This is a genomic window from Pseudomonas sp. 9.1(2019) (genome assembly GCF_009910445.1).
GTDB lineage: Bacteria > Pseudomonadota > Gammaproteobacteria > Pseudomonadales > Pseudomonadaceae > Aquipseudomonas > Aquipseudomonas paraversuta.
On sequence record NZ_VBWF01000001.1, the window covers coordinates 1 to 57,671 of the forward strand.

A 57,671-nucleotide genomic window follows, 5' to 3' on the forward strand; every position below is an offset into this window, starting at 1 on the left:
ACAGCAGCCTCTGTTGCTGTCAAGCGGTTATTTTCAGATGTTTTCAAAGTTTCCTTTGTAACATCAACCACTTGCGCTTTCGATCTCTCGTTAGCGGGAGGCGAATTCTACAGCGTTACACGCTGCTGTCAACACCTCATTTCCTGCTTCGATGACTTGAAGCTGACACTGCCGAAGAACCGTCCAACTCATTGAAACTCAAGGAGTTTTCCGTTTCGACTGCGCCGGAAGTGGGCGAATTATAGGCCGTTGGAATTCTGAGTCAAGGACTAATTCAGATTCAGGCCACCGATACCGGTTTCTTCTTATATAGACGAGGAATTCGACGCATCACTGCAGGTATGCGCAGCAGCAGCAGACATATACCTATAGAGGCATAGATCGACCATTCCTTGAGGTCAGCCCGCACAATCCAGAGCATATGCAGCAAACCAAGCCCCAAAACCACATAGACCAGACGATGGAGCTTCTTCCAGCGCACCCCCAAACGCCTCTGGCTGTAGCGATTTGAAGTCACCGCCAATACCAGCAAACACAGAAACCCCAGACTCCCGACAATAATGTAAGGCCGCTTGCGCAATTCCACGCCCAGCTGCGACCAGTCGAACCCCAACACGAAGGTCAAATAGGCACACAGGTGCAAGACTACATACGCAAAACACCACAAACCCAATTGACGGCGCACTGCAATCCAGCCTGCCCAGCCCGTGAGCTTCTGCATCGGCGTCATGCATAGCGTCACCAACAGCAGAATCAGCGTCCCCAATCCAAGCCGATCGACCAGCACCTTCCCCGGATCAGGCCCCAAAGCCAAACTCCAGGCTTCATACAGCCAAAACAGGGGCCAGACAGCAGCAGCAATAAAGACACTTACACGCCACAGACCTAGTCGCATCAATAGTTCTTCCTGAGGTCGAGACCGGTATATAAAGAAGCAACTTCATCGGCATACCCGTTGAACATCCGGGTATCACGCACATTCGGACTAAACAGGCTGCTCGGCAAACGCCGCTCACGCGCCTGAGTCCAGCGCGGATGATCGACTTGCGGATTCACATTGGCATAGAAACCGTATTCATCAGCAGCAATGCTTTGCCATGTGGTCTTTGGCTGCTCTTCGACCAGACTGATCCGCACAATCGACTTAACGCTTTTGAAGCCATACTTCCAGGGCACCACCAAACGCAGCGGTGCGCCATTTTGATTGGGCAACTCACGCCCATACATGCCCACCGCCAGTATCGCCAACGGATTCATCGCCTCATCCAGCCGCAAGCCTTCAACATAGGGCCAGTCAATCAACGCAAATCCCGAGCGCTGCCCCGGCATGACCTTTGGGTCCTGCAAGGTTTCAAAACGTATGTATCTGGCTTTGGAGGTCGGCTCCACTTGCTTGAGCAATGCAGAGATTGGAAAACCGATCCACGGGATCACCATTGACCACGCTTCAACGCAGCGTAATCGGTAAATCCGCTCCTCCAACTGATAAGGCTTCATAAAGTCTTCAAGGGCGTATCGCCCAGGCTTGCCCACCTCGCCATCCACCACCACCGTCCAGGGCTCTGTTTTCAAAGCGCCCGCGTTCTGAGCAGGATCTCCCTTGTCAGTGCCGAACTCGTAAAAGTTGTTGTAGTGGGTTGCATCCTTGAATGGCGTGATCGCCTCGTCCTTGACCGTGATTGCCTGCCACTTGGTCTGCGGCAGCTTCTCGGCAAACCAGCCCGGCGCCTTGCCCGGTTCTACACCGGCATAGCGGCCTGCATCATCTGCATTCGCCCAGCGCGGAATTGCACCCACAGCCAATCCGGCAAGGGAGCTACCCAGTAGTGCACGACGGGACAAATAGAAGGGTTCAGGCGTAACGTCCGACTCTTTGCAGTCGGACGCTTTAGGCAGCTTGATGAGCATGACAACTCCGTAGTATTGGAGGACTGATGCACCAATAGACTACGGAGTTCGGGAGAAATTACATCACTCTGCTGCTTTGTTACGGCGCAGACGCAACAAATACTGGATCGGTCCCGAGGCCGCATAGGCCAGGAAAGCCAGCAACAAGATGCGCGGCGGATCGCTGAACACAACAGCGAATACCAGGACTACAGCCAGGATCGCCACAAAAGGAACGCGCCCTTTCAAATCCAGCTCTTTAAAGCTGTTGTACTTGATATTACTGACCATCAGCATGCCCGCGGCAGCTACCAGCAAGGCCACCAGGAACGACATTTTCGAACCCTGGATTCCGTAATCGCTGAACGCCCAGACAATACCCGCAACCACACCCGCCGCAGCCGGACTTGCCAGACCAATGAAGTAACGTTTGTCAGCCGTTCCAACCTGCGTGTTGAAACGCGCCAGACGCAACGCGGCACCAGCTACATAGATGAAGGCGACCATCCAGCCGACCTTGCCCATATCCCCCAGCGCCCAACCAAAAGCCAGCAAGGCAGGAGCAACACCAAAGGCAACCATGTCGGACAAGGAGTCGTATTCGGCCCCAAACGCACTTTCGGTATTCGTCATACGGGCCACACGGCCATCAAGACCATCCAGCACCATCGCTACAAAAATCGCGATAGCGGCAAAAGCAAAATACTTGCTGGCACCAGCAGCATCACCTGCACTCATTGCGCTTTGAGCGCTCATGGAGTTGATGATGGAATAAAAGCCGGCGAAAAGGTTCGCCGTAGTGAACAGGTTCGGCAGCAGATAGATACCACGATGCCGGACTTTGCGACCTTCAGCGTCATGCCCTTCTTCGACATGCTCATCGATAGGCAGCAGGCTATCGGCGTCAGAAGCCTGTTTTGGCTCTTCGGGACGTTCGCTCATGGACATTACCTTGCAACGATATGGAAAGTTTCAGTAGAGGCTTGCAGACCGAGACCGACCCGCAAACTATCCTGCTTTATACCAGAAGCCGCCGCTTAAACGAAAAAACGCGGCCTAGGCCGCGTTTTCTCTATAGGTTTTTTGCTTAGTTCTTGTCTTTGTCGACGATTTTGTTCGCGCCGATCCAAGGCATCATCGAGCGCAATTGGCCACCGATGACTTCGATACCATGGGCAGCGTTGTTACGACGCTTGGCGGTCATCGACGGGTAGCCAGTAGCACCCTCGCTGATGAACATCTTGGCATATTCACCATCCTGAATGCGCTTCAGAGCGTTGCGCATTGCCTGACGGGATTCAGCGTTGATGATTTCCGGGCCAGTGACGTACTCGCCGTACTCGGCGTTGTTGGAGATCGAGTAGTTCATGTTGGCGATACCGCCTTCGTACATGAGGTCAACGATCAACTTCAACTCGTGCAAGCACTCGAAGTAAGCCATTTCCGGGGCATAGCCCGCTTCAACCAGGGTTTCAAAGCCGGCTTTGACCAGCTCGACAGTACCGCCACACAGAACCGCCTGCTCACCGAACAGGTCGGTTTCAGTCTCGTCCTTGAAGGTCGTTTCGATGATGCCGGTACGACCGCCACCCACGCCCGCGGCGTAAGACAGTGCAACGTTTTTGGCGTTGCCGGATGCGTCCTGGTAGATCGCGATCAGGTCGGGAATACCGCCGCCCTTGACGAACTCGGAGCGCACAGTATGGCCCGGTGCTTTTGGCGCAATCATGATCACGTCAAGGTCAGCACGCGGAACAACCTGGTTGTAGTGGATCGCGAAGCCGTGGGAGAAGGCCAGTGTTGCGCCCTTCTTGATGTTCGGCTCGATTTCGTCCTTGTACAGCGCCGACTGGAACTCGTCCGGGGTCAGGATCATGACCAGGTCGGCAGCAGCAACAGCGCTGGCAACGTCAGTAACTTTCAGGCCATGAGCTTCGGCCTTGGCCACAGTGGCCGAACCTTTACGCAGACCAACAGTAACGTCTACGCCGGAGTCTTTCAGGTTGCACGCCTGGGCGTGACCCTGGGAGCCGTAACCGATAATGGCTACTTTCTTGCCCTGGATGATCGAAAGGTCGCAGTCTTTGTCGTAATAAACTTTCATGATTTTCCCTTATATCCAGGCCATTCAGGCCATTTACTAATTGTTAGTTATTAGATGCTGAGTACTTTGTCGCCGCGAGCGATGCCCGTGACGCCACTACGAACCGTTTCCAGGATCGACGCGGTACCAATCGACTGAATGAAGCTGTCGAGCTTGTCACTTGTACCGGTCAATTGCACGGTATACACACTGGCGCTGACATCAACGATCTGGCCACGGAAAATATCCGTCGTACGTTTAATCTCTGCGCGCTGTGCACCGGTAGCCTTGATCTTGACCAGCATCAACTCACGCTCGATGTGAGCGCTCTCCGACAGATCGACCAGCTTGACCACTTCGATCAGCTTGTTCAGGTTCTTGGTGATTTGTTCGATGACTTCATCGTGACCGACAGTGGTCAGCGTCAGACGCGACAAGGTCGGGTCTTCAGTCGGCGCCACGGTCAGGCTTTCGATGTTGTAGTTACGTTGCGAGAACAGACCGACAACGCGAGACAGGGCACCGGGTTCGTTTTCAAGAAGCAGGGAAATAATGTGCCGCATGATTAAGTACGCTCCGTCTTGCTCAGCCACATGTCGCGCATGGAGCCGTCTTTGATCTGCATCGGGTAAACGTGCTCACTGGTATCGACCTGGATATCCAGGAACACCAGGCGATCTTTCATGGCGAAGGCTTCTTCCATCTTCGGCTTCAGATCTTTCAGATCAGTGATGCGGATCCCCACATGCCCATACGCTTCAGCCAGCTTGACGAAGTCAGGCAGCGATTCCATATAGGAGTGCGAGTGGCGACTGCCGTAGTTCATGTCCTGCCACTGACGAACCATGCCAAGAACGCCATTGTTCAGGCTGATGATTTTTACTGGCAGGTCATACTGCAGGCAAGTCGACAATTCCTGAATGTTCATCTGAATACTGCCCTCGCCTGTCACGCAAGCAACGTCAGCGTCAGGAAAACTCAGTTTCACACCCATGGCTGCCGGGAAGCCGAACCCCATCGTGCCCAGGCCGCCGGAGTTGATCCAGCGATTAGGCTTGTTGAAGCGGTAATACTGAGCAGCGAACATCTGGTGCTGACCCACATCGGACGTTACATAAGCGTCGCCCTTGGTGACTTCGCAGAGCATTTCGATCACAGCTTGTGGCTTGATCTTGCTGCCGTCGCCCTTGTCATAAGGGAACAAACCTTTATCACCGCGCCACTCGTCGATCTGTTTCCACCAGCTGTTAACCGCTTCAGCATCCGGTTTCTCGCCAATGTCCTTGAGGATCGCGACCATTTCGCTCATCACGCTCTCCACCGGACCTACAATCGGCACGTCTGCCTTGATGGTCTTGGAGATGGATGCCGGATCGATATCCACATGGATGATCTTGGCGTTCGGGCAGAACTTGGAAGGGCCGTTGATGACACGGTCGTCAAAGCGCGCACCCACTGCCAGAATCACGTCAGCGTTATGCATCGCCATGTTGGCCGTGTAGCTGCCATGCATGCCGAGCATGCCGACGAACTGACGATCAGTGCCAGGGTATGCACCCAGGCCCATCAGCGTGTTGGTCACCGGCACGTTGAGCATTTTGGCCAGTTCGGTCAAAGGTGCTGAACCGCCGCCCAGGATAACGCCGCCGCCTGCGTACAGAATCGGACGCTTGGCCGCCAGAAGCATCTCGGCTGCCTTGCGGATTTGCCCCGAGTGCCCGCGCACTGCCGGGCTGTAAGAACGCAATTTGGCTTTTTTCGGGAAAACGTATTCAAACTTTTCAGCCGGGTTGGTCATATCTTTAGGGATATCGACCACGACCGGGCCAGGACGGCCGGATTGTGCGAGGTAGAACGCCTTTTTCATGACCTCCGGGATTTCCGAAGCATGCTTGATCATAAAGCTGTGCTTCACGATGGGCCGGGAGATACCGATCATGTCGGTTTCCTGGAAGGCATCGGTTCCGACCATGGTGCTGGGCACCTGACCGGAAATGATCACCATCGGGATGGAGTCCATGTAGGCGGTTGCAATACCGGTAATGGCGTTGGTCGCACCCGGCCCGGAAGTCACCAGTACTACACCGGCTTTACCGGTAGCACGGGCATAGCCGTCAGCCATATGGGTTGCCGCCTGTTCGTGGCGAACCAGGATGTGGGTAACGTCCGGCTCTTTGAACAGCGCGTCGTATACGTGAAGGAGAGCACCGCCCGGGTACCCGTAGATATATTTGACACCTTCGTCGCGCAAAAAGCGGACGAGCATCTCACCGCCAGATAAAAGCTCCACGTTGTTCACCTCTAAAACGCCAGAATACCGTCCACAAAAATGCGAACGGGTCTTAATAGGTTTACTTTTCAGCAGAGCATGAGCGACGGTGGTCGCCGACTACGTCAGCACTGACTGAGCAAGTATTGGGAGCGCCCCAAATGTTGCGGGGTTTTCCCACCCAGCGCGAGGTAACGCGTTGCGGGTGTAACAAGTCGGCGCGGGTGTGCGCCTCATGATCTGCTGAGAGAGCCTGCTTCTGGCAGTCCCTCTACAGCGGACTTTCGATTCTTCTGTTTCAGCCCCCCCAAGTCAAGCAGTAATTGCGCTTTTTTCCATCAAAGCGCATGAGAACGTAGAAGAATCTGGCTTGAGGAGGGATAAAACTCGCCTGAATGGCGCAAAGTGGTAGAAATATGCGCAAGACTGCCGAAAAAGTCGGCAGTCAGGCAATTAACCAGCGCTGACAATCAGTTGGTCGAACTTTTTCAGCGCTGAGCGCAGACCCAGACTCTCTTGCGGCCTGTCGGCATAAACCATCTCGGCCATCTCCAGAATCCCCGACACCTTTGGCAGTGGCAGATCCTGCTCCAGGATTTGTTTCATCCTTGTCAGGAAAATCCACTGCAACCACTGATGAAAGTCCAGGGTATCAACGGAAAATGGCTCAACGCTGCTCAAGGCTTCGGAGCCGGGGGACACTTCATCCCACCAGCCCTGCAAGCGCAATTCACGTTCAATAAGCAGCAACTGGTCGGCAATCGACGCGAAACGTGGATCCATCAGAGACTCACCTTGGCTTTTTGACGGGCCAGTGCCGCGCCAGCCGCGTCGCCCTGCTTCTCACGGGCCTGGGCAATCAAGCCCCACAGGCTTGCCTGCAAGTCCGGACGTCCATTGGCAAAGGTCAGACCGCGACGGGCAAACTGCTCTGCCTGAGCGGCATCGCCCTGGGCCATACGGACCTGGGCCAGACGATAAAGCACCTGCGGCTCACGCGGCGCCACACGTTGCGCCCGCTCCAGACTCGACGAAGCGCCATTGAGGTCACCACTGGCCTGCTGCTGCTGAGCAGTGGTCAGCAGCGCCAAGACCGGGCCATCCAGCTGCTCATCGGCAGCCAGTGCGCCACTGCTGGACGGAATGCCGGAAGGAACGCCGCTCGGGATGATCGGTGCCGGGGCACTGTACGCAGTGTTTGGCGTATAGCTGCCAGTACTGATGGGCGCGGCAGCCGGGCCCGGGGTAATAGGCCCCGGAGTAAAGGGCTGGCTGCTGATCGGTGTCGAGACGCTAGCCCCGCCACCCGGGATCATTACCACCACGCCCGAATCCTCGGTAATCGTCCGCGGTTGCGCAGCCCGTTGCGCAGTAGCCTGTGGATAATTATTCGCCGTACGCTGGGACGAAACACGCTCACTGTTCGATACCGGCACACCGGAGTCGACCACAGGGATCGAACCCTGTGGCACGCTGGCGCAACCATTGAGCAAAGCCAGGGCTGAAACAGCCGGAATCCACCACTTATTCACGTCAAACCCTCTTTGCTTAATTCAACCAGCCTTTGACCCAATCCATCACGGCATCGCCCGTCGCAGGCGCCTGGGCGCCACAACTGGCCCCCGCAGGTGGCTCACTGCCGCGAATATACGGCATCTGCACCGCGCCCGGGCAGCTGGCATCAGAGCCCTGCCCCGTATGCGGATCGATCCAGGCCTGAACAATGTTATCGGGCTGCGGCATGTCCAGCGGCAACGGATCGGCTTTATTCATAAAGCTGGTCCATACCTGCAAGGCGCCAGTGGCTCCGGTGAACGGCGTCTTGCCATTGTCATCGCGCCCCAGCCAGACCACTGCCAGCAAATCCTGGCTAAAGCCTGCAAACCAGCTGTCACGGGAATCGTTACTGGTACCGGTCTTGCCCGCCAGCGCCAGGCTTCGAGGCAGCACGTTATAAACCGAGCGCCCCGTACCTTCGCGCATGACATGTTGCATTGCATTCTGGATCAGGTAGATCGAACCCGGATCGAAGCGCTGCTGGATCTGAAACGGATAGCGTTTGAGCGGCTCACCTTCTGCCGTCAGGACACTGCGGATCCCGCGCATAGGCGTATTGAAGCCGCCGTTGGCCAGCGTCTGATACATCGTCGCCACTTCCATCGGACTCAGCGCGCCAGCTCCCAGCAACATGGACGGGAAAGCCGGAAACTCGCGTTCGACGCCAAGTCGCGCCAGGGTCTTGAGCACATTAGGCACGCCAACTTCCTGACCCAACCGGACTGTGCCCAGGTTGTAGGAGTTCATCATCGACTGATACAGAAAAACCGTCCCGTGAGAGCGACGGTCATAGTTCTGCGGCTTCCATACCTGCCCATCCGCCCCCTTGATCGACAGCGGATCATCCGACAGCCAACTGGTCAGGGTGTACTGGCTAGGCCGCTCAAGGGCAGTGAGGTATACCGCCGGCTTGATTAGCGAGCCAATGGGACGCACAGCATCCAGCGCGCGGTTAAAGCCCGCGTAGCCAGGTACGCGACTGCCAATAAGTGCCTGAACTTCGCCGGTTTCCGGGTTGGTCACCACCATCGCCGCTTCGACTTCATCCGAGCCTTTACGCCCGGTAAGACGTTTGAAGGTCTCACCGACGGCAGCTTCCGACTTCATTTGCAGGATCGGGTCGAAGCTGGTGAAAATGCGCAGCCCCTCTTCAGTCAAGTCTTCGTCGCGATAATCCTCGCGCAGCTGACGCTTGACCAAATCCAGGAAGCCCGGGAATGAACTGTCTGCAAGGCTGCCGCGTTTGGTCACGCCCAGTGGCATTTTCTTGGCTGCAGCCACCTGTTCAGCTGTCGCCACGCCCTGCTGTTCCAGCAGGTCGAGCACCAGATTGCGCCGCTCCAGCGCACGCTCAGGGTAACGACGCGGGTTATAGGCTGAAGGCCCTTTGACCATCCCCACCAACAAGGCCACTTGATGCAACTTGAGCTCGGCCAGCGGCTGGCTGAAGAAGAACTGACTGGCCAGACCAAAGCCGTGCACTGCGCGCTGTCCGTCCTGACCGACGAATACTTCGTTCAGATACGCTTCCAGAATCTCACGCTTGTCGTAGTGCAACTCCAGCAGCAGCGCCATCATGGCTTCGGTCAGTTTACGACTCAGGCTGCGCTCGTTGGTCAGGTAGAAGTTTTTGACCAGCTGTTGAGTCAGGGTACTGCCGCCCTGACGCATTTGACCGGATGACGTGTTCACCCACATCGCACGGGCGATCGATTTCGGCGACACACCAAAGTGATGATAGAAGTCCCGATCTTCCACGGTTACCAGCGTATCGAGCAGGAACGGTGGCACTTGATCAATATTGATCAGGATACGATCTTCAAGATTCTTCGGATAAAGGCCGCCAATCAGCAATGGTTCAAGGCGCACCACAGGCAACTTGGAACCGTTGGTCGCCGAAAGCCCGGCAACGTAGTCGCCAGAGAACCGCACCCGAACCTGCTGGGCTTGCTCGGTTCCTTCATAAAACTGGAACCCGCGCGTGTTGAGATCAACCGTATTGCCGTTAACCGCAGCAATACCGGGGCCACTGACCGCGCTTTCGCGGCGATAGCCCAGTGCATCGAGCTCTGTGAGGAAGTCGGTCTTGCTCAGCTTCTGGCCGACGAACAGCTCCAGCGGGCGGGCATAAACCTTGGCCGGAATGGTCCAGCGCTTGCCGGAGAACTTCTCCTGCACGACAGCATCGAGGTACATGGCAAAACCTGCCAGCACCACCAGGCCAACCAGACTGAGCTTGAGAGCCCAGCCCAGCCAAGGGCGCAGGCCGCCAGAAGGACGTTTTTTACGGGAACGAGGAGATCGGGTACGAGTCATGGCGCGAGATTATACGCACTTTGTTCATGTTCAACATGCGCAGCCCGGCGGTTTGCACTACCGCTGTCAGCAGCCATAATGGCGACCATTAATTTTCTAAACCTTGAAGGATCAACCGTGAGCCAGAACCTGATTGCCGCCCTGAAGAACCCGGACCTCTACCCGCATGAAGTCGATGGATTTCAGGTTATCGAGACGCACATCTCCTGGGTCATCCTCACCGGACCTTATGCCTACAAGATGAAAAAACCGGTCAATTTCGGCTTTCTTGATTTCACCGAGCTCAGCGCCCGCGAGCACTTCTGTAATGAAGAGTTGCGTCTTAACCAGCGCCTGACTGAAGGCCTGTACCTCGACGTACTGCCGATTACCGGTACCCCTGAAGCCCCCGTCCTGGGAGGCGAAGGTCCGGCGCTGGAATACGTGCTGAAAATGCGCCAGTTCCCGCAAAGCCAGTTGCTCAGCACATTGCAAGCCAATAGCGAACTGACTGCTGCCCATATCGACGAAATGGCCCAACAGATCGCCCGCTTCCACAGCCAGGCGCCTCTGGTTCCCCAGGAACACTACCAGGGCACGCCAGAAGCAGTGATGGATCCGGTTCGCCAGAATTTCGAGCAGATTCGCCCATTCCTTTCAGACAAAGCTGACTTGCTGCAGCTGGACGCGCTACAAGCCTGGGCAGAGGCAAGCTTCACCCGCCTGAAACCGCTCTTCGAACAGCGCAAGACCGAAGGCTTTATCCGTGAATGCCACGGTGATATTCACCTGGGCAACGCCACCATCATTGATGGCAAGGTCGTGATCTTCGACTGCATTGAATTCAATGAGCCCTTCCGCTTTACCGATGTGTATGCCGATACCGCTTTTTTGGCGATGGACCTTGAGGACCGTGGCCTGAAGTCCCTGGCTCGACGTTTTGTCAGCCAGTATCTGGAATTGACCGGCGACTACCAGGGGCTTGAGCTGCTGAACTTCTACAAAGCCTACCGCGCACTGGTTCGTGCCAAAGTCAGCCTGTTCAGCATGCCTGCCGAAGCCAGCCCGGTTCAACGCAAAGCCACGCTGCAGCAATATCGCAAGTACGCCAACCTGGCGGAAAGCTACAGCACGATTCCTTCTCGCTTCCTGACTATTACCCACGGCGTATCCGCTGTAGGCAAAAGCTCTGTGGCCATGCGTCTGGTCGAGTCCCTGGGGGCTATTCGTTTACGTTCTGACGTTGTGCGCAAGCAACTGTTCGGCGAGCAAACCGCCGAAAATGCGGTAGGCGACGGTATTTACAACGCAGACGCCAGCGTTGCGACCTACAACAAGCTCCACGAACTGGCCGGGACCGTGCTGCGGGCAGGTTTCCCCGTGGTCATTGACGCCACCTATCTCAAGCGCGAGCAGCGCGATGCCGCCGCCAAAGTGGCAGAGGCCACCGGCGTGCCATGCCTGATCCTCGATTGCACCGCGCCGGACGCAGTGATCGAAGGCTGGCTGGCACATCGTAAAAGCATTGGTACCGACCCCTCCGACGCGACCCTGGAAGTGGTCAAGGCACAACAAGCCAGCCGCGAGGCGTTGAGCGCTGATGAAATTCTGCGCAGCAAGCGGGTTGAAACCCACAACAGCAAAAGCCTCGACACTCTGATTGCTGACATCCGTCAGCGCCTGCCAGGCCTGTAACTGCTCGGGCGTGCCGTGCATCCATAAAGGTTTCACGGCACGCCCGTAGTGGCACTATAGTGTCACTTAATTCCTGCAGGAGGCAACCTGATGAGCCGCCCTACATTGCTGAGTTCGGCGCTCTATGCGCTGCTCCACGAAGACGACATCGACGGCTTCAACCAGCAGCGACCTGCCGGTCCTGTCGACATGCGCGGCGGAGACTTTCGCGGACTGGATTTACGCGAGCTGAATGCCGATGCCGTGGATTTTACCGATGGCTACTTCCGTTCAGCCGACCTGCGCGGCCTGGATTTGCGTAACGCCTGTATTGAAGGGGCCAGCCTGGCGCACGCACAAATTTCGGGTGCGTACTTTCCGGTAGAACTGACGGCAGATGAGATTCTGATGTCAGTTAAGCTCGGCACCCGCCTGCGCTATCGCACCAGGTAAAGCAAATACGACACCTGCCTCTGGCCCTATCACAGCTGTCGACCGGGCAAGTCCATTCGATTCAAACGCTCTGCCCTCTGCCTCACAAGTCGGTGCAGACATTCCTTTAGCGCAATCCGTACGCCTCGTCTCTGGCTGCTAGTTCCAAAAACGACTATAGAACGGCGATTTTTCCGCCTAGCGCTACACTCTGTAGGAATCGTTTCGTCCCGTAAACGCTGAGCTCACGCCGTCGCAAGGAGGGCTGATGAACGATGAACTCCAGCATTTGAAAAATCTTGGAAAAACGTCGTCGCAATGGCTACACGCAGTGGGCATTCACAACGCTTCGGATTTGAAGCGCTTGGGTGCTGCCAATGCTTATCGGGCGGTCAAGGCCCGGGGCTTCAGAGCCTCAAAAGTGCTGCTGTACGCAATAGAAGGGGCATTACAGGATGTTCACTGGAACGATATTCCCGCAGAACGCAAAGAGGCGCTGAATCGGCAGGTGGAGCTTTTATCGGCTGGCAACAAAGGCTGAAACGACCATTTACAAAGACTTCCAGAAAAGCCAATAAACAGTTGTTGACATGGAAATGAGAATTGTTATGATTACGCCATCTGGTCGCGAGACCAGTCGATCTTCTGAAAGGCCCTTGGTTCGGACTCTCAGAAAATCTCCTCATCAGGCTAATCACGGTTATTTGACCCGGCTCTTGCCGGGTCTTTTTTTGCCTGTAAAAAAGCGCCTGGCCAGGCTCCTGACGCCCTCTGTCAACGGGCAATAATGACCGGGTGTCCAAGCTCGGGGTGTGGCTGCACAAGCACTTCCAGACCGAATACGGCCTTGAGCAACTCGGGCTGCAACACCACCTGCGGGCAATCCAGCGCACGCGGCCGCCCCTGTTCGAGCAAAAGCAGACGGTCGCAATAACGCGCGGCCAGATTCAAGTCATGCAGGATGATCAACACTGCCGCGCCGCGATCGGCAAAGGCACGAATCGCCTTCAGCGTCGTGTGTTGATGCAAGGGGTCGAGCATTGAGGTCGGCTCATCGAGCAACAGCGTCTGGCCGCTTTGCCCCGGCCATAATTGCGCCAGCACCCGTGCCAGATGTACCCGCTGGCGCTCGCCTCCCGATAACGCCAGATAACTGCGCCCCGTCAAATGCTCAACATCCGCGGCGTGCAAGGCGGCCAGAATGATCTCGGTGTCACGAACGCGCCCGGTCTGATGCGGCAATCGGCCCATGCCCACCACCTCTTCGACACGAAAAGCAAAGTCCAGGGTCGAGGTTTGCGGTAACACGGCAAGGCGCTGTGCCCGCTCTGCGCCCTTCCATTGACTCAAGTGCTGCCGGTCCAGCCAGACCTGCCCGGCGGTTGGCGCCAGCTCACCACACAACGCCGCCAGCAATGTGCTTTTACCTGCACCATTGGGCCCTAGTACCCCCAGCACTTCGCCCGGACGCACATCAAGGGTGACATCAGCCAGGACAACTTTTTGAGCGCGATGAATCTGCAAACCTTCTGTGCGCAGCATCAGTGGCGGCCCCGCAGCAGTAGATAAAGAAAGAAAGGAGCCCCGAGAAACGCAGTCACAATCCCGATTGGCAGCTCTGCGGGGGCCATGGCCAGCCGGGCGATCAGGTCGGCGAATAACAGCAGTGTCGCTCCCGCCAGCACGGACGCGGGCAATAGAACCCGATGATCGGGGCCGGCCAGCAATCGCACCAGATGCGGCACCACCAACCCGATAAAGCCGATCATGCCTGCCGCGGCGACCGCAGCACCGACCCCCAGGGCCGTGCAAAACACCAATTCGCGCTTCAGGCCTTCAACATTGATCCCCAAATGACTGGCTTCAGACTCGCCAAGCAACAATGCATTGAGCGCACTGGCCCGGCGCGGCAGCCACAAGGCAACCCCCAGGGTGACAAACAATAATGGCCATAGCCGCGTGTAACTGGCGCCATTGAGGCTGCCCAGATTCCAGAATGTCAGCGTACGCAACGTCGCATCATCGGCCAGATAGGTGAACAGCCCTACCGCAGAGCCCGCCAGCGCCGTCAGCGCAATACCCGCCAGCAACATGACCGCAACATTGGTCTGACCGTTGCGCCGTCCCAACCGGTACACCAGCGCCGTAACCCCCAGACCTCCCAGAAACGCGCACAGCGACAACAGATACGGCGCAAAAAATTCCGGCAGGCCGCCAAAAGCAGCACCACCGACAATCGCGATCGCCGCCCCCAGCGCCGCCCCACTGGAAACACCGACCAAACCGGGATCAGCCAGCGGGTTACGAAACAGCCCCTGCATGGCCACACCCGACAGCGCCAGCACTCCGCCAACCGCCAGCCCCAATAACGTCCGGGGTAGACGGATCTGCCCCAGAATCAACTCGGCCTGCTCCAGCCCCTCGCCTTGAACCGGTAGGCCGACCAATCGCAGTGCGGCCCGTAAAGTGTCAAATAACGGCAGGCTCACAGGCCCCAGCGCCAGCGATAACCAGATCGCCAACAAACACAACGCACTCAGGCCAATGAACAAGGTGCGAGGCTTGACCAGTGTCCTCATGGATTAACTGCACCTTCAGGGTAAAACTCAGCCGTCAGCTGCTTCAAACTGGCCGGCAGACGCGGCCCCAGGCCGCCCACCAGCAGCGTCGGGTCCAACTCGTAGACCCGACCGTTTTTGGCTGCTCGGATCGAAGCCAGAATCGGGTTTTCTTTCATCAGTGCTTTGCGGGCCTGTTCGCCGGTCAGGCTACGGTCTGCGAATACCAGGACCTGCGGATTCAACCCGGCCAGCGCCTCGACCGAAAACGGCTTGTAGCCCGTGTGGGTGGCAAGGTTATGTCCGCCCGCCTGAGTCAGCAGCCAGTCCGCGGCCGTATCCTTGCCGGCGATCAAAGGCTTGCCGCCCGCATTCCCCAACAGCAACAGCACTCCGGGTGCCTCGTGAAGCGCTTTGATCCGGGTGACTTGCTGCTGATGCGCCTGCAGTTGCTGCTGGTAATCCTTGAACAGGTGTGCGGCTTGCGCCTCGTCACCCAACAGGCGCCCCAAGTGCTTGAGCGTAGCCTCCAGGCTTGCCAGGTCGGCCTGCGCCGAGAACATCTCAACCGGCACACCGGCACTGCGTATCTGCGCCAGAACGGGTGGCGGGCCCATTTCGTCGGTGCCTATCAACACATCCGGTTTCAAACTCAGAATCCCTTCTGCCGAGAGCTGACGTTGATAGCCGATGCTGGGGAGCGATTTAAGTGATTCAGGATGTTGGCTGGTGGTATCGACCCCAACCAATTTAGACTCAGCGCCCAATGCACTGACCCACTCAGAGAGTGCACCGCCAGCACTGACCCAGCGTTGTGGCAACTCGCCAGCCATGCCGGCATGACTGATCATCAGGCCTGCACAAAGCGTAATCAGGCGGGTACTCAAGCGCATACAGTGGGGTTCCTTGCTAAAGAGGGCTTAGGGCGGCAACACAATTGCCACACCGTGGAAACAGTAGATCGCAGAGCAAAGGGCTATTTGATAATTGTTTGCATTTGCACGTCAACCTCTAACCCGCTCTAACCCGCGCCATCGACCAATGGTTTAGGTGCGATTAAGGATAGTCATGAAGTTTTTATGCCCCTCGCAGACGCTGACTGAAGGTAGCAGCCGCGGCTTCGAGCACAATGGCACGCGCCTGTTCGCAATTCGCCGCGACGGCCAGGTATATGCCTACAAAAACCGTTGCCCGCATCGCGGTGTGCCTCTGGAATGGCAACCGGACCAATTCCTCGATGCCAGTGCCAGTCTGATCCAGTGCGCCACCCACGCCGCACTGTTTTTGATAGAAACGGGTGAATGCGTTGCCGGGCCTTGCGCCGGGCAATCCTTGACTGCCATTGACTGCCACGAGGACAGTCAGGGCATCTGGATCACCCTGCAGGCCTCAGAGGATGACCTCTAGGCGACGATCAACCATCACGGCATCGGACGTCAGGCTCACACCATAAGCCAGCACCTGTACCCCGGCAGCGACTGCCTCGCGCAATGCGGCTGCGTAGCCCGGGTCGATTTCTTGAGCCGGGCGTACCGCGTCGATTCCCGTGAGATTGACGCAATACAGCTGCACCGCACGTACGCCCTGGCGGGCCAGAGTCGCCAGCTCACGTAAATGCTTGGCGCCACGTTGCGTTACGGCATCCGGAAAAGCCGCTACCGGCGAGTCGTCAAATCCCAGGGTGACACTTTTAACTTCGACAAAGGCATAGCCGTCGGGGTACTCCAGCCGAAAATCAATCCGGCTGTTTTCCTGCCCGTAAGCCACTTCACGCTTGAGCGCGGTGAAGCCGTTGAGCTCTGTAATCACCCCCGCCAGCAGTGCTTCCTCGATCAAGCGATTGGCGCGCCCGGTGTTCACGCACGCCAGGCGTCCTTGCGGGGTTTGACTGATTTCCCAGGTCCCGGGAAGCTTGCGCTTGGGATCGTTGGAGCGACTGAACCAGACTTGCCCGCCCTCGACCATGCAATTGAGCATCGAACCGGTATTCGGACAATGGATGGTGATCAACTCGCCCGCAGCCGTTTCGATATCGGCCAGAAAGCGCTTGTATCGCTTGAGCAAACGCCCTTCTTCCAGCGCCGGAGAAAAGCGCATCAGCCTTTCCAGCTCTGCAGGCCACGAGCCAGCCGCTCAACGGCTTCCTGCAAGCGCGGCAGGCTTTGGGTGTAGGCAAAACGGACGTGGTGACCTGACTGGAAACGACCAAAATCCAGGCCCGGAGTAATGGCCACGTGCTCCGTTTCAAGGAAGTGCCGGCAAAATGCGAAGGCATCCCCACCAAACGCGCTGATATCGGCATACAGGTAAAACGCACCTTCCGGCTCTACGGCGATACCGAACCCCAGCTCTCGCAGCGCCGGCAGCAAAAAGTCGCGACGACGCCCGAATTCGGCCCGGCGCTCTTCCAGAATTGCCAGCGTTTGCGGCTCAAAGCAGGCCAGCGCAGCATACTGGGCCATGCTCGGAGCACTGATGTAGAGGTTCTGCGCCAGCTTTTCCAGGTCAGCCACAGCTTCCGGCGGCGCGACCAGCCACCCCAGCCGCCAGCCGGTCATACCGAAATACTTGGAGAAACTGTTGAGCACAAACGCACTGTCATCAACTTCCAGCACGCTGGCCGCATCACAGCCATAGGTCAGGCCGTGATAGATCTCATCCACCACCAAATGCCCGTTACGCGCCTTGATTGCTGCCGATAACGAGGCCAGCTCATCACGGCTCAAAATCGTGCCGGTGGGGTTCGCCGGGGAAGCCACCAGCGCCCCGACACTGTCCTGGTCCCAATAGCGCTCAACCAAATCGGCTGTCAGTTGATAACGCACCTCCGGACCGACAGGTACGAGTTGCGCCGCCCCTTCAACCAGACGCAGGAAATGTCGGTTACACGGATAGCCCGGGTCGGCAAGCAGCCAGTGCTTGCCCGGATCCACCAGCAGGCTGCTGGCCAAAAGCAAGGCTCCGGAACCACCAGGGGTAATCAAAATGCGTGAAGAGTCGATGTCCAGACCGTAACGCTGCTGGTAAAACCCGGAAATGGCTTCGCGCAGTTCCGGCAAGCCGCGGGCCGCGGTGTAGCGGGTTTTACCCGCGGCCAGCGCCGCCTGGCCGGCAGCAATGATCGGCTCAGCAGTGGTGAAGTCCGGCTCACCTATTTCCAGGTGAATCACATCGTGCCCCGCCGCCTGCAACTCGTTGGCACGCGCCAGCAATGCCATTACGTGAAACGGTTCGATCGCGCGACTGCGCGCACTGTAAGACTGAGCCATGAGCCTGCCTTCCTGGGTAAGCAAAAGCCCGATTCTACCCAAGCGTCGCCGCAAGGGAGAGTTAAATAGGCTCTTAGATTGCCAGTCAGTAGAACCAATCAGCGCAAGCATCGGTCATAGCTCGGCTAAAATTAATATTCAGCCACTAATCTCAAGCATCACAGGCTCTGCACATGGCCACTGGCAACGGGCTAGACAACCGGGAGTAGCGCGGCCCGATTTGATCTGGTAAGTTCGCCCGCTTGCAGCCGCAGGGCCGGCAGGTGTCGGTGATGTTGCAATCCTGCGCAATGGATTAGAAGAATGAGAGGCGGTCCATTTCATGCCCACACAAGCTAAGCAACAGAATAGTCAACTCAGCGGTTTCGAACCGTACGTTGAAAAGAAGGGCGAAGAGTACATGGGCGAACCCATGCGCAAACACTTCACCAAGATTCTGCAAAAGTGGAAACAGGACTTGATGCAGGAAGTTGACCGCACCGTTGATCATATGAAAGACGAAGCGGCAAACTTTCCTGACCCGGCCGACCGCGCTAGCCAGGAAGAAGAATTCAGCCTGGAACTGCGTGCCCGCGATCGCGAGCGCAAGCTGATCAAGAAAATCGACAAGACGTTGCAGTTGATCGAAGACGAAGAATACGGCTGGTGCGAATCCTGCGGCGTCGAAATCGGCATTCGTCGACTTGAAGCCCGTCCTACTGCCGACATGTGCGTAGACTGCAAGACCTTGGCTGAAATCAAGGAAAAACAAGTCGGCAAGTAATCGCCGGCCTGACCAGATGGGGCGTGCGAACGCCCCATTTTTGTTTCTGTAATTTGCGACTCCATCGCGGGAGCTGGCGCGCCAGCGGTGCGGACGGTTCTGCCTGCCTGCCCCCCGGTGATACCTTCGCAGGCAAGCCCGCTCCCACAGAGGGTGCGCCCAGGATCCAAGTCATGACTGCCTCCTCGAACCCCTCCTACATCGGGCGCTTCGCCCCGACGCCCAGTGGCCATCTGCATTTTGGCTCACTGGTTGCCGCCCTCGCCTCCTATCTGGATGCCCGTTCTGTGGGCGGACGCTGGCTGCTGCGCATGGAAGACCTCGATCCGCCACGGGAAATGCCCGGCGCCCAGGCGGCGATTCTCGACGCCCTGGAGCGCTACGGCTTTGAGTGGGATGGCGAACTGGTGCGCCAGAGCGAACGTCACGACGCCTACGCTCAGGTGCTTGATCGACTATTCAGTCAAGGCCTGGCATATGCCTGCACCTGCTCGCGCAAACAACTCGAAGGCTACAACGGGGTTTACCCGGGGTTGTGCCGCAATGCCGGGCACTCCATGGAAAACGCAGCAATACGCTTGCGCGTCCCCGAGCTGGTGTATGGATTTGAAGACCGGGTGCAGGGCTCCTTCGGCCAGCACTTGGGCCGTGAAGTCGGCGATTTTGTGATTCGCCGCCGCGACGGGCTTTATGCTTACCAATTGGCGGTGGTGCTCGATGATGCCTGGCAGGGCGTGACTGACATCGTGCGCGGGGCCGACTTGCTGGACTCCACACCGCGCCAGCTCTACTTGCAGGAACTGTTGGGCTTGTCGCAGCCGCGTTACCTGCATGTGCCGCTGATCGTGCAACCTGATGGCCACAAACTCGGCAAGTCGTATCGCTCGCCGCCCCTGACGGCCAGCCAGGCCACACCGCTGCTGCTTCGCGCATTACGTACCTTGGGCCAGGCCACCGATGATCGCCTCTGCCATGCCAGCCCCCGTGAAGTCCTCGACTGGGCTGTCACGCACTGGAATGCCAGCCTGATCCCGCGCACGCTCACCCTGGCCGAAGCGCAATTACGCTGACAGCCCTTGCAGGTTGCCAGCCATCCGTTACCATCGCCGCACGTTTTTGGGCATGCGGCCTGTAAAAGTGAGGGCGGGATGTATATCTATCGATTGGTCCTGTTGCTGGTTGTCGGGATCTACCTGTTTTCTCCCGCCATCATGGATTGGTGGATCGACGCCACGGGCGCCTGGTACAGGCCTTATCTGCTTTGGCTGATTCTGATCGTTGTGACCTTTATTCTGCAGAGCCAAAAAGATGCCGATGAGCTTTAGCCTGACCCAGATGATCCTCATCAGCGCCGCCTACCTGACGGTACTGTTTGGCGTTGCCTGGATCAGCGAACGCGGCATGATCCCGCGTGCAATCATTCGTCACCCGCTGACCTACACCTTGTCCCTCGGCGTCTACGCCAGCGCATGGGCGTTCTACGGCACCGTCGGGCTGGCTTACGAGTACGGCTACGGCTTTTTATCCAGCTACCTGGGGGTCTCCGGGGCATTTCTGCTGGCGCCGGTGCTGCTTTACCCCATCCTCAAGATTACCCGCACCTACCAACTCTCATCGCTCGCCGACCTGTTTGCGTTCCGCTTCCGCAGCACCTGGGCCGGCGCCCTGACCACGATTTTCATGCTGATCGGCGTGTTACCGCTGCTGGCCCTGCAAATTCAAGCCGTGGCCGACACCATCAGCATCCTCACCCGCGAACCGGTGCAGCACCGCGTGGCCCTGAGTTTCTGTGCGCTGATCACCCTCTTCACGATTTTCTTCGGCTCGCGCCACATTGCGACCCGGGAAAAACATGAAGGTCTGGTGTTCGCCATTGCCTTCGAGTCGGTAGTAAAACTGATCGCCATCGGTGGCGTGGGCCTTTACGCGCTGTATGGCGTGTTCGATGGGCCGCAACAACTGGAAGTGTGGCTGCTGCAGAACCAGACGGCCCTCGCAGCCCTGCATACACCGCTGCAGGAAGGCCCGTGGCGCACCCTGCTGCTGGTGTTTTTTGCCTCTGCGATCGTGATGCCGCACATGTATCACATGACCTTCACAGAAAATCTCAACCCTCGCGGACTGGTCAGCGCCAGCTGGGGGCTGCCACTGTTCCTGTTGCTGATGAGCCTGGCTGTACCGCTGATCCTGTGGGCCGGCCTGAAACTGGGGGCTACCACCAACCCCGAATACTTCACCCTCGGTATCGGCATCGCCGCCAACAGCAAACCCCTGGCGTTACTGGCCTATGTGGGAGGGCTGTCAGCCTCAAGCGGCCTGATCATCGTCACCACCCTGGCACTCTCGGGCATGGCCTTGAACCATCTGGTCCTGCCGCTCTACCAGCCCCCCGCCGAAGGCAATATCTATCGCTGGCTGAAATGGACCCGCCGGGCGCTGATCGTGGCCATCATCATGGCCGGTTATGGCTTCTACCTGCTGCTGGGGGCCGAACAGGATCTGGCCAACCTCGGCATCGTGGCCTTTGTTGCCACCTTGCAGTTCCTGCCCGGGGTGCTCTCGGTACTGTATTGGCCGACGGCCAACCGACGCGGATTTATTGCCGGCTTGCTGGCGGGGATTCTGGTGTGGATGGCCAGTATGCTGTTCCCGCTGATCGGCGATTTCCAGGGGTTCTACATCCCGTGGCTGAACATGATCTATGTGCTGGATGACACCAGCTGGCATATGGCAGCCATTGCCTCGCTGGCGGCCAACGTTCTGATGTTTACCCTGATTTCCCTGTTTACCAATGCCAGCCCGGAAGAAGCCAGTGCCGCCGAAGCCTGTGCCGTCGATAACGTGCGACGCCCGCAACGGCGTGAACTGCATGCAGCCTCGCCCCAGGAATTTGCCACTCAACTGGCCAAGCCGCTGGGGGCAAAGGCGGCGCAAAAAGAAGTCGAGCAAGCGCTGCGCGACCTGTTCCTGCCCTTCGATGAACGCCGCCCTTATGCCCTGCGCCGCCTGCGCGACCGGATCGAAGCCAACCTCTCGGGCCTGATGGGCCCCAGCGTGGCCCAGGATATGGTCGAAACCTTCTTGCCCTACAAGTCCGGCGGCGAAAACTATGTCACTGAAGACATTCACTTCATCGAAAGCCGGCTTGAGGATTACCACTCCCGTCTGACCGGCCTGGCCGCCGAGCTTGACGCCCTGCGCCGCTACCACCGACAGACATTGCAAGAGCTGCCGATGGGAGTGTGCTCACTGGCCAAGGACCAGGAAATCCTGATGTGGAACAAGGCCATGGAAGAGCTGACCGGTATCCCGGCACAGCGCGTGGTCGGTTCACGCATGAGTACCCTGGGCGATCCATGGCGCGAGCTGCTGCAAGGGTTCATCAACTTGCCCGACGAGCACTTGCACAAGCAGCATCTGGCCCTCGACGGCCAGACCCGCTGGCTGAATCTGCACAAGGCGGCCATTGATGAACCGCTGGCCCCGGGCAATAGCGGCCTGGTGCTGCTGGTCGAAGACCTGACTGAAACCCAGATGCTCGAAGACAAACTGGTGCACTCCGAGCGGCTGGCCAGCATCGGCCGACTGGCTGCGGGCGTTGCCCACGAAATCGGCAACCCAGTCACGGGTATCGCTTGCCTGGCGCAAAACCTGCGCGAAGAACGCGAGGACGACAGCGAGCTGACCGAGATCAGCAGCCAGATCCTCGAGCAGACCAAGCGCATCTCGCGCATCGTCCAGTCCCTGATGAGCTTTGCCCACGCCGGCAGTCACCAGCACAACGATGAGCCGGTCTGCCTGGCCGAGGTTGCCCAGGATGCGATTGGATTGCTGGCCTTGAACCGGCGTAATTTCGAAGTGCAGTTTTACAACCTGTGCGACCCCGATCACTGGGTCGATGGCGATCCTCAACGGTTGGCCCAAGTGTTGATCAACCTGCTGTCAAACGCCCGTGACGCCTCGCCCGCCGGCAGTGCCGTGCGAGTCAAAAGCGAAGCCAGCGAGCACACGGTCGACCTGATCGTGGAAGACGAAGGCACCGGCATTCCGAAGAACATCATCGATCGATTGTTCGAACCTTTTTTCACCACCAAGGACCCGGGTGAAGGCACAGGTCTGGGCCTTGCACTGGTCTATTCCATCGTTGAAGAGCATTATGGACAAATCACCATCGACAGCCCGGCTGACATTCAAAGCCAACGCGGAACCCGTATCCGGGTGACACTTCCGCGTCATGTCGAAGCGACGTCCGCTGTGAACTGAGACCGTCGAGAGAACCGAATCAATGCCGCATATTTTGATCGTCGAAGATGAAACCATCATCCGTTCCGCATTGCGCCGTTTACTGGAGCGTAACCAGTACCAGGTCAGCGAAGCCGGCTCGGTACAGGAAGCGCAGGAGCGCTTCAGCATTCCCTCGTTCGACTTGATTGTCAGCGACCTGCGCCTGCCAGGCGCTCCGGGCACCGAGTTGATAAAACTCGGGCAAGGCAAGCCGGTGCTCATCATGACCAGCTATGCGAGCCTGCGCTCGGCTGTGGATTCGATGAAAATGGGTGCCGTCGACTATATCGCCAAACCCTTTGATCACGATGAAATGCTGCAAGCTGTTGCGCGCATCCTGCGGGATCGCCAAAACCTCCAGAGCACGTCTGCCGAACGTCCTGCCAAGGCCGGCAGCACGGACAAAGGCACTGTGGATAACAGCAACGGCGAGATTGGCATCATCGGGTCCTGCCCGCCGATGCTGGACATGTACAGCAAGATCCGCAAAGTGGCGCCAACCGACTCCAATGTATTGATTCAGGGTGAGTCCGGTACCGGCAAAGAGCTGGTCGCCCGCGCCCTGCACAACCTGTCCAGGCGAGCCAAGGCACCGATGATTTCGGTGAACTGCGCAGCCATCCCCGAGTCATTGATCGAGTCCGAACTGTTCGGCCACGAAAAAGGCGCCTTCACCGGCGCCAGTGCGGGCCGCGCCGGGCTGGTAGAAGCTGCCGATGGCGGGACACTGTTCCTCGATGAAATCGGCGAGTTGCCCCTCGAAGCCCAGGCCCGCCTGCTGCGGGTACTGCAGGAAGGCGAGATCCGTCGTGTGGGCTCGGTGCAATCGCAAAAAGTGGATGTACGCCTTATCGCCGCGACCCACCGCGACCTCAAGAGCCTGGCCAAAGTCGGCCAGTTCCGCGAAGACCTCTACTACCGCCTGCACGTAATCGCTCTCAAGCTCCCGGCTTTGCGCGAGCGCGGGGCTGACGTCAACGAAATCGCCCACGCGTTTCTCGCCCGCCAAAGCGCTCGCGTCGGCCGCACCGACCTGAAGTTTGCCCCGGATGCCGAACGCGCCATCAGCCATTACTCATGGCCAGGTAACGTTCGCGAACTGGAGAACGCTGTAGAGCGGGCCGTCATTCTGTGCGAAAGCCCGGAAATCTCTGCCGAACTGCTGGGTATCGATATTGAACTGAGCGATTTGCATGACGATGACTTCATCGGCCTGGGCCCGCAGCAGAGCATCAGCAGCGGTAACACCAGCCTTGATCCGACCGAAGATCTGTCACTGGAAGACTACTTTCAGCACTTCGTGCTTGAGCACCAGGATCACATGACCGAGACCGAACTGGCGCGCAAGCTGGGCGTCAGTCGCAAATGCCTGTGGGAACGGCGCCAGCGGCTGGGCATCCCGCGCAGGAAAACCGGCGTCGCCAGTGAGGGGTAACAGGGTCAAAGGTGAAAAAACTGTTACCGCAGTTTAATCACGTAACAAAAGCCGGGTCTTACGGTAACGAAGACCCGGCTTTTTTTTGCCCTGAAAAAAGCAAAAACCCCGAAAACCCCTTATTTTGCTGGCCCGTACAAAAGTTGGCACGACACCTGCTATATGTATCCGTACAAGAACAATAAGAATCACAGCAGCACACAATAAAAATAAGACGTATCGGCTCACGCATAACAAAAACAACACGGCGGAGGCGCAGCTAACTGATTCTTTTGGAGAGGTGTTGTGATTGGGGCTTGCCCCATGGCTAGGCAGAGAACAACAAAAACTGCACTTAAAAAGCAGAGCCTGAACTAGTCGGATCACGGATCACATCAACACAGCGACCAAAGCAATCCGTTTGCTCTTATCTCCCGATTGGGAGGGTTACACAGGCAAGACCTTTGTAACCGGGGCGATCAACAAAAACAAAAAGCCCGCAATCAATAATAAAAATAGAGCACGCAACTACTTCTGGGGGAGCTTCGGCTCCCCTTGTAGTTTCTGCAATTCAGAAAAAACTTCCTCACAGGCTCTACTTCAGGCCTCTTGCAGCTATTTTCACTTGCTGCTTGCAGCTTCCCTCGCAAGAGCGGCTCAGCTTCCTACACCATCCCCTGACTAAATGCTAGAATCCCCGCCCATCATGCGGTCATTCTTCGTTTTGGCCGAACATTCCTTCAAACAGTGCATCCCATGCTGAAGAAGCTGTTCCAGTCACTCCGTTCCCCCAAGCGTCGCACGCAACAACTGCGCAGCACCCCTGAAGTGCTCAACAGCAGCCAGCACTCGCTGCAACGTGCCCAGTTCAGCAGGTACGCGGTCAATATCGTCGAACGCCTGCAGAACGCCGGTTATCAGGCCTATCTGGTCGGCGGTTGCGTACGCGACATGCTGCTCAACATCACGCCAAAAGACTTCGACGTCGCCACCAGCGCGACGCCCGAACAAGTGCGGGCCGAATTTCGCAATGCGCGAATCATCGGTCGCCGCTTTAAATTGGTGCATATCCACTTTGGTCGCGAAATCATCGAGGTCGCCACCTTCCGTGCCAATCACCCGCAAAACGACGAAGAGGAAGACAGCAACCAGTCCTCGCGTAATGAAAGCGGGCGCATTTTGCGCGACAACGTATACGGCACCCTTGAAGAAGACGCCCAGCGTCGTGACTTCACGATCAATGCCCTGTACTACGACCCGGTCAGCGAACGCATTCTCGATTACGCCAACGGCGTACACGATATTCGCAATCGCTTGCTGCGCCTGATTGGCGACCCGCAACAGCGTTACCAGGAAGACCCTGTACGCATGCTGCGAGCCGTGCGGTTTGCCGCGAAGCTCAACTTTGGTATCGAAAAGCATACCGCGGCGCCAATTCGCGAACTGGCACCCATGCTGCGCGAGATCCCGTCGGCACGCCTGTTTGAGGAAGTGCTCAAGCTGTTCCTCTCGGGTAACGCTTGCGACACCTTCGAAATGCTGGTCGACCTTCAGCTGTTCGATCCTTTGTTCCCGGCCAGCGCCGAGGCACTGGAACATAGCCCGACTTACACCCATACCCTGATCAGCGAAGCCCTGCGCAACACTGACCTGCGCATCAAGCAAGGCAAGCCGGTTACCCCGGCATTCCTGTTTGCAGCCCTGCTCTGGCCTGCCCTGCCGGCTCGCGTGGAGTACTTGCAGGAACGTGGCATGCCGCCTATCCCTGCCATGCAGGAAGCCGCACACGAACTGATCGCCGAGCAATGCCAGCGCATCGCCATTCCCAAGCGCTTCACGATCCCGATTCGTGAAATCTGGGACATGCAGGAGCGTCTCCCGCGCCGCAGTGGCAAACGCGCCGACATGCTGCTCGACAACCCGCGCTTCCGTGCGGGCTATGATTTCTTGCTCTTGCGCGAAGTCGCGGGCGAAGAGACCCATGGCCTGGGCGAATGGTGGACCGAGTATCAGGACGCCAATGACAGTGGCCGTCGTGACATGATCCGCGACCTGAGCAACGCCAAGGAAGACGGCACCGGGCCCGCCCCGCGCAAGCGCCGCCGCACCAGCGCAACCAAGCGCAAACGCAGCGGCGCCGCGGACGAGTAAGCGATGGAACGGATCTATATCGGAATGGGCAGCAATCTGGCTGACCCGGCTGAGCAATTGCGCAGCGCCATACAAGCGCTGGCGCAATTGCCTGACTCCCGGTTCGCCGGAGTCTCAGCGTTCTATCAAAGCGACTCGTTGTTACCCGGTCAGCCGCGCTACACCAATGCGGTGGCAGCTATCGACTCTGAACTGGAACCCCTGGAGTTACTCGATGCGCTACAAGCCATCGAGATCGACCAGGGCCGCGAGCGTCACGAACGCTGGGGCCCGCGCACACTGGACCTGGATATCCTGCTGTTCGGCGACCGACTGATCGACACCCCCCGCCTGAAAGTCCCGCACTACCATATGCAGGCCCGTCCTTTCGTGCTCTACCCGCTGGCCGAACTGGCACCCGCCACGCTCACCCTCGCCGATGGCCGTAGCCTCGCCCAACTATTGGCTGAGTGCCCTTTTGTCGGTCTGGAGCGCCTTCCCCCCATCGCTGAATCGAATCAACCGGCGCGGTAACACTCCGCCAGTAACACCCGGAATTGACTTCCCGTGTGCTCGTCACGACTATAGGCATCCCGCTGCCGTCCACTGGACGGCGCAATGTGAAAAGCAGGCTTAACAAGCACCCTCCATAAAGGTGTACCTGCCTATAACGATGAATCACGCGCGTTACTCGCAGTGGTTATCACACTGCCTGACGAGGATCCTTTTCATGCCAGCTATCACCCTGACCACCCTGCAAAGCCTTAAGCAAAAAGGTGAGAAAATCACCATGCTGACGTGCTATGACGCCACCTTCTCCCACGCCTGCAATCAGGCAGGTGTTGAAGTGTTACTGGTAGGCGATTCCCTGGGCATGGTTCTGCAAGGGCATGACAGCACTCTGCCAGTCACCACGGGCGAAATGGTCTACCACGTGGCTTGCGTCAAGCGCGGCAACCAGGACGCACTGATACTCGCGGACATGCCTTTCATGGCGAACGCGACGCTCGAGCAATCCTTGAACAACAGTGCCCTGCTGATGAAAGCAGGCGCACATATGGTCAAGGTAGAAGGCGCTTTGTGGCTCGCCGAATCGATTCGCGTGATGACCGAGCGCGGGATTCCGGTATGCGCGCACATGGGCCTGACCCCGCAGACAGTGAACGTACTGGGCGGCTACAAGGTCCAGGGCCGCAACGAAAACCAGGCGCGGCAGATGCGGGCCGATGCCATCGCCCTGGAACAGGCAGGAGCGGCCATGCTGCTGCTCGAATGCGTACCCAGCGAGCTGGCAAAAGAAATCACCCTCGCCGTAAAAATCCCGGTGATCGGCATTGGTGCAGGCAGCGACACCGACGGCCAGGTGCTGGTACTGCACGACATGCTGGGCCTGTCCCTGACCGGACGCGTCCCCAAGTTCGTAAAAAACTTCATGACCGGCCAACCCGATATCCAGTCAGCACTTGGCGCTTACGTGACTGAAGTCAAAGCCGTCAGCTTCCCTGGCACCGAGCACGGATTCTCTGCATGAACACTGTTAAAACTGTTCGCGAATTGCGCGCGGCTGTTGCCCGCGCGCGCCGCGAAGGCAAGCAAATCGGCCTGGTTCCAACCATGGGCAACCTGCACAGCGGCCACGCTGCGTTAGTCACCACCGCCGCTCAACAGGCGGACTTTGTAGTGGCGAGCATTTTCGTCAACCCGCTGCAATTCGGTGCCAACGAAGACCTGGATACTTATCCGCGCACCCTGGCCGCCGATCAGGAAAAACTCCTGCAGGCGGGCTGCCATTTGCTGTTTGCCCCAACCGTTGAAGAAATGTACCCCCATGGCATGACCGGGCTGACCCGTGTTACCGCGGCACAGCTGAGCAATGAACTGTGTGGCAGCCGCCGCCCGGGGCATTTCGACGGTGTGACCACAGTGGTCAGCAAGCTGTTCAACATGGTACAGCCCGACCTGGCTATCTTCGGGCAGAAGGACTACCAGCAGCTGGCGGTTATTCGGGCCATGGTCCATGACCTGAACATGCCGCTCCAGATCATTGGCGAGCCCACCGTACGGGCCGACGACGGCCTGGCCCTGTCTTCGCGCAACGGATACCTGAGCCCGGAGCAGCGTGCCATAGCGCCTGAGTTGTATCGCCACCTCAAAGCAATGAGCAAAGCCATCAACGCAGGCGAACGCGACTTTGCAAAGCTGACCGCCCTGCATCGGGAACAAATCGAAGCTGCGGGCTTTCGCATGGACTACCTGGAAGTGCGCCATGGACAAACCTTGCTCCCGGCTCTGGCGACTGACCGCGACCTGGTGATTTTGGTGGCCGCGTTCCTGGGCACCACGCGCCTGATCGACAACGTGCATCTCAATCTCGACAGCGGGCTTTAACGGCACCGACTGTGTGGCCCCCACACCACCACTGAAACGTTTCATCTTGTATAACAGAGCGGTGACAAAAGTTACGGCCTGTTGTCAGACAAAACCGAGACAGAAGCGGGCGCTAGGTTTACTGTTATCGCCCGACTTCTGACATAGATGCAGAAACAGACTGACCGAGCACCTCGACATTAACGAAGGTCTCGGTGTTCTCAGTGTCCAAAAGGCAGTTCAAGCAAAAGGATATTCGCAGCGATGGCGTACTACCGCACTCCTCAAGACGTTACCGCTCTGCCTGCCTGGCAAGCGTTGAAACTTCACCGTGCCGACATGCAAAATTTCAGCATGCGCGATGCATTCAATAGCAACCCGAAGCGCTTCGAGGATTTCACCCTCAGCAGCTGCGGTTTGTTTCTGGACTACTCGAAAAACCTGATCACCGATGAAACCCGCGACTTGCTGGTTAACCTGGCCAATGAGGTTGATCTCAAAGGCGCGATCAAGTCGTTGTTTGAAGGCGAAATCGTCAACGCCTCCGAAAACCGGCCTGCCCTGCATACCGCGTTGCGCCGCCCAGTGGCCGACAAACTGTCGGTAAGTGGCGTAAACATCATGCCCCAGGTGCATAAAGTTCTGAATCAAATGACCGAACTGGTCGGCCGGATTCACGATGGCCTATGGCGCGGTTACACCGAAAAGCCGATCACTGATGTGGTGAACATCGGTATCGGAGGCTCGTTCCTCGGCCCGGAACTGGTGTCCGAAGCGCTGCTGTCCTACGCCCAAAAAGGCGTACGCTGCCATTATCTGGCGAATATCGACGGCAGCGAGTTCCATGAACTGACTGCAAAGCTGCGTGCAGAAACCACCCTGTTCATCGTTTCGTCGAAATCCTTCAACACCCTCGAAACCCTGAAGAATGCCCAGGCCGCCCGTGCCTGGTACCTGGCGCAAGGTGGTTCGGAAGCCGAGCTGCACCGTCACTTTATCGCGGTGTCGAGCAACAATGCGGCAGCGGTAGCATTTGGTATTCGTGAAGAAAACATCTTCCCGATGTGGGACTGGGTTGGCGGTCGTTACTCGCTGTGGTCGGCCATTGGTTTGCCGATTGCCCTGGCCATCGGCATGTCCAACTTCAAAGAGCTACTGTCCGGCGCCTACAGCATGGACCAACACTTCCAGAACGCACCGTTCGAGCAAAACATGCCCGTGCTGATGGCAGCGCTGGGTGTCTGGTATGGCAATTTCTGGGGAGCGCAAAGCCACGCCATCCTTCCCTATGACCATTACCTGCGAAACATCACCAAGCACTTGCAGCAACTGGATATGGAATCCAACGGCAAGAGCGTGCGCCAGGACGGCACTCCCGTGTCGACCGACACCGGCCCGGTAATCTGGGGCGGCGTTGGCTGTAATGGCCAGCATGCCTACCACCAGTTGCTCCACCAAGGCACCTTGTTGATTCCGGCCGACTTTATCGTGCCGATCGTCAGCTTCAATCCGGTTTCCGATCACCATCAGTGGCTGTACGCAAACTGTCTGTCGCAAAGCCAGGCGCTGATGCTGGGTAAAACCCGCGAAGAAGCCGAAGCGGAGTTGCGCGACAAGGGCCTGTCCGAAGAAGGGGTGCAAAAACTCGCACCGCACAAGGTGATCCCGGGCAATCGTCCGAGCAACACCATTGTGGTTGAGCGCATCAGCCCTCGTCGTCTGGGCGCACTGGTTGCGCTGTACGAGCACAAAGTCTTCGTGCAGAGCGTGATCTGGGGCATCAACGCCTTCGACCAGTGGGGCGTGGAGCTGGGCAAAGAGCTCGGCAAAGGCGTCTACAACCGCCTGACCGGCAGCCTTGAAGAGCCTGCTGACGATGCATCGACCCAAGGTCTGATCAACTACTTCCGCGGTCGTCACCGCGGTTGATTGATAGCCAGTCTCCCCGACTGGCCAGGGGCTGTTGACACATAGCTATCACGGCGACGTCAACGGCCCCTGGCACCCTCGAGGTATCATGGAATTTATCCGCCGCCCTATCGAACGCCAAATCATGAGCCTGACCGGGCTTTCACTTGGCCAGCTCGACCTCGAAACACCCCCGGGCGACCCCGGCCTGTTTGGCCCCGCTTCCATCAGCTGGCAAGTACATGGTGACTTCACCAGCATGCTGATTGGCGGTATCAGCGCCCTGATGCTTCAAGCCTTGCACCCGCTGGCATTGGCCGGGGTGTGGGACCACTCCAATTTTCGCCAGGACATGCTGGGACGGCTGCGGCGCACCGGGCAGTTTATTTCTGGCACCACGTTTGGCTCCACCAGGGACGCCAACTGGCTGATCGAAAAAGTACGCACCATTCACCTGCAAGTCACAGGCACCGGGCTCGATGGCCGGCCATATGCCGCCAGTGATCCGGAGTTACTGACCTGGGTGCATGTGGCCGAAGTCAGCAACTTCCTTGCGGCCCATATCCGTTACCGCAATCCGCATTTATCCGCCGCGGATCAAGACCAGTACTACGACGAGATTGCCCTGGTTGCCGAACGCCTGGGGGCGACCAACGTCCCGCGCTCCCGCCAGCAAATTGCCGACTATCTGGAGCGCGTGCGGCCACAGTTGCTGTGCGATGAACGCAGTCACGAGGTGATGCGCCTGCTGCTCAACGCGCCAGCCCCCAGCCTGCTTGCAAAACCCTTTGGTGCACTGATGATGCAAGCAGGGATTGATTTGCTCCCGGACTGGGCCAGTGATCAACTGGGCCTGCAGCAACAGCCCCTGACGCGAAAGCTGGTACGGGCAGGGGTTAGCAGTACTGCGCCGATTCTGCGCTGGGCCGTGCGTAATGGCTCGGTCCAGCGGGCGCGACGGCGTATGGGGTTAGGTTGAAGACCATGCAGATCCTGTCTGCTGACAAACCAGCGCCCACTGGCTGGCTACCGATCTTGTGGGAGCTGGCTTGCCAGCGATAACCAAACCCGCCTGTCTCCAGGCCTGACATTCCAATAATAATGAGGATTCCCGCAATGCAAGACGTCGTAATCGTTGCCGCCACCCGCACTGCCGTCGGCAGCTTCCAGGGCTCGCTGGCCCACGTACCCGCTGTTGATCTGGGCGCCGCAGTGATTCGTCGGCTGCTGGAAAAAACCGGCCTCGACGGCGCCCAGGTCGACGAAGTGATCATGGGCCAGGTACTGACCGCCGGTGCCGGACAAAACCCTGCACGTCAGGCCGCGATCAAGGCCGGACTGCCGTTCGCCGTACCTGCAATGACCCTCAACAAGGTCTGCGGCTCGGGCCTCAAAGCTTTGCATCTGGCGGCGCAGGCCATTCGTTGCGGCGATGCCGAGGTGATCATTGCCGGAGGCCAGGAGAACATGAGCCTGTCCAACTACATCATGCCCGGCGCACGTACCGGTCTGCGCATGGGCCACAGCCAGATCATCGACACCATGATCAGTGACGGCCTGTGGGATGCGTTCAACGATTACCACATGGGCATCACGGCCGAGAACCTTGTGGATAAGTACGGCATCAGCCGTGAAGAGCAGGATGGGTTTGCCGCCCGCTCTCAGCAGAAAGCCGTAGAGGCCATCGAAACCGGGCGTTTTGTGGATGAAATCACGCCGATTCTGATCCCGCAGCGCAAGGGTGATCCGATTGCCTTCGCCACCGATGAACAGCCACGCGCCGGCACCACCGCCGAGTCGCTGGCCAAGCTCAAGCCGGCCTTCAAAAAAGACGGCTCGGTCACCGCGGGCAACGCCTCCTCCCTCAATGACGGCGCTGCAGCGGTGTTGCTGATGAGCGCAACCAAAGCCAAAGCCCTGGGTTTGCCTGTGCTGGCCAAAATCGCCGCCTACGCCAACGCGGGTGTTGACCCGGCAATCATGGGCATCGGCCCGGTGAGCGCCACTCAACGTTGCCTGAGCAAAGCCGGCTGGAGTCTTGAGCAGCTGGACCTGATCGAGGCCAACGAAGCATTCGCGGCACAGGCACTGTCAGTCGGCAAAGAGCTGAACTGGGATGCAGACAAGGTCAACGTTAACGGTGGCGCAATTGCCATTGGCCACCCGATTGGCGCGTCAGGCTGCCGCATTCTGGTCACCCTGCTCCACGAAATGCTCAAGCGTGACGCTAAAAAAGGGCTCGCCACGCTGTGCATCGGTGGCGGCCAGGGTGTAGCCCTGGCAATCGAACGCGAATAACCAACAGCCTGAATGGGCTCGCGGTGAGCGTTGCCAAGGGTTGCGGTGCAACCCTTGGCTGCCTGCGGCAGCGACTACAAATGCCCGTTCTGTTAAACTGCCGCGCCTTATCTATCCCCCCAAGGCGCTTCGCATGTCTTCCTTGAATCAGGCGCTGCGCGCCGCCCTCGATAACCGTCAGGACTTATTGGCCGAGCTGCATGCTCAGGGCACTGATTGCTATCGCCTGTTCCACGGCAGTCAGGAAGGCGCCGGCGGCTTGACTATTGACCGCTACGGCCCGCAGCTACTGGTGCAAAGCTTCCACCAGAGTCTTGAGCGCGATGATTTGCTGCAACTGCACGGGGCAATCAACCAGCACCTGGGGCTGGAGTTACTGCTGGTTTACAACGACCGTTCCCGGGGCAACTCGCGCATCGATCGCGAAGATACCCTGTACCGCGCCGAAGACGCCGCTCTTGCAGATCTGGTGGGCCATGAATGGGGGCTGAACTACCGCGTGCGTGGCCGCCATGCCGGCCAGGACCCGCTGCTGTTTCTAGACCTGCGCAATGCTCGCGGCTGGGTCAAACAACATAGCGCCGGCAAAAGCGTGCTCAACCTGTTCGCCTACACCTGTGGCGTGGGTCTGAGCGCCGCAGCCGGCGGTGCCAGTGAAGTCTGCAATCTGGATTTTGCCGAAGGCAACCTGGCGGTGGGTCGTGAAAATGGCCTGCTGAACCCTGAACTGAAAAAGATGAAGTTCGTCCAGTCCGACTACTTTGCCGCCATCCGCCAACTGGCCGGGTTGCCGATCATTCAGCGTCGTCACAAGCTGCCGTCCTACCCGCGTCTGGATCAGCGGGAATACGACCTGGTGCTACTGGACCCACCAGCTTGGGCCAAGAGCGCTTTCGGTACAGTCGATCTGTTGCGTGACTACCAGAGCCTGCTAAAACCCGCCGTACTGGCCACTGCGCCAGATGGCGTGCTGATCTGCTGCAACAATCTGGCAAAAGTCAGCATGGACGACTGGCGCGAGCAGGTATTGCGCTGTGCCGAAAAAGCCGGCCGCCCGGTACGCGACTGGCAAGTACTGAGCCCGGCCAGCGACTTCCCGTCACTGGACCAGCAGCCGCCGCTCAAAACCCTGATTTTGCAGTTTTAACCAGAACCCAAAAAGCCAGACCCCGCTTAAAATATGGTGCTTGTCTCGGAACCAGAAACGCGTGCCATACTCCAAGGCACCTTGGCCACCAATAGACGAAGCCCCACATGACCAAAGGATTGATCCGCGCCATTGGCGCAGTGCTGGTAGCGATTGCACTCTATAGCCTGCTGGGCTTCCTGATTTTACCCGGTATCGGTCTGCGTATCGTCAACCAGCAACTGGCCAACTACGCCACAGTACCGGCCAGACTCGACCGTCTGGAGTTCAATCCATTTACCCTTGAGCTCACACTGTGGGGGTTGCAAGTCGGCGAGCCGGGCAAGCAGCAAGCCGGGTTTGACCGACTCTATGTCAATCTGCAATCAGACAGCGTGTGGACCAAAGCCTTGCACCTGGCCGACGTGCAGCTGGACAAGCCCAAAACCGAGGTGCTGTTCAACAAGGACGGCACGCTCAATCTGAGCCAGCTGTTCAAATTGCCTGCCAGCGAGCCCAAGCCCGACGAGCCGCAAAGCAAACCCTTCCCGCTGCGCATCGACAATATAAAACTGGCTGACGGCTATCTGCACTTCGTCGATATGCGTCCCAGTGAGCCCATAGAGTTTCTCTACGACTCAATGAACTTTGAGTTGAAAAACCTCAGCACCCTACCCGACGACAACGCTGAAATGACGCTGGTGGCTGCCGGCCCCGAGGGCGGCAGAGTCGACTGGAGCGGCAAGCTGAGCCTGGTGCCGATTACGTCCCAGGGCAAACTCAAAGTCACCGACGCCAAAATGAAAGCCTGGTGGCCCTATGTCCGCGATTCGGTGCCGCTGGTACTCGAAGACGGCATTCTGAATTTCAGCACCGACTACACCCTGGATCTGGCCAAAGACACCGAGATGGTGTTGAGCAATGCCTCGGCCAGCATCGCGCCGTTCAGGATCAATGCCCCGGATGGCCGCCCGCTGGCGCGTCTGGAGCGACTTGATGTGAGCGACACCACGGTGGACCTGGCTAAACAGAAAGTGGTTGTCGGCAAGATCCAGAGCAAGAACCTGGAAACCTGGGCCGCTCGCGAGAAGGATGGTCAGCTTGACTGGCAAAAACTGTTTGCCGAGCAACCCGCAAAAACCGCACCTAAAACCAGTGACCCTGTCACTGTTGAAGCCCCAAAACCAGGCCCGGCTGCGCCGAGCAAACCATGGCAGGTGCTGCTCAAGGATGTTGAACTGCGCGACTATCGGGTGCACCTGGCCGACAAGCAGCCAAGTACCCCGGTAGCACTGGATATCGGCCCCCTGAACCTGGACCTGAAAAACTTCGACAGCCTGAACCGGTCGCCGTTTAACCTCAGGCTCGACACCGGCGTTGGCAAACAAGGCCAGCTCACTGCCATCGGTGATGTGAACCTGAATCCGGTCAGCGCCGCACTCAAGGTCACCACCAAAGACATCGATCTGCGGGTGGCCCAGGCCTATATCGACCCGTTCATGCGCCTTGAACTGCGTAGCGGCATGCTCGGCAGCGACCTGGCAGTCAACCTCAAAAGCACAGAACCGCTGGCTTTCACCGTTGAGGGTCGTGCCCAGGTCGATCAACTGCACACTCTGGACACCCTGAAAAACCGGGACTTCCTCAAGTGGCAGCGGCTGGTGCTGGAAGATGTCAAATACCGGCACGGCGACAGCCTGTCGATCAGCAAGGTCAATCTGACACAGCCCTATGTGCGCTTCATGATCAACGATGATCGCACCACCAACGTGGACGACCTGTTGATCCCGCAACCGGCCAGCAGTGGCGCAAAAAGCGCTGCCGGGCCCGCGGCGAAACAGGATAAGCCGCTGGGCATCTATGTCGGCGGTATCGCGATCAATGATGGTTCGGCAAATTTCGCCGACTTCAGTCTGACCCCCAACTTCGCCACGGCCATTCAGCAACTCAACGGCCAGATCGGCACCATTGACAGCCGTGATGCCAAACCTGCCAGGGTTGATATCTCGGGCAAGGTTGACCGCTATGCACCGGTTACGATCAAGGGCAGTGTCAATCCATTCGATCCAATGGCCAGCCTGGACATTGCCACCAGCTTCAAACGCGTCGAGCTGACTACGCTGACCCCCTACTCCGGCAAGTTTGCCGGTTACCGGATCCGCAAGGGCCGCCTCAATCTTGATCTGCATTACCTGATCACCAAGGGTCAGCTCAAGGCTGAAAACAAGGTTGTCATCGAGCAATTGCAGCTGGGGGAGAAAGTCGACAGCCCGGATGCGGTGAACCTGCCCCTGAAACTGGCGATTGCCTTGCTCAAGGATTCAGACGGCACCATCTCCATCGAGTTGCCGGTGACCGGAGACCTGAACAACCCGCAATTCAGCGTAATGCCCATAGTCTGGCAAACCTTGCGCAACCTTGTGGTCCGAGCCGCTACAGCGCCCTTCAAGTTCATTGGCGGGCTGGTCAGCGGCGGTGGCGCCGAAGACCTGGGCACGGTGTCATTCGCGCCAGGATCAAGCGAGCTGAGCCCTGAAGCGCAAAAAGCCCTGGACACCCTGGCCCAGGCGCTGAAAAAACGTCCGGGCCTGCGCCTGGAAATCGAAGGCACCGCCGCGCAAAGCAGTGACGGTCCGCATATTGCCCAGGATCGTCTTGAGCGCGAATACCAGTACACCTACTACAAGATTCTCCAGCGCAAGGGAGAAAAGGTGCCGGCTCAGGCTTCGCAGCTCAAGGTCCCGGATGATGAAAAAGGTCCATTACTGGAAGGGATTTACCGGGCCCGCCTGAAACAGCAGCCGCCTGCCGAGTGGGCTGATCTAAGTCGTGATGAACGTGCGGCCAAGATGAGTGCAGCGCTGGTGGACTTCTGGAGCAAAAGTGAAGTTCTGCTCCGCCAACTGGGGCAGGATCGTGCCAGTACCATCAAGGACTATCTGGTGGACCACGGCCAACTGGCGGATGACCGCGTGTACTTTATCGATGCCACCCTGGGTCAGGCAGAGAGCGATGGCCGGGTAATCACCCCGCTGCATCTGGACAGCGAGTAAAGCCCTCACCTGGCTTGCTCGCGATGGCGGCTCTGCGGCCTGGATGAGGTACCGCACAGGCCGGATCGCGGGCAAGCTCGCTCCTACTAGGTTTGCGCACTATTCCTTCGCCCAAATAGAACAGCCCCCGACGCAAGCGCCGAGGGCTGTAATGACCACATCCGTGTGGTCGTCGCATGAACCTGTATTCAAAGCCAGCAGGTGATCTTTCAATCACCTGCTCCGGCTTTCCCCCGGTTCCACGAATTGGGGTGTCTTACTCAGCTTTCAGGCCATCGGCCGAAACTGCCTGAACACCTTTAACTTTCTTGGCAATCGCAACTGCCATCTCTTTCTGTGCGTCGGTTACCGCTACAGTCGAGGATAGCGAAACCACGCCTTTATTGGTTTCTACTTTGATGTCAGTACCTGGAATGCCTTTTTCAGTCAGCAGGTCAGATTTAACTTTGGTTGTGATCCAGGTGTCAGAAGTAGCTTCTTTGGCTTTAGTCATTTCGCCAGCAGCGACAACCATAGGGGTCTGTGCAGTCGATTGAGCAGCAAATGCGGCGTTGGCCATGGTCAGGGTCAGAGCGGTAGCAGTTGCAGCAGCGATAGCAAACTTCTTCATACGAGTAACTCCTGTCTTCTTTAAAATCTGCGCCATCTCATGGCAGCAGGGTTACCTATACTGTTGCAGGGCTTATGCCAACTTTCTGAAATTAAAAAAACCTTATAAATCAATAACTTATAATCAATCAAAAAACCAAGGATCGTGCAGTTTGCATGACTGCCCGTCAATCTGCATGCAAGTTGCGGCTTTTTGCTTAATGGCAGTTGGCCTTGAATCTGCCAGCTTTCTTGCAGGCATAAAAAAAGGATCCCGAAGGATCCTTTTTTCAACGCCGGTTTCGGGGGCTATTAAGCTTCCGAAGCCTTGGCAGCTGCTACGTCCTTGATGGAGAGCTTGATACGGCCGCGGTTGTCCACGTCCAGTACCAGTACTTCCACTTCCTGACCTTCTTTCAGAATGTCAGTCACTTTCTCGACACGAGCATCGCTCAGCATGGAGATGTGCACCAGGCCGTCTTTGCCTGGCAGGATGTTTACGAATGCGCCGAAGTCGACGATGCGCTCAACCTTGCCGGTGTAGATCTTGCCGATTTCGGCTTCTGCGGTGATGCCCAGAACGCGCTGACGCGCCGCTTCTGCTGCTTCCTTGGTTTCGCCGAAGATCTTGATCGAACCGTCGTCTTCGATATCGATCGAAGCCTTGGTTTCTTCGCAGATTGCACGGATGGTCGCGCCGCCTTTACCGATGACATCACGGATTTTGTCGGTGTCGATCTTCATCGCAATCATGGTCGGAGCGTTGGCCGACAATTCGTTGCGCGATACGGCAATGATCTGGTTCATCTGACCCAAGATGTTCAGGCGAGCGTCCAGGGCCTGGCCCAGTGCGATCTCCATGATTTCTTCGGTGATGCCTTTGATCTTGATGTCCATCTGCAGCGCGGTAACACCTTTAGCGGTACCTGCTACTTTGAAGTCCATGTCGCCGAGGTGATCTTCGTCACCCAGGATGTCGGTCAGAACTGCGAATTTCTCGCCTTCTTTAACCAGACCCATGGCGATACCGGCAACCGGTGCTTTCATCGGCACACCAGCGTCCATCAGTGCCAGGGAAGCGCCGCAGACCGAAGCCATGGAGCTGGAACCGTTGGACTCGGTGATTTCCGATACAACACGGATGGTGTACGGGAACACGTCGGCAGCAGGCAGCATGGCCTGAACCGAACGACGGGCCAGACGGCCGTGACCGATTTCGCGACGACCGGCGCCACCCATGCGACCACACTCACCTACCGAGAACGGCGGGAAGTTGTAGTGCAGCATGAACGGGTCTTTCTTCTCGCCTTCCAGGGTGTCCAGCAGTTGTGCATCACGGGCAGTACCCAGAGTTGCAACGACCAGAGCCTGAGTTTCACCACGGGTGAACAGAGCCGAACCGTGGGTCTTTGGCAGAACGCCAACTTCGATGTTCAAAGGGCGAACGGTTTTGGTGTCACGGCCATCGATACGCGGCTTGCCGTTAACGATGTTTTCGCGAACGGTGCGGTATTCGATTTCGCCGAATGCAGCTTTGACTTCAGCAGAAGTCGGCTGGCCTTCTTCACCGGACAGCTTGGCAACAACCTGGTCTTTCAGTTCGCCCAGACGTGCATAACGCTCGTGCTTGACGGTCAGGGTGTAAGCCTGGGAGATCGCTTCGCCGAACTCGGCGCGGATAGCGGCCAGCAGAGCGGTGGCTTCTGGAGCAGGAGCCCAGTCCCAAGTCGGTTTTGCAGCTTCGGCAGCCAGCTCTTTAACAGCCTGGATCACTACCTGGAATTCGTCGTGGGCGAACAGTACCGCGCCCAGCATCTGGTCTTCGGTCAGCTCTTTGGCTTCCGATTCAACCATCAATACAGCTTCCGAAGTACCGGCAACAACCATGTCCAGGCTGGAAGCAGCCAGTTGCTCGTAAGTCGGGTTCAGCAGGTAGCCAGTGCTTTCGTGGTAAGCAACGCGGGCGGCGCCGATCGGACCATCAAAAGGAATACCGGAGATTGCCAGAGCAGCCGAGGTACCGATCATCGCAGCGACGTCCGGATCGGTTTTCTTGCTGGTGGACAGAACGGTGCAGACAACCTGCACTTCGTTCATGAAGCCTTCTGGGAACAGCGGACGGATCGGACGGTCGATCAGACGCGAAGTCAGGGTTTCTTTCTCGGAAGGGCGACCTTCACGCTTGAAGAAACCGCCCGGGATTTTACCCGCGGCGTAGGTTTTTTCTTGGTAGTGAACAGACAGAGGGAAGAAGCCCTTGCCTGGATCAGCTTGCTTGGAGCCGACAACAGTCACCAACACGCTGACGTCGTCGTCAACGGTGACCAATACTGCGCCGGAGGCCTGACGGGCGATACGGCCAGTCTCGAGGGTGACGGTCGACTGACCGAACTGGAATTTTTTGATAACCGGGTTCACGGTGTCCTACCTTCTTTGTGGCTCTTGGGGAACGGGTTTCTTGCGAAATACTGACGCAATGTCGGGTATTGACCCGACTCAGATGCTTACGAAAGCGGACGGCACGGTGAGCTTTCGTAAGAATCCGGCTGGCCCAGATAAAACTTGAGGCTGGAAGCCTGCCGTACACCTGCGGGAAACCCGCAGATACACGACAAACGACCAGCCTCTAGCAACATCGCTATTAGCGACGCAGACCCAGGCGAGCGATCAGCGTTTTGTAACGCTCAACGTTCTTGCCTTTGAGGTAGTCCAGCAGCTTGCGACGCTGGTTTACCATGCGGATCAGACCACGACGGGAGTGGTGGTCTTTTTTGTTTTCTTTGAAGTGACCTTGCAGCGTGTTGATGTTAAAGGTCAGCAGTGCAACCTGCACTTCTGGAGAACCTGTATCACCTGGAGCTTGCTGGTAGTCAGCTACGATTTCTGCTTTATGTTCGATTGTCAGTGCCATGGGGCATTTCCTTTCATTAGGGTTCTGCTTGCGAACAAGACAGATCCAATAGGCCGAGGACAAATCCTCGTATTTATAAGTGAGGAGTGACCGTGCCTAATAACAGCCACCCTCGTTCCAGTCTGGCCAAAGAGTATTACATCTCGAGCCAGCCTGTTCCGGTCATTCTGACCGAATCAGTCGACGCGGCGCGATGCGCCCGTCTTCGCTCACTTCACCGATACCGATAAAGCGACCGTTGTGATCTTGTACCCGCACCATGCCGAACTTCGGAGCATCCGGAGCGCGTACCGGTTGGCCATTAAGCCAATAGAATGCGCTGTGTTCCGAGAAGTGCAGCAAAGGCCAGTCCAGCAAACCGCTGTCCGATGGCATCAGGAAGCGGTCAACCGCTTCGTTTCCGCCTTCGGCATGCACAGCTTCCAACTCTTCCAGAGTGACCGTTTGGGCCAGGCTGAAAGGTCCGGCGTGTGTACGACGCAGCTCTGCAACGTATGCACCGCAACCCAGTTGCTCACCAATATCTTCCACCAGGGTACGGATATAGGTGCCTTTGGTGCAGTCGACGGACAAGCGCGCAGTGTCGCCTTCGCTGGCCAGTAATTCGAGGCGGGTAATAGTAACAGAACGCGGTTCGCGCTCCACCACTTCGCCTGCACGAGCCAACTTGTAAAGCGGCTGGCCGTCACGCTTGAGTGCAGAGTACATCGGCGGTATCTGACTGATTTGCCCACGGAATTTGGGTAAAACAGCTTCAATATCGGCGCGACCAACGGTCACCGGACGCGTCAGCAAAACATCGCCTTCGGCATCCGCTGTGGTCGTGGTCTTGCCCAATTGCATCAGGGTTTCATAACCCTTGTCGGAATCGAGCAGGTATTGCGAAAACTTGGTGGCTTCGCCAAAGCACAGCGGCAATACGCCACTGGCCAATGGATCGAGGCTACCGGTGTGCCCTGCCTTCTCGGCATTGAGCAGCCAGCGGACTTTCTGCAGGGCCGCATTGGAGGTGAATCCAAGCGGCTTGTCGAGCAGGATGATACCGCTGACGTTACGACGGATACGCTTGACCTGAGCCACCGGTTACTCCTTGGTGTCTTCGGGAGCGGTGCCTTCAGGATGCTGATTGTCTTCAGCCACTGCACGCTCAATCAAGGCGGACAGGTGCGCACCACGCACGACACTTTCATCGTAGTGGAAGTGCAGTTGCGGAACGCTGCGCAGTTTCATTTCACGCGCCAGTTGCATGCGCAGGAAACCCGCTGCCGAGTTCAGCACCTTGACGGTCTGGGCGATGTCTTCAGCGTTGTCCTGGCCCATCACGGTGATGAAGATCTTGGCGTGACCGACGTCACGGCTGACTTCAACAGCGGTAATTGTAACCAGACCCACGCGTGGATCTTTGACTTCACGACGGATCAGCTGTGCCAGCTCGCGCTGCATCTGATCGCCAATTCGTTGGGTACGGCTATATTCTTTTGCCATGTCTTGTTACCTGTTACTCACCCATGGGAAACCCATGCGGTCTGAAAGCGGCAAACGCCCGGCCAGACAGAAGCCGGACCGGGCGTTGCGTTTAGAGTCCAGGCCGGGCACAAGGCATTTGCATGCCCTGGCTCGTCCTCGCTCTTGAGGCTCGCGATTTAGAGGCTGCGAGCAACCTGGACCTTCTCGAACACTTCGATCTTGTCACCGACTTTAACGTCGTTGTAGCTCTTGACGCCGATACCGCATTCCATGCCGGCACGTACTTCGGCAGCGTCATCCTTGAAGCGGCGCAGGGATTCCAGCTCGCCTTCGAAGATAACGATGTCATCACGCAGTACGCGGATTGGACGGTTACGGTGAACAACACCTTCCAGCACCATACAACCTGCGATAGCACCGAACTTAGGCGAACGGAATACGTCACGCACTTCAGCGATACCCAGGATGTTCTCGCGAACGTCGCTGCCAAGCATGCCGGTAAGGGCTTTCTTGACGTCTTCGATGATGTCGTAGATGACGTTGTAGTAACGCATGTCCAGGCCTTCTTGCTCGACAATCTTGCGCGCGCCAGCATCAGCACGAACGTTAAAGCCGAACAGTACAGCGTTGGATGCCAGTGCCAGGTTAGCGTCGCTCTCGGTGATACCACCGACACCGCCGCCCACTACGCGCACTTGCACTTCGTCGTTACCCAGGCCGCTCAGAGCGCCCTGCAGAGCTTCCAACGAACCACGGACGTCAGATTTGAGGACGATGTTAAGCGTCTTCTTCTCTTCCTGGCCCATGTTCTCGAAGATGTTTTCCAGCTTGCCTGCGTGAGCACGAGCCAGTTTCACTTCGCGGAACTTGCCTTGACGGAACAGGGCAACTTCACGCGCCTTCTTCTCGTCAGTCATTACGCTCATCTCGTCGCCAGCATCTGGCGTACCGTCCAGGCCGAGAATCTCGACAGGGATGGATGGACCGGCTTCCTTGATGGATTTGCCGTTCTCGTCGAGCATGGCGCGGATGCGGCCGTAGTTGGAACCGACCAGAACCATGTCGCCTTGGCGCAGGGTACCGTCTTGAACCAGAACAGTCGCAACCGGACCGCGGCCTTTGTCCAGACGGGACTCAACTACTACGCCACGGCCAGGAGCCGATGGAGTTGCCTTGAGTTCCAGGACTTCAGCTTGCAGCAATACGGCTTCGAGCAAGTCGTCAACGCCGGTACCCATTTTCGCCGAAACCGAAACAAACGGAGTGTCGCCACCCCATTCTTCCGACGTTACGCCGTGAACGGACAACTCGCTGCGGATGCGATCGAGATCAGCGCCCGGCTTGTCGATTTTGTTCACTGCAACAACCAGCGGCACGCCAGCAGCTTTCGCATGCTGAACAGCTTCGATGGTCTGCGGCATTACGCCGTCATCTGCAGCAACAACCAGAATCACGATGTCAGTCGCCTTGGCACCACGAGCACGCATTGCGGTAAACGCAGCGTGACCCGGGGTATCGAGGAACGTGACCATGCCGCGTTCGGTTTCAACGTGGTATGCACCGATGTGCTGAGTAATACCACCGGCTTCGCCAGCAGCTACCTTGGCACGACGGATGTAGTCGAGCAGGGACGTTTTACCGTGGTCAACGTGACCCATTACGGTCACAACCGGAGCACGGGAGAACGACTCGCCTTCGAACTTCAGGGACTCGGCCAGGGAATCTTCCAGGGCGTTGTCACTTACCAGAGTCACTTTGTGGCCCAGTTCTTCAGCAACCAGTTGAGCAGTTTCCTGATCAAGTACCTGGTTGATGGTTGCCGGAGTACCCAACTTGAACATGAACTTGATGACTTCAGCAGCCTTGACCGACATCTGTGCAGCCAAATCGCCGACAGTGATGGTCTCGCCAATCTGAACGTCACGAACTACAGGGCCGGTTGGGCTCTGGAAACCGTGAGCGTTACGCTTCTTCAGCTTGCCCTTGCCACGACCACCGCGACGGAAGCTATCGCTTTCTTCATCGGAAGAGCGCGGAGCAACACGTGGAGTCGGTGCTTTTTCTTTAACCGATGCGCGATGCGGTGCGTTCTTGCGATCGCCGTCACCACTGCCGCGACGATTGTTATCGTCTGCGCGTGGTTTGTCCGGGCGACGCTGTTCGTCACGTTTACGTGCATCAGCGGCTGGCGCAGGTGCTGCAGCCGGTGCAGCCTGCACAGGTGCAGGAGCAGCGACAGCCGGAGCTGCTGCAGGAGCAGAGGTAGATGCAGGCTGACGGCGCGCGTCTTCTTCGGCGCGACGCTTGGATTCTTCTTCAGCCTTCTGACGTGCGGCATTTTCTACTGCACGACGCTCATCCATCTCACGCTTGCGCTCGGCTTCAATTTCTTCCGGGCTGCGTTGTACGAAAACTTTCTTCTTGCGTACTTCAACACTAATGCTTTTGCTGCCAGCTACACGCAGGGTACTGGTGGTTTTACGCTGCAAAGTGATCTTGCGCGGTTCTTCCACTTTAGCCTTGTGGCTGCTTTTCAGGTGAGTCAGCAGAGCCTGCTTCTCACTGTCGGTCACATTCTGCTCGGCGGCGTTGTGCGGCAGACCTGCCTCACGCATCTGCTGCAACAGGCGCTCAACCGGTGTTTTGACCTCATCGGCCAGTTGTTTCACCGTGACTTGCGTCATGCATTTCTCTCCTCAGGCCGCGCCTAATTACTCGAACCAATGGGCTCGGGCGGCCATGATCAACTTGCCGGCACGATCAGAGTCAATGCCGTCGATGTCGAGCAGGTCGTCAATAGACTGCTCGGCCAGGTCTTCGCGGGTAATTACGCCGCGCACCGCCAGTTCCATCGCCAAATCCTTGTCCATACCCTCAAGCGAGAGCAGGTCTTCGGCCGGATGGGCGTCTGCCAGCTTTTCCTCAGTAGCGATGGCTTTAGTCAACAAACGATCCTTGGCTCGAGCGCGAAGCTCGTTGACGGTATCTTCGTCAAAGCCATCGATGTTGAGCATTTCCTCCACCGGTACGTAGGCAATCTCTTCCAGGCTAGTAAAGCCTTCATCTACCAGTACCTGCGCCAGGTCTTCATCAACTTCAAGCTCTTCGATGAAGTTGCGCAGGATGTCGCCGGTTTCTGCTTGCTGCTTAGCCTGGATGTCCGATTCGGTCATCACGTTCAGGGTCCAGCCGGTCAACTGGCTGGCCAAACGTACGTTCTGACCGCCGCGACCAATCGCCTGGGCCAGATTGTCTGCGCCAACGGCGATGTCCATGGCATGGGCATCTTCGTCGACGATAATCGCCGCTACTTCTGCTGGCGACATTGCGTTGATCACGAACTGCGCCGGGTTGTCATCCCAAAGGACGATATCCACTCGCTCTCCGCCCAATTCGCCGGACACTGCCTGGACGCGCGAACCGCGCATACCAATGCAGGCACCTTGCGGATCAATGCGTTTGTCTTTGGAGCGAACGGCTATTTTAGCGCGAGATCCAGGATCGCGGGAGGCCGCCATCACTTCGATCAGGCCTTCGGAGATTTCTGGAACTTCAATACGGAACAGCTCGATCAACATCTCCGGCGCGGTACGCGACAGGATCAGTTGAGGACCGCGGTTCTCGGTACGAATTTCTTTCAGCAGTGCGCGAAGGCGTACGCCAACACGGAAAGTTTCACGCGAAATGATGTCTTCACGAGCCAGCAACGCTTCTGCGTTGTTACCCAGATCGACGATCACATTGTCACGTGTCACCTTTTTAACGGTACCCGAAATAATTTCGCCCAGACGCTCACGATAGGCATCGACTACTTGAGCACGCTCGGCTTCGCGGACTTTCTGCACGATTACCTGTTTGGCAGTCTGTGCAGCAATCCGACCGAATTCGATAGAATCGATTTTTTCTTCGATAATATCGCCGGCTACAGCGCCTGGCTGTTTCGCCTGGGCCTGGTCTACCGCCAACTCGATTGCTGGATCATCCAGATCTTCGTCTTCGACCACAGTCCAGCGACGGAAAGTCTCATAATTACCGGTGTGGCGATTGATTTCCACACGCAGATCGACTTCGTCTTCAAAACGCTTTTTAGTAGCGGTGGCCAGAGCCAGCTCCAGCGCTTCAAAAATAACGTTTGCCGGTACGCCCTTTTCATTGGACACCGACTCAACAACCAGCAGTACTTCTTTGCTCATCGTACGCCTCGCCTTTCGCAAGCCATTGGATCCGCGGGATCCGCGTCTCAGTCAAAACTGGGAATAATGTTGGCCTTGTCGATCATATCGATCGGCAACAGGAATTCATGGTCTTCAACTTGCACCACGATGTCCTGCTCCTCTACGCCGCGCAGAAGGCCCTGAAAGTTACGTCGCCCTTCAAAAGGCGAGCGCAGCTTGATCTTCACTTGCTCACCGACATATTTCGCGAACTGTTCAAGAGTGAACAGCGGGCGTTCCATGCCAGGAGAAGAGACTTCAAGGGTGTATTCAACAGCGATAGGATCTTCGACATCCAGAACACCGCTGATCTGACGACTGACAATTGCACAGTCATCCACCAATACGCCGCCTTCCTTGTCGATATACACACGCAACATTGAATGGCGGCCTTGAGCCGAAAATTCAATACCCCAGCATTCATAGCCAAGGGCCACGATCACCGGGGCCAGCAAGGCCTGCAACTCTTCTAGCTTGCTCGACACTTGAACCCCCTAGTGCATGTTTGTGCATGCTGTGCAAAATGAAAAAATGGGCGAAGCGCCCATCTCTGAAACGTCGTTGAATACCGACGCTATAAAGTGTCCAGTTAACAAAAAGCCCCTAATAAGGGGCTCCGCTAAAACTGGTTGCGGGAGCCGGATTTGAACCGACGACCTTCGGGTTATGAGCCCGACGAGCTACCAGACTGCTCCATCCCGCGACAAAGCTGGAGCGGAAGTATACGGTTGATCCTTTTCAGGGTCAATCCAACCTTCCACATACAAGAAAGCCCGCTACTGCGGGCATTCTTGATAATTGGTACCGAGAAGGGGACTCGAACCCCTACACCCTATGGGCACAACCACCTCAAGGTTGCGTGTCTACCAATTCCACCACCTCGGCAATACTACAGTTACATCATGAAACCCGTTTTACTTTTGCTCTTGAGCTGGAGGTACGTCAGTCGCAGGAGTTGCCGACTTTTGCTCTTGAAGCACCGGAACATCATCTGAAGCCGGCTTTTGCACTGGAACTTCCAAAACCGCTGGATTTGGCAAACCTACTTGAGTCAGCTGTTCAGCTTTCTCTTTAGCAAAGTAACCTAACCCCAAGCTGGTTATGAAAAAACCTGCGGCAAGTATAGCAGTAAACTTACTAAGAAAGGTAGAGGAACCTTGGCTTCCGAACACAGTATTTGATGCACCTGCGCCAAAAGAAGCTCCAGCATCCGCTCCCTTACCCTGTTGCAGCAAAACCAGGGCAATTACACCCAAAGCTGTCAGCAGATGAAAAACAGTTACGACGTTATCCAGCATTTTCAGTTTCCTGCGGCACGAATAATCGCACCGAACTCATCTGCATTCAGGGAAGCCCCGCCAATGAGTCCCCCATCGATATCCGGCATGCTGAACAGTTCGACCGCATTGGCCGCCTTCACGCTGCCGCCGTATAGAAGCCGCACACCTTGCGCGACTTCAGAATTCTTTTGCGCCAACTGTGCGCGAATGGCCGCATGCACATCTTGCGCTTGCTGCGGTGATGCAGTCAGCCCGGTACCAATGGCCCAGACCGGCTCATATGCAATCACTGCATTTACAAAAGCCTCAATACCAAATGCGTCAATCACGACATCCAGTTGACGCCCTACCACTTCAAGGGTTTGCCCGGCTTCGCGCTGCTCCAGGGTTTCCCCTATACACAACACCGGCGTCAGACCAGAAGCCTGAACTGCTGCAAACTTGCGATTGAGGGTCTCATCCGACTCACCCAGAATCAGGCGACGCTCGGAGTGACCTACAAGCACCAATGCGCAACCCGCATCCTGCAACTGACTCGAAGAAATCTCCCCGGTCAGAGCGCCCTGCTTTGCTTCAACCGCAGCATTCTGAGCACCAACCGAAATTGGCGCGCCTTGTAAGCCTTTGATCACACGATCAATGAACAGGTCAGGCGGGAATACTGCAACATCAACACTGCCAGGCAAGGACAGATCACGCAGACCAACGATCAGCTCAGCGACGCTGGCGCAGGTACCGTGCATCTTCCAGTTACCAGCTACCATCATGCGACGCATGCTTTACCTCGTCGGTCAAAGTGGGCGCAGATGTTACCCAACCACATCCGCGCTGGCAAGTCGAATTCAGGCACAAACTTCACTTACTAGTTTTGCCAGCTCATCGGCATAGCCGCGAACCATATTTTCATCATCACCTTCGACCATTACGCGCACCAGAGGCTCGGTACCCGACTTGCGCAGCAATACACGCCCACGCCCTTTCATGGCTTCAGTGACCCGTGCGCAGGCCTCTTTGACGGCCGGGTGCTCGACCGGGTCAACACCACCACCAAACCGCACATTTACCAGCACCTGCGGACATTTACGCAACGCCTGACGCGCCTGGGCCAGACTGTCGCCACGGCGACGCAACGCCAGCAGCACCTGCAGGGCAGCGATAATCGCATCACCGGTGGTCGTATGCTGGAAGCACACGATATGCCCCGAGTTCTCACCGCCCACCTGCCAGTCGCGCTCTTGCAGGCCTGCAATCACATAGCGATCCCCGACATTGGCCCGAACGAAGGGAATGCCCAGGTCATCCAGCGCCAATTCAAGCCCGAGATTACTCATCAGCGTGCCGACGACACCACCTTGCAATTTGCCACGCTCATGCAAGTCGCGGGCAATGATGAACAGCAACTCATCACCATCAACAATCGCGCCCGTGTGATCAACCATCAGCACCCGGTCACCGTCGCCATCAAACGCGATACCCAGGTCCGCGCCCTCAGCCAGGACTGCAGCCTGCAACTGCCCCATATGGGTCGAGCCGCAATCATGGTTGATGTTCAAACCATTAGGCTGAGCCGACAACACAGTGACTTGTGCACCCAGCTCCTTGAAAACACTTGGCGCAACCTTGTAGGTCGCACCATGGGCGCAATCAATAACGATCTTCAGATCGCTGAAGTTGGTACTGCTCGGCACACTGCTCTTGCAGAATTCGATATAGCGACCCGGCGCATCATTGATACGCGACACCTTACCCAGCTTGTCGGAGTCAACGACGGTCATCGGAGTGTCCAGCAACTCCTCAATCATCAACTCGACGTCATCAGGCAACTTGGTGCCATCCCCCGAGAAGAACTTGATACCGTTATCGTCGTGGGGATTGTGCGAAGCACTGATCACAATGCCCGCTTCCGCATGAAAGGTGCGCGTCAGATAAGCAATGGCCGGAGTAGGCATTGGCCCCAACAGCATCACATCGGCACCGGCCGCAGACAGACCGGCCTCTAGCGCGGACTCGAACATATAACCGGAAATGCGCGTGTCCTTGCCTACCAGGATGCGACATGCACCCTTGCTGCGGAACGCCATACCCGCCGCCCAACCCAGCTTGAGCATGAAGTCAGGGGTAATTGGATAAACGCCGACCCGACCACGAATACCGTCGGTGCCAAAATATTTCTTAGTCATAAGTGCTCCATCATTCTTAGTCGGCGGACTCTACCGCTGCGATCATCCGCACCACATCAACTGTTTCGGCAACGTCATGGACACGCAATATTCGCGCACCCTTGGTCACGGCCAGCGCTGCCAGAGCCAAACTGCCATACAGTCGCTCTGTAACCGGCCGATTCAGCGCCTGCCCAATCATGCTTTTACGCGAAACACCTACCAGCAATGGTCGACCCAGTGCATGCAGGGCCTCCATGTGCTTAAACAAACTCAGGTTGTGCTGCAACGTCTTGGCGAAACCAAATCCCGGATCCAGCACTATGCGCTCAGACGCAATCCCGGCAGCGGCGCATTGCGCCATGCGTTCAGCAAGAAATGCCGACACCTCACCGACCAGATCAGTGTAATGCGGGTTGTCCTGCATATCCCCGGGCTCGCCGAGCATATGCATCAGGCATACCGGAAGACCTGTGGCTGCAGCAGCCTGCAGAGCACCTTCGCGGCGCAATGAGCGCACATCATTAATCAGGCCGGCGCCAAGGCGCGCAACCTCAGTCATGACGATGGGCGCGGAGGTATCGACCGAAATGATCACATCAAGTTCACGACTGATGCGCTCGACAACAGGCGCCACCCGATCAAGCTCTTCCTGTGGCGAAACCACCGGAGCACCGGGGCGAGTTGACTCACCGCCGACATCAATCAGGGTTGCCCCCGCAAGAACCATTGCCTGCGCATGGCGCATTGCCGCATCCACCGCAGCAAAGCGACCGCCATCAGAAAAGGAATCAGGGGTGACATTGAGAATGCCCATCACGTGCGGATGGGCCAAATCAAGAACCCGGTTGCCGCAAGGCAACCGGGTTGAGGGCTGAACAAAAGTCATTTCAAGCCTTATTGATCAGCAGCTGGGCCGCCGATAGGTGTTTCCGGGCGCTCGGTCTTGTCCAGGGTTGGAGCAGTCGGGGTACCCGAGCCACCACCTTCCCAGTCACGCGGCTCCCGTGGCGGGCGCCCCGCCATGATGTCGTCGATCTGATCGGCATCGATCGTTTCGTACTTCATCAAGGCATCAGCCATGGCTTCCAGCTTGTCACGATTGTCGGTCAGGATCTGCTTGGCAGTGCCATAGCACTGATCAATGATGCTGCGCACTTCGGAGTCGATCAGCTTGGCTGTCTCGCCCGAAACGCTCGAGCTCTGACCACCGCCACGCCCCAGATACGACTCTTCGTCTTCGGCATACATCAGCGGGCCCAATTTCTCGGACAGGCCCCATTTGGTGACCATGTTCCGGGCAATCTGGCTCGCACGCATGATGTCGTTGGACGCACCGGTAGTCACGCCGTCAAAGCCCAGGGTCATCTCTTCAGCAATACGGCCGCCATAGAGCGAGCAGATCTGGCTGATCAGAGCACGCTTGGACAGGCTATAACGATCCTCTTCCGGCAGGAACATGGTGACGCCCAGGGCGCGACCACGAGGAATGATCGAAACCTTGTAAACCGGGTCGTGCTCAGGCACAACGCGACCAACAATGGCATGACCCGCTTCGTGATAAGCCGTGTTGCGCTTTTCTTTGTCCGACATGACCATCGATTTGCGCTCTGCGCCCATCATGATCTTGTCTTTAGCCAGCTCGAATTCTTTCATTTCCACAACACGCTTACCGGTGCGCGCTGCAAACAGGGAAGCTTCGTTCACCAGGTTGGCCAGGTCAGCACCCGAGAAGCCCGGAGTACCACGCGCAATCACGCCTGGCTGGACATCATCGCCCATCGGAACTTTGCGCATGTGCACCTTGAGAATCTGCTCACGGCCACGAATGTCCGGCAAGCCAACCACGACCTGACGGTCAAAGCGGCCTGGACGCAACAGCGCAGGGTCGAGCACGTCCGGACGGTTGGTGGCGGCAATCACAATGATACCGTCATTCATCTCAAAGCCGTCCATCTCAACCAGCAACTGGTTAAGGGTTTGCTCACGCTCATCATGACCGCCGCCCATACCGTTACCACGGTGACGGCCGACAGCATCGATTTCATCGATAAAGATGATGCAAGGTGCGTGCTTTTTCGCCTGTTCGAACATGTCACGAACACGGCTGGCACCAACACCGACGAACATTTCAACGAAGTCCGAACCGGAAATCGTGAAGAACGGCACCTTGGCTTCGCCAGCAATCGCCTTGGCGATCAAGGTTTTACCGGTACCCGGCGGGCCAACCATCAGCACACCACGGGGAATTCGACCGCCCAGACGCTGGAACTTGCCCGGATCGCGAAGGAATTCGACCAGCTCGCCTACTTCTTCTTTCGCTTCGTCACAACCGGCTACGTCAGCCAGGGTCGTTTTGACCTGGTCTTCCGATAGCAGCCGTGCCTTGCTCTTGCCAAAGCTCATCGGCCCGCCTTTACCGCCGGCACCGCCCTGCATCTGACGCATGAAGAACATGAAGACAGCGATGATCACCAGAATCGGGAAGCTCGCAACGAGCAATTGAGTCCAGATGCTTTGCTGCTCAGGCAGCTTGCCCTCAACGGTCACATGGTTATCAACCAGATCACCGATCAAACCGTTGTCCTGAATAGCCGGACGGATGGTTTTGAAGGAATCGCCATCGCTGCGTTTGCCGGTAATCACGTAGCCGTCCACGGCAACGCGTTCGACCTTGCCATCCTTAACTTGCTGGATGAAGTCGGAATAGTTGAGGGTTTGTGGCTCGTTTGGACTGGAGAAGTTGTTCATCACTGTCACCAGGACAGCTGCGATGATCAACCACAGGATCAGATTCTTTGCCATATCGTTCAATTAGCTACCCTCTGAAGCAAGCCCCGCTACTGAAGCGTGCTTCGCATGATATTCACCGGCATAACTTACTACATTGCCTACAACCCTTGCAGGCTCCGTCTGTAACCCTTTGTGAAACTTTGACTACACAATATTCTTTATGTGGGATCTGTAAAGCGATACAAAAAAACCTATCACCCTATTCAGAGACGCTCATCACTGGCAGATCCGGCGATTCCACGAAAGCCGCGGCCCAGCAAATATTGCTCACGGGACCTGTCTCGCGAAGAAGACGGCTTGCGCATCTGCACCTTATCAAACAGCTTGCGAATGTCTTTGTGGTATTCGTCGAAGCCTTCACCCTGGAAGACCTTGATCAAAAAATCACCACCGGGCCGCAAGACACGTCCGGCAAGATCCAGTGCCAATTCGCACAAGAACATCGCCCGAGGCATGTCAACAGCTGCCAATCCACTCATATTGGGGGCCATATCCGAAATCACAAGGTCTACCTGCGTATTTCCGACAGCTTCAAGAATCTGGGCAAGTACGTGATCTTCGGTAAAGTCACCCTGGATAAAGGTCACATCAGGAATGCTGTCCATCTCCAGGATGTCCGAAGCGATCAGTCGCCCCTGACCGCCGATCAGACGGCTGGTGACCTGCGACCAGCCACCCGGGGCGGCCCCCAGGTCAATAACAGTCATGCCCGGGCGAATAATGCGGTCACGTTCCTGGATCTCCAGCAACTTGTAGCTGGCACGCGAACGATACCCGTCTTTTTGCGCCATTTTGACGTATGGGTCGTTGAAATGCTCTTTCAGCCAGTTAAGGCTAGTCTTGGAACGGGCCACGGGCCACCTCAAAAAAATAAACGGGTCGTGATTAACTGGGCGGTCCCGGACTCCCTCGGGTAAACTGGCCGCCGCTTTTTACAAGATCAGACACAGGGGTCAGATTATGCCGCTCACTCAAGAGCAGAAGAAACAGTACAAATCCATTGGCCACCATCTGAAACCAGTATTGACTGTGGCTGATAATGGTTTGACTGAGGGTGTTTTAGCCGAACTCGAACGCGCATTGGGCGATCACGAGTTGATTAAAATCAAAGTCAACATCCTGGATCGCGAATCCCGCCTGGAGGCCATTGCAGAACTGTGCAAGGCAGGCAAAGCGGAATTGGTGCAGGTTATCGGCAAAATGGCGCTTCTTTACCGCAAGAACGTCAATGTTAACAAGCAACTGTCGAACATCCATCGTTTCAAGTGATGCCGACAAGGGTCAAGGGTGCGCTTTGCGCGCCCTGACACTCTTGCCTGGCCAATAGCAAAAACTGCCCGCGCAACGCATCAGGCAGCCAGAACCAGCCATCGCAACACATCCCGCCAGCAGACTGCATCAAATAGTGCTCGCCGCTTATCGGCCACACTACGCGATACATTGATCAACAGCGACACCACAGCATACAGCCCGGCACCGCCAAAAAATTCTGTGTGCAACAAGCATCAGCCGCCAACCCGGATATCCGGGCCGGCCGCCAAAGCAGTGCGCCCGCACGAAGCGGGCGCCTTTTCTCAGATGTGACGTACTTCGACAATCTCGTACTCAATGACGCCGCCCGGTGTTTTCACCGCAACCACATCACCTTCTTCCTTGGCAATCAAGGCACGAGCAAGTGGCGAACCTACGGAGATTTTTCCGAGTTTGAAGTCAGCCTCATCCTCACCAACGATCTGATAAGTCACGCGCTCGTCAGTTTCAACGTTCGCGATCTCGACCGTCGTGCCGAAAATCACCTTGCCGGTATGAGGAATCGCCGCCACATCAATAACCACTGCGTTCTGCAGACGGCCCTCGATATCACGGATACGCGCCTCAGACATACCCTGCAGCTCACGAGCGGCATGGTACTCAGCATTTTCCTTGAGGTCGCCCAGTTCGCGCGCCGTACCGATTTCCTTGCTCAGCTTTGGCCGAACAACCTTGGTCAGGTGTGCAAGCTCTTCTTCCAGGGCTTTATGGCCCTGGACCGTCATTGGGTATTTGATCATGCCTTCAATCCTGCGTGTAGATCCTGCAAGCTGCGTACGGTTTTTTCAGGACCGAATTTAAGCGCTTCGCAGATCGCTTCGCCAGCAGCAATAGTCGTGGTGCAGTAGATTTTGTGCTGCAGAGCGTTGCGGCGAATGGAGTAAGAGTCAGCAATCGACTGACGACCTTCGGTCGTATTGATGATCAGGCTGACTTCATCATTTTTGATCATATCGACAACGTGCGGACGACCTTCGGTCACCTTGTTCACCCGGCGCACTTTCAGACCCGCCGCCTCGATGAACTTGGCAGTGCCAACGGTCGAAACAATCTCGAAGCCCAGGCTGATCAGATCACGTGCAACACCCGCCACCAAAGGCTTGTCGTCGTCACGTACGCTGATGAACGCAGTACCGCCGGTAGGCAGAACTTCGCTGGCACCCATTTGAGCCTTGGCAAAAGCTTCACCGAAGGTATCGCCCACGCCCATCACTTCACCGGTGGACTTCATCTCAGGGCCGAGAATCGGGTCAACACCAGGGAATTTGGCGAACGGGAAGACCGCCTCTTTCACGCTGTAGAAGTTTGGAATGATTTCTTTAGTGAAACCGATTTCCTTCAGGGTTTTACCAGCCATCACCCGCGCCGCGATCATCGCCAGGGAAACACCGATGCACTTGGATACGAAAGGAACTGTACGCGAAGCACGCGGGTTCACTTCGATCACGTAGATATCTTCGCCCTGCAGAGCAAGCTGCACGTTCATCAGGCCGACAACGCCCAACTCCAGAGCCATTTTCTTGACCTGTTCACGCATCTCGTCCTGGATATGCAACGGCAGCGAGTACGGTGGCAGCGAGCATGCGGAGTCACCGGAGTGAACACCTGCCTGCTCAATGTGCTGCATGATCGCGCCGATCACTACGTCAGTTCCGTCGCAGACGGCATCAACGTCCATTTCGATTGCACAGTTCAGGAAGTGATCCAGCAGCACCGGGCTGTCGTTGGACACTTTCACCGCATCGCGCAGGTAACGCTTGAGCTCGTCTTCTTCGTAAACGATTTCCATCGCCCGGCCGCCCAACACGTAGGAAGGACGAACCACCAGCGGGTAACCGATTTTGGAGGCAGCACGAATGGCTTCGTCTTCGCTGCGCACGGTGGCGTTTGGCGGCTGACGCAGGTTCAGACGCTCAACCATTTGCTGGAAGCGCTCACGGTCTTCTGCACGGTCGATAGCATCAGGGCTGGTACCAATGATCGGCACGCCTGCTTCTTCCAGCGCACGGGCCAGTTTCAACGGGGTCTGGCCGCCGTACTGGACGATCACGCCCTTCGGCTTCTCGACACGTACGATTTCCAGCACGTCTTCCAGGGTCACGGATTCGAAGTACAGACGATCCGAGGTGTCGTAGTCAGTGGAAACAGTTTCCGGGTTGCAGTTGACCATGATGGTTTCGTAACCATCGGCACGCAACGCCAGAGCCGCGTGAACGCAGCAGTAGTCGAACTCGATACCCTGACCGATACGGTTCGGACCACCACCCAGAATCATGATCTTGTCACGATCCGAAGGGTTGGCCTCGCACTCTTCCTCATAGGTCGAGTACATGTAAGCCGTGTCGGTAGCAAACTCGGCTGCGCAGGTGTCAACGCGCTTGTAAACCGGGAACACTTCCAGCTTGTGACGATGGCGACGCAGGTTCTTCTCGGTCACACCCAGCAGTACAGCCAGACGTGCGTCGGAGAAGCCTTTGCGCTTGAGGCGATACATGGCATCGCGATCAATCGAAGACAGCGCCATGGTCTTGATCTTCTCTTCGTCCTTGATCAGATCTTCGATCTGCACCAGGAACCAAGGGTCAATCATGTTCATGCCGAAGATGTCTTCTACGGTCATGCCCGCACGGAATGCGTCAGCCACGTACCAGATACGCTCGGCACCCGGCACAGTCAGCTCGCGCTTGAGCACCGCCATGCTTTCCGGGTTGCTCAGGTCCAGCTTTGGATCAAGACCACTGACACCCACTTCCAGACCGCGAAGGGCTTTCTGCAAGGATTCCTGGAAAGTCCGGCCAATGGCCATGACTTCACCAACCGACTTCATCTGAGTTGTCAGGCGCGCATCGGCTTTAGGGAATTTTTCGAAAGCAAAGCGCGGCAGCTTGGTCACGACATAGTCGATGGACGGCTCGAAGGACGCCGGAGTAGCGCCACCGGTGATTTCGTTCTGCAACTCGTCCAGGGTGTAACCGATCGCCAGCTTGGCAGCGATACGCGCAATCGGGAAACCGGTGGCTTTCGAAGCCAGCGCCGAAGAACGCGAAACACGCGGGTTCATTTCGATCACAACCATACGGCCAGTGTCCGGGCAAATGCCGAACTGCACGTTGGAACCACCGGTCTCAACGCCGATCTCACGCAGTACCGCCAGCGAGGCGTTACGCATGATCTGGTATTCCTTGTCCGTCAGGGTCTGTGCCGGAGCAACAGTGATCGAGTCACCGGTGTGCACGCCCATCGGGTCAAAGTTTTCGATCGAGCAAACGATGATGCAGTTGTCCTTTTTGTCGCGGACAACCTCCATTTCGTACTCTTTCCAGCCGATCAGGGATTCGTCGATCAGCAGCTCTTTGGTCGGCGACAGGTCCAGACCACGAGCGCAGATTTCTTCGAACTCTTCACGGTTGTAAGCGATACCGCCACCGGTGCCGCCCATGGTGAACGATGGACGGATGATGCACGGGAAGCCCAGCTTTTCGAGGACCGCATTGGCCTCTTCCATGCTGTGGGCGATACCGGAGCGCGGGCAATCCAGACCGATGGACTTCATCGCCTTGTCAAAACGCGAACGGTCTTCA

Annotated in this window: 49 protein-coding genes, 2 tRNA genes and 1 pseudogene (1 of these 52 running past the window's edge); 20 read left to right on the forward strand and 32 right to left on the reverse strand. The window is 57.1% G+C overall.

Translation table 11 applies throughout. The features are described 5' to 3' along the window. Positions 1-195 (forward strand): annotated as a pseudogene (locus FEZ21_RS22560) (hypothetical protein); the annotation flags it as partial. Between the two features lie 85 nt (positions 196-280). On the opposite strand, the gene msrQ reads toward FEZ21_RS22560, so the two are convergent. From msrQ to mrcB, 9 genes are all read right to left on the reverse strand, one after another. Beyond that, positions 281-895 carry a protein-methionine-sulfoxide reductase heme-binding subunit MsrQ gene (gene msrQ, locus FEZ21_RS00005; RefSeq protein ID WP_003439721.1) on the reverse strand — a complete coding sequence of 205 codons (615 nt, stop codon included), beginning with the start codon at positions 893-895 and terminating at the stop codon, positions 281-283. Beyond that, positions 895-1,908 (reverse strand): protein-methionine-sulfoxide reductase catalytic subunit MsrP, encoded by a 1,014-nt coding sequence (gene msrP, locus FEZ21_RS00010; RefSeq protein WP_003439717.1) that lies wholly within the window; start codon positions 1,906-1,908, stop codon positions 895-897. Before msrP ends, msrQ begins: the two co-directional genes overlap by 1 nt. Positions 1,909-1,971: 63 nt before the next feature. Continuing rightward, the gene (pssA, locus tag FEZ21_RS00015; RefSeq protein WP_003439714.1) at positions 1,972-2,829 is read right to left on the reverse strand and encodes a CDP-diacylglycerol--serine O-phosphatidyltransferase; all 858 of its coding nucleotides are present in this window, start codon (positions 2,827-2,829) and stop codon (positions 1,972-1,974) included. Between the two features lie 145 nt (positions 2,830-2,974). Further along, the gene (ilvC, locus tag FEZ21_RS00020) at positions 2,975-3,991 is read right to left on the reverse strand and encodes a ketol-acid reductoisomerase (RefSeq protein ID WP_003439711.1); all 1,017 of its coding nucleotides are present in this window, start codon (positions 3,989-3,991) and stop codon (positions 2,975-2,977) included. Between the two features lie 50 nt (positions 3,992-4,041). Then, positions 4,042-4,533, reverse strand: a complete 492-nt coding sequence (gene ilvN / locus FEZ21_RS00025; protein ID WP_003439709.1) for an acetolactate synthase small subunit — start codon at positions 4,531-4,533, stop codon at positions 4,042-4,044. A 2-nt stretch (positions 4,534-4,535) separates the two neighbouring features. Further along, on the reverse strand, positions 4,536-6,260 hold the full coding sequence (locus tag FEZ21_RS00030; RefSeq protein WP_010656977.1) for an acetolactate synthase 3 large subunit: 1,725 nt from the start codon (positions 6,258-6,260) through the stop codon (positions 4,536-4,538). A gap of 432 nt (positions 6,261-6,692) precedes the next feature. After that, on the reverse strand, positions 6,693-7,022 hold the full coding sequence (locus FEZ21_RS00035; RefSeq protein ID WP_010656976.1) for a YqcC family protein: 330 nt from the start codon (positions 7,020-7,022) through the stop codon (positions 6,693-6,695). Further along, positions 7,022-7,771, reverse strand: a complete 750-nt coding sequence (locus FEZ21_RS00040) for a M48 family metallopeptidase (RefSeq protein WP_003439704.1) — start codon at positions 7,769-7,771, stop codon at positions 7,022-7,024. Before FEZ21_RS00040 ends, FEZ21_RS00035 begins: the two co-directional genes overlap by 1 nt. 16 nt (positions 7,772-7,787) lie before the next feature. Continuing rightward, positions 7,788-10,112 (reverse strand): penicillin-binding protein 1B, encoded by a 2,325-nt coding sequence (gene mrcB / locus FEZ21_RS00045; RefSeq protein ID WP_003439701.1) that lies wholly within the window; start codon positions 10,110-10,112, stop codon positions 7,788-7,790. Between the two features lie 117 nt (positions 10,113-10,229). Between mrcB and FEZ21_RS00050 the strand changes: the two genes are divergently transcribed. From FEZ21_RS00050 to FEZ21_RS00060, 3 genes are all read left to right on the forward strand, one after another. Further along, on the forward strand, positions 10,230-11,786 hold the full coding sequence (locus FEZ21_RS00050) for a bifunctional aminoglycoside phosphotransferase/ATP-binding protein (protein WP_160626183.1): 1,557 nt from the start codon (positions 10,230-10,232) through the stop codon (positions 11,784-11,786). Between the two features lie 90 nt (positions 11,787-11,876). Beyond that, a complete protein-coding gene (locus FEZ21_RS00055) occupies positions 11,877-12,218 on the forward strand; it encodes a pentapeptide repeat-containing protein (protein ID WP_003439697.1) in 342 nt (113 codons plus the stop codon). A gap of 247 nt (positions 12,219-12,465) precedes the next feature. Next, positions 12,466-12,738: a TfoX/Sxy family protein gene (locus tag FEZ21_RS00060; protein ID WP_003439695.1), complete on the forward strand. Its 273-nt coding sequence runs from the start codon at positions 12,466-12,468 to the stop codon at positions 12,736-12,738. Between the two features lie 233 nt (positions 12,739-12,971). Here the strand turns inward: FEZ21_RS00060 and FEZ21_RS00065 are convergent, their stop codons facing one another. From FEZ21_RS00065 to FEZ21_RS00075, 3 genes are read right to left on the reverse strand one after another with little or no spacing between them, the layout of a single operon-like run. After that, positions 12,972-13,739 carry a heme ABC transporter ATP-binding protein gene (locus FEZ21_RS00065; RefSeq protein WP_010656972.1) on the reverse strand — a complete coding sequence of 256 codons (768 nt, stop codon included), beginning with the start codon at positions 13,737-13,739 and terminating at the stop codon, positions 12,972-12,974. Next, a complete protein-coding gene (locus tag FEZ21_RS00070) occupies positions 13,739-14,722 on the reverse strand; it encodes an iron ABC transporter permease (RefSeq protein WP_165439510.1) in 984 nt (327 codons plus the stop codon). The genes FEZ21_RS00065 and FEZ21_RS00070 overlap by 1 nt, the downstream gene beginning before the upstream one ends. A 50-nt stretch (positions 14,723-14,772) precedes the next feature. Then, the gene (locus FEZ21_RS00075) at positions 14,773-15,648 is read right to left on the reverse strand and encodes a hemin ABC transporter substrate-binding protein (protein WP_003439686.1); all 876 of its coding nucleotides are present in this window, start codon (positions 15,646-15,648) and stop codon (positions 14,773-14,775) included. Positions 15,649-15,823: 175 nt separating this feature from the next. On the opposite strand from FEZ21_RS00075, the gene FEZ21_RS00080 reads away from it, so the two are divergent. Next, positions 15,824-16,162 carry a Rieske (2Fe-2S) protein gene (locus tag FEZ21_RS00080; RefSeq protein WP_003439680.1) on the forward strand — a complete coding sequence of 113 codons (339 nt, stop codon included), beginning with the start codon at positions 15,824-15,826 and terminating at the stop codon, positions 16,160-16,162. Here FEZ21_RS00080 and sfsA read toward each other — a convergent pair. After that, positions 16,145-16,852 (reverse strand): DNA/RNA nuclease SfsA, encoded by a 708-nt coding sequence (gene sfsA, locus FEZ21_RS00085; protein ID WP_160626185.1) that lies wholly within the window; start codon positions 16,850-16,852, stop codon positions 16,145-16,147. The genes FEZ21_RS00080 and sfsA overlap by 18 nt on opposite strands. Continuing rightward, positions 16,852-18,024 (reverse strand): pyridoxal phosphate-dependent aminotransferase, encoded by a 1,173-nt coding sequence (locus FEZ21_RS00090; RefSeq protein ID WP_003439674.1) that lies wholly within the window; start codon positions 18,022-18,024, stop codon positions 16,852-16,854. Before FEZ21_RS00090 ends, sfsA begins: the two co-directional genes overlap by 1 nt. 322 nt (positions 18,025-18,346) lie before the next feature. On the opposite strand from FEZ21_RS00090, the gene dksA reads away from it, so the two are divergent. The 14 genes from dksA (at position 18,347) to FEZ21_RS00160 (ending at position 37,367) form a co-directional block, all read left to right on the forward strand. Next, positions 18,347-18,787, forward strand: a complete 441-nt coding sequence (gene dksA, locus FEZ21_RS00095; protein WP_003439669.1) for an RNA polymerase-binding protein DksA — start codon at positions 18,347-18,349, stop codon at positions 18,785-18,787. 173 nt (positions 18,788-18,960) lie between these two features. Then, positions 18,961-19,857: a tRNA glutamyl-Q(34) synthetase GluQRS gene (gene gluQRS / locus FEZ21_RS00100; RefSeq protein ID WP_003439666.1), complete on the forward strand. Its 897-nt coding sequence runs from the start codon at positions 18,961-18,963 to the stop codon at positions 19,855-19,857. Positions 19,858-19,935: 78 nt separating this feature from the next. Further along, positions 19,936-20,112, forward strand: a complete 177-nt coding sequence (locus FEZ21_RS00105; protein ID WP_003176118.1) for a hypothetical protein — start codon at positions 19,936-19,938, stop codon at positions 20,110-20,112. Then, complete coding sequence (locus FEZ21_RS00110; RefSeq protein WP_029612818.1) at positions 20,096-23,050, forward strand: sensor histidine kinase; 2,955 nt, start codon at positions 20,096-20,098, stop codon at positions 23,048-23,050. The genes FEZ21_RS00105 and FEZ21_RS00110 overlap by 17 nt, the downstream gene beginning before the upstream one ends. Positions 23,051-23,072: 22 nt before the next feature. Beyond that, complete coding sequence (locus FEZ21_RS00115; RefSeq protein WP_003439663.1) at positions 23,073-24,506, forward strand: sigma-54 dependent transcriptional regulator; 1,434 nt, start codon at positions 23,073-23,075, stop codon at positions 24,504-24,506. A gap of 735 nt (positions 24,507-25,241) precedes the next feature. Next, positions 25,242-26,636, forward strand: coding sequence for a polynucleotide adenylyltransferase PcnB (locus FEZ21_RS00120; protein ID WP_003439661.1), 1,395 nt, complete (start codon positions 25,242-25,244; stop codon positions 26,634-26,636). A gap of 3 nt (positions 26,637-26,639) precedes the next feature. Then, the gene (folK, locus tag FEZ21_RS00125; RefSeq protein WP_037001329.1) at positions 26,640-27,149 is read left to right on the forward strand and encodes a 2-amino-4-hydroxy-6-hydroxymethyldihydropteridine diphosphokinase; all 510 of its coding nucleotides are present in this window, start codon (positions 26,640-26,642) and stop codon (positions 27,147-27,149) included. Between the two features lie 196 nt (positions 27,150-27,345). Next, the gene (gene panB / locus FEZ21_RS00130; protein ID WP_003439657.1) at positions 27,346-28,146 is read left to right on the forward strand and encodes a 3-methyl-2-oxobutanoate hydroxymethyltransferase; all 801 of its coding nucleotides are present in this window, start codon (positions 27,346-27,348) and stop codon (positions 28,144-28,146) included. After that, positions 28,143-29,003, forward strand: coding sequence for a pantoate--beta-alanine ligase (gene panC / locus FEZ21_RS00135; protein ID WP_003439655.1), 861 nt, complete (start codon positions 28,143-28,145; stop codon positions 29,001-29,003). The genes panB and panC overlap by 4 nt, the downstream gene beginning before the upstream one ends. A gap of 243 nt (positions 29,004-29,246) precedes the next feature. Then, on the forward strand, positions 29,247-30,911 hold the full coding sequence (gene pgi / locus FEZ21_RS00140) for a glucose-6-phosphate isomerase (RefSeq protein ID WP_160626186.1): 1,665 nt from the start codon (positions 29,247-29,249) through the stop codon (positions 30,909-30,911). Positions 30,912-30,999: 88 nt separating this feature from the next. After that, complete coding sequence (locus FEZ21_RS00145; protein ID WP_003439651.1) at positions 31,000-31,869, forward strand: oxygenase MpaB family protein; 870 nt, start codon at positions 31,000-31,002, stop codon at positions 31,867-31,869. 137 nt (positions 31,870-32,006) lie between these two features. Further along, positions 32,007-33,188: an acetyl-CoA C-acetyltransferase gene (locus tag FEZ21_RS00150; protein ID WP_003439649.1), complete on the forward strand. Its 1,182-nt coding sequence runs from the start codon at positions 32,007-32,009 to the stop codon at positions 33,186-33,188. A 133-nt stretch (positions 33,189-33,321) separates the two neighbouring features. Further along, entirely contained in the window at positions 33,322-34,335 is a 1,014-nt protein-coding gene (locus FEZ21_RS00155) for a class I SAM-dependent rRNA methyltransferase (RefSeq protein WP_127196816.1), read from the forward strand. Between the two features lie 107 nt (positions 34,336-34,442). Next, positions 34,443-37,367: a DUF748 domain-containing protein gene (locus tag FEZ21_RS00160; protein ID WP_160626189.1), complete on the forward strand. Its 2,925-nt coding sequence runs from the start codon at positions 34,443-34,445 to the stop codon at positions 37,365-37,367. A 256-nt stretch (positions 37,368-37,623) separates the two neighbouring features. On the opposite strand, the gene FEZ21_RS00165 is transcribed toward FEZ21_RS00160, so the two are convergent. The 16 genes from FEZ21_RS00165 to rlmE form a co-directional block, all read right to left on the reverse strand. Next, positions 37,624-37,977, reverse strand: a complete 354-nt coding sequence (locus tag FEZ21_RS00165) for a BON domain-containing protein (RefSeq protein WP_003439643.1) — start codon at positions 37,975-37,977, stop codon at positions 37,624-37,626. Between the two features lie 290 nt (positions 37,978-38,267). After that, entirely contained in the window at positions 38,268-40,373 is a 2,106-nt protein-coding gene (gene pnp / locus FEZ21_RS00170) for a polyribonucleotide nucleotidyltransferase (RefSeq protein ID WP_003439642.1), read from the reverse strand. Between the two features lie 223 nt (positions 40,374-40,596). Further along, positions 40,597-40,866 carry a 30S ribosomal protein S15 gene (rpsO, locus tag FEZ21_RS00175; protein WP_003439639.1) on the reverse strand — a complete coding sequence of 90 codons (270 nt, stop codon included), beginning with the start codon at positions 40,864-40,866 and terminating at the stop codon, positions 40,597-40,599. A gap of 162 nt (positions 40,867-41,028) precedes the next feature. Then, positions 41,029-41,946 (reverse strand): tRNA pseudouridine(55) synthase TruB, encoded by a 918-nt coding sequence (gene truB, locus FEZ21_RS00180; RefSeq protein WP_003439625.1) that lies wholly within the window; start codon positions 41,944-41,946, stop codon positions 41,029-41,031. Positions 41,947-41,949: 3 nt separating this feature from the next. After that, positions 41,950-42,351: a 30S ribosome-binding factor RbfA gene (rbfA, locus tag FEZ21_RS00185; RefSeq protein ID WP_003439623.1), complete on the reverse strand. Its 402-nt coding sequence runs from the start codon at positions 42,349-42,351 to the stop codon at positions 41,950-41,952. A gap of 158 nt (positions 42,352-42,509) precedes the next feature. Continuing rightward, the gene (gene infB, locus FEZ21_RS00190) at positions 42,510-45,017 is read right to left on the reverse strand and encodes a translation initiation factor IF-2 (RefSeq protein WP_003439621.1); all 2,508 of its coding nucleotides are present in this window, start codon (positions 45,015-45,017) and stop codon (positions 42,510-42,512) included. Positions 45,018-45,044: 27 nt separating this feature from the next. Further along, positions 45,045-46,526: a transcription termination factor NusA gene (gene nusA / locus FEZ21_RS00195; protein ID WP_003439619.1), complete on the reverse strand. Its 1,482-nt coding sequence runs from the start codon at positions 46,524-46,526 to the stop codon at positions 45,045-45,047. Positions 46,527-46,573: 47 nt separating this feature from the next. After that, positions 46,574-47,032: a ribosome maturation factor RimP gene (gene rimP / locus FEZ21_RS00200; RefSeq protein ID WP_003439616.1), complete on the reverse strand. Its 459-nt coding sequence runs from the start codon at positions 47,030-47,032 to the stop codon at positions 46,574-46,576. Between the two features lie 141 nt (positions 47,033-47,173). Continuing rightward, positions 47,174-47,250 (reverse strand) — tRNA-Met (locus FEZ21_RS00205). Between the two features lie 96 nt (positions 47,251-47,346). After that, positions 47,347-47,432: transfer RNA gene (locus FEZ21_RS00210), tRNA-Leu, on the reverse strand. Between the two features lie 29 nt (positions 47,433-47,461). Beyond that, a complete protein-coding gene (gene secG / locus FEZ21_RS00215; RefSeq protein WP_003439612.1) occupies positions 47,462-47,845 on the reverse strand; it encodes a preprotein translocase subunit SecG in 384 nt (127 codons plus the stop codon). Positions 47,846-47,847: 2 nt separating this feature from the next. Then, complete coding sequence (gene tpiA / locus FEZ21_RS00220; RefSeq protein WP_003439609.1) at positions 47,848-48,603, reverse strand: triose-phosphate isomerase; 756 nt, start codon at positions 48,601-48,603, stop codon at positions 47,848-47,850. Positions 48,604-48,669: 66 nt separating this feature from the next. Continuing rightward, entirely contained in the window at positions 48,670-50,007 is a 1,338-nt protein-coding gene (gene glmM / locus FEZ21_RS00225; RefSeq protein WP_003439606.1) for a phosphoglucosamine mutase, read from the reverse strand. Between the two features lie 16 nt (positions 50,008-50,023). Further along, the gene (gene folP / locus FEZ21_RS00230; protein WP_003439604.1) at positions 50,024-50,875 is read right to left on the reverse strand and encodes a dihydropteroate synthase; all 852 of its coding nucleotides are present in this window, start codon (positions 50,873-50,875) and stop codon (positions 50,024-50,026) included. Positions 50,876-50,883: 8 nt separating this feature from the next. Next, positions 50,884-52,791 (reverse strand): ATP-dependent zinc metalloprotease FtsH, encoded by a 1,908-nt coding sequence (gene ftsH / locus FEZ21_RS00235; RefSeq protein ID WP_003439601.1) that lies wholly within the window; start codon positions 52,789-52,791, stop codon positions 50,884-50,886. A 191-nt stretch (positions 52,792-52,982) separates the two neighbouring features. Next, complete coding sequence (rlmE, locus tag FEZ21_RS00240) at positions 52,983-53,633, reverse strand: 23S rRNA (uridine(2552)-2'-O)-methyltransferase RlmE (RefSeq protein ID WP_003439598.1); 651 nt, start codon at positions 53,631-53,633, stop codon at positions 52,983-52,985. Between the two features lie 106 nt (positions 53,634-53,739). Here rlmE and yhbY point away from each other — a divergent pair, with 106 nt between their 5' ends. Further along, positions 53,740-54,048 carry a ribosome assembly RNA-binding protein YhbY gene (gene yhbY / locus FEZ21_RS00245; protein WP_003439595.1) on the forward strand — a complete coding sequence of 103 codons (309 nt, stop codon included), beginning with the start codon at positions 53,740-53,742 and terminating at the stop codon, positions 54,046-54,048. A gap of 305 nt (positions 54,049-54,353) precedes the next feature. Here yhbY and greA read toward each other — a convergent pair whose 3' ends face one another. Next, positions 54,354-54,830 (reverse strand): transcription elongation factor GreA, encoded by a 477-nt coding sequence (gene greA / locus FEZ21_RS00250; protein WP_003439592.1) that lies wholly within the window; start codon positions 54,828-54,830, stop codon positions 54,354-54,356. Further along, a protein-coding gene (gene carB / locus FEZ21_RS00255; protein WP_003439590.1) for a carbamoyl-phosphate synthase large subunit crosses the window boundary here: on the reverse strand, positions 54,827-57,671 show its 3' portion. 377 nt of this gene lie beyond the right edge of the window; 2,845 of the gene's 3,222 nt are visible here — the last part of the coding sequence; the start codon falls outside the window, past its right edge; the stop codon is at positions 54,827-54,829. Before carB ends, greA begins: the two co-directional genes overlap by 4 nt.

What these genes read in the sequence shown, in the direction of transcription:
- msrQ (WP_003439721.1), bottom strand. Translation starts at nt 895, where the DNA reads ATGCGACTAGGTCTGTGGCGTGTAAGTGTCTTTATTGCTGCTGCTGTC.
- msrP (WP_003439717.1), bottom strand. Translation starts at nt 1,908, where the DNA reads ATGCTCATCAAGCTGCCTAAAGCGTCCGACTGCAAAGAGTCGGACGTT.
- pssA (WP_003439714.1), bottom strand. Translation starts at nt 2,829, where the DNA reads ATGAGCGAACGTCCCGAAGAGCCAAAACAGGCTTCTGACGCCGATAGC.
- ilvC (WP_003439711.1), bottom strand. Translation starts at nt 3,991, where the DNA reads ATGAAAGTTTATTACGACAAAGACTGCGACCTTTCGATCATCCAGGGC.
- ilvN (WP_003439709.1), bottom strand. Translation starts at nt 4,533, where the DNA reads ATGCGGCACATTATTTCCCTGCTTCTTGAAAACGAACCCGGTGCCCTG.
- FEZ21_RS00035 (WP_010656976.1), bottom strand. Translation starts at nt 7,022, where the DNA reads ATGGATCCACGTTTCGCGTCGATTGCCGACCAGTTGCTGCTTATTGAA.
- mrcB (WP_003439701.1), bottom strand. Translation starts at nt 10,112, where the DNA reads ATGACTCGTACCCGATCTCCTCGTTCCCGTAAAAAACGTCCTTCTGGC.
- FEZ21_RS00055 (WP_003439697.1), top strand. Translation starts at nt 11,877, where the DNA reads ATGAGCCGCCCTACATTGCTGAGTTCGGCGCTCTATGCGCTGCTCCAC.
- FEZ21_RS00060 (WP_003439695.1), top strand. Translation starts at nt 12,466, where the DNA reads ATGAACGATGAACTCCAGCATTTGAAAAATCTTGGAAAAACGTCGTCG.
- FEZ21_RS00065 (WP_010656972.1), bottom strand. Translation starts at nt 13,739, where the DNA reads ATGCTGCGCACAGAAGGTTTGCAGATTCATCGCGCTCAAAAAGTTGTC.
- FEZ21_RS00075 (WP_003439686.1), bottom strand. Translation starts at nt 15,648, where the DNA reads ATGCGCTTGAGTACCCGCCTGATTACGCTTTGTGCAGGCCTGATGATC.
- FEZ21_RS00080 (WP_003439680.1), top strand. Translation starts at nt 15,824, where the DNA reads ATGAAGTTTTTATGCCCCTCGCAGACGCTGACTGAAGGTAGCAGCCGC.
- sfsA (WP_160626185.1), bottom strand. Translation starts at nt 16,852, where the DNA reads ATGCGCTTTTCTCCGGCGCTGGAAGAAGGGCGTTTGCTCAAGCGATAC.
- FEZ21_RS00090 (WP_003439674.1), bottom strand. Translation starts at nt 18,024, where the DNA reads ATGGCTCAGTCTTACAGTGCGCGCAGTCGCGCGATCGAACCGTTTCAC.
- dksA (WP_003439669.1), top strand. Translation starts at nt 18,347, where the DNA reads ATGCCCACACAAGCTAAGCAACAGAATAGTCAACTCAGCGGTTTCGAA.
- gluQRS (WP_003439666.1), top strand. Translation starts at nt 18,961, where the DNA reads ATGACTGCCTCCTCGAACCCCTCCTACATCGGGCGCTTCGCCCCGACG.
- FEZ21_RS00105 (WP_003176118.1), top strand. Translation starts at nt 19,936, where the DNA reads ATGTATATCTATCGATTGGTCCTGTTGCTGGTTGTCGGGATCTACCTG.
- FEZ21_RS00110 (WP_029612818.1), top strand. Translation starts at nt 20,096, where the DNA reads ATGCCGATGAGCTTTAGCCTGACCCAGATGATCCTCATCAGCGCCGCC.
- FEZ21_RS00115 (WP_003439663.1), top strand. Translation starts at nt 23,073, where the DNA reads ATGCCGCATATTTTGATCGTCGAAGATGAAACCATCATCCGTTCCGCA.
- FEZ21_RS00120 (WP_003439661.1), top strand. Translation starts at nt 25,242, where the DNA reads ATGCTGAAGAAGCTGTTCCAGTCACTCCGTTCCCCCAAGCGTCGCACG.
- folK (WP_037001329.1), top strand. Translation starts at nt 26,640, where the DNA reads ATGGAACGGATCTATATCGGAATGGGCAGCAATCTGGCTGACCCGGCT.
- panB (WP_003439657.1), top strand. Translation starts at nt 27,346, where the DNA reads ATGCCAGCTATCACCCTGACCACCCTGCAAAGCCTTAAGCAAAAAGGT.
- panC (WP_003439655.1), top strand. Translation starts at nt 28,143, where the DNA reads ATGAACACTGTTAAAACTGTTCGCGAATTGCGCGCGGCTGTTGCCCGC.
- pgi (WP_160626186.1), top strand. Translation starts at nt 29,247, where the DNA reads ATGGCGTACTACCGCACTCCTCAAGACGTTACCGCTCTGCCTGCCTGG.
- FEZ21_RS00145 (WP_003439651.1), top strand. Translation starts at nt 31,000, where the DNA reads ATGGAATTTATCCGCCGCCCTATCGAACGCCAAATCATGAGCCTGACC.
- FEZ21_RS00150 (WP_003439649.1), top strand. Translation starts at nt 32,007, where the DNA reads ATGCAAGACGTCGTAATCGTTGCCGCCACCCGCACTGCCGTCGGCAGC.
- FEZ21_RS00155 (WP_127196816.1), top strand. Translation starts at nt 33,322, where the DNA reads ATGTCTTCCTTGAATCAGGCGCTGCGCGCCGCCCTCGATAACCGTCAG.
- FEZ21_RS00160 (WP_160626189.1), top strand. Translation starts at nt 34,443, where the DNA reads ATGACCAAAGGATTGATCCGCGCCATTGGCGCAGTGCTGGTAGCGATT.
- FEZ21_RS00165 (WP_003439643.1), bottom strand. Translation starts at nt 37,977, where the DNA reads ATGAAGAAGTTTGCTATCGCTGCTGCAACTGCTACCGCTCTGACCCTG.
- rpsO (WP_003439639.1), bottom strand. Translation starts at nt 40,866, where the DNA reads ATGGCACTGACAATCGAACATAAAGCAGAAATCGTAGCTGACTACCAG.
- rbfA (WP_003439623.1), bottom strand. Translation starts at nt 42,351, where the DNA reads ATGGCAAAAGAATATAGCCGTACCCAACGAATTGGCGATCAGATGCAG.
- infB (WP_003439621.1), bottom strand. Translation starts at nt 45,017, where the DNA reads ATGACGCAAGTCACGGTGAAACAACTGGCCGATGAGGTCAAAACACCG.
- nusA (WP_003439619.1), bottom strand. Translation starts at nt 46,526, where the DNA reads ATGAGCAAAGAAGTACTGCTGGTTGTTGAGTCGGTGTCCAATGAAAAG.
- secG (WP_003439612.1), bottom strand. Translation starts at nt 47,845, where the DNA reads ATGCTGGATAACGTCGTAACTGTTTTTCATCTGCTGACAGCTTTGGGT.
- tpiA (WP_003439609.1), bottom strand. Translation starts at nt 48,603, where the DNA reads ATGCGTCGCATGATGGTAGCTGGTAACTGGAAGATGCACGGTACCTGC.
- glmM (WP_003439606.1), bottom strand. Translation starts at nt 50,007, where the DNA reads ATGACTAAGAAATATTTTGGCACCGACGGTATTCGTGGTCGGGTCGGC.
- folP (WP_003439604.1), bottom strand. Translation starts at nt 50,875, where the DNA reads ATGACTTTTGTTCAGCCCTCAACCCGGTTGCCTTGCGGCAACCGGGTT.
- ftsH (WP_003439601.1), bottom strand. Translation starts at nt 52,791, where the DNA reads ATGGCAAAGAATCTGATCCTGTGGTTGATCATCGCAGCTGTCCTGGTG.
- yhbY (WP_003439595.1), top strand. Translation starts at nt 53,740, where the DNA reads ATGCCGCTCACTCAAGAGCAGAAGAAACAGTACAAATCCATTGGCCAC.
- greA (WP_003439592.1), bottom strand. Translation starts at nt 54,830, where the DNA reads ATGATCAAATACCCAATGACGGTCCAGGGCCATAAAGCCCTGGAAGAA.